Annotated in this window: 44 protein-coding genes, 1 rRNA gene and 1 other RNA gene (1 of these 46 cut by a window edge); 28 read left to right on the forward strand and 18 right to left on the reverse strand. The window is 71.4% G+C overall.

All coding sequences use genetic code 11. The features are described from left to right. The 3 genes in view from ACIG5F_RS33735 to ACIG5F_RS33745 are tightly spaced (at most 54 nt apart) and all read left to right on the forward strand, a layout consistent with a single transcriptional unit that may run on beyond the window. On the forward strand, window positions 1-468 hold the 3' portion of the coding sequence (locus ACIG5F_RS33735) for a neutral zinc metallopeptidase (protein WP_396523979.1). 327 nt of this gene lie to the left of the window's left edge; only the last 468 of its 795 coding nucleotides appear in the window; the start codon falls outside the window, past its left edge; the stop codon is at window positions 466-468. After that, on the forward strand, window positions 465-1,613 hold the full coding sequence (locus tag ACIG5F_RS33740; protein WP_396523980.1) for a neutral zinc metallopeptidase: 1,149 nt from the start codon (window positions 465-467) through the stop codon (window positions 1,611-1,613). Before ACIG5F_RS33735 ends, ACIG5F_RS33740 begins: the two co-directional genes overlap by 4 nt. Before the next feature lie 54 nt (window positions 1,614-1,667). Then, window positions 1,668-2,693, forward strand: a complete 1,026-nt coding sequence (locus ACIG5F_RS33745; protein ID WP_396523981.1) for a neutral zinc metallopeptidase — start codon at window positions 1,668-1,670, stop codon at window positions 2,691-2,693. Window positions 2,694-2,836: 143 nt separating this feature from the next. Here the strand turns inward: ACIG5F_RS33745 and ACIG5F_RS33750 are convergent, their stop codons facing one another. Next, a complete protein-coding gene (locus ACIG5F_RS33750) occupies window positions 2,837-3,700 on the reverse strand; it encodes a nucleotidyl transferase AbiEii/AbiGii toxin family protein (protein ID WP_396523982.1) in 864 nt (287 codons plus the stop codon). A gap of 111 nt (window positions 3,701-3,811) precedes the next feature. Beyond that, window positions 3,812-4,390 (reverse strand): type IV toxin-antitoxin system AbiEi family antitoxin domain-containing protein, encoded by a 579-nt coding sequence (locus ACIG5F_RS33755; protein WP_396523983.1) that lies wholly within the window; start codon window positions 4,388-4,390, stop codon window positions 3,812-3,814. A 269-nt stretch (window positions 4,391-4,659) separates the two neighbouring features. On the opposite strand from ACIG5F_RS33755, the gene ACIG5F_RS33760 reads away from it, so the two are divergent. Then, window positions 4,660-5,403: a maleylpyruvate isomerase family mycothiol-dependent enzyme gene (locus ACIG5F_RS33760; RefSeq protein ID WP_396523984.1), complete on the forward strand. Its 744-nt coding sequence runs from the start codon at window positions 4,660-4,662 to the stop codon at window positions 5,401-5,403. On the opposite strand, the gene ACIG5F_RS33765 is transcribed toward ACIG5F_RS33760, so the two are convergent. Together ACIG5F_RS33765 and ACIG5F_RS33770 are read right to left on the reverse strand one after the other, a co-directional pair. Next, window positions 5,400-6,002, reverse strand: a complete 603-nt coding sequence (locus ACIG5F_RS33765) for a hypothetical protein (protein WP_396523985.1) — start codon at window positions 6,000-6,002, stop codon at window positions 5,400-5,402. The two genes, ACIG5F_RS33760 and ACIG5F_RS33765, sit on opposite strands and share 4 nt — an antisense overlap. Before the next feature lie 44 nt (window positions 6,003-6,046). After that, window positions 6,047-6,439, reverse strand: coding sequence for a hypothetical protein (locus ACIG5F_RS33770; protein ID WP_396523986.1), 393 nt, complete (start codon window positions 6,437-6,439; stop codon window positions 6,047-6,049). 91 nt (window positions 6,440-6,530) lie between these two features. On the opposite strand from ACIG5F_RS33770, the gene ACIG5F_RS33775 reads away from it, so the two are divergent. The 3 genes from ACIG5F_RS33775 (at window position 6,531) to ACIG5F_RS33785 (ending at window position 10,353) form a co-directional block, all read left to right on the forward strand. Continuing rightward, window positions 6,531-7,205 carry a response regulator transcription factor gene (locus tag ACIG5F_RS33775; RefSeq protein WP_396523987.1) on the forward strand — a complete coding sequence of 225 codons (675 nt, stop codon included), beginning with the start codon at window positions 6,531-6,533 and terminating at the stop codon, window positions 7,203-7,205. Next, window positions 7,202-8,551, forward strand: a complete 1,350-nt coding sequence (locus ACIG5F_RS33780) for a sensor histidine kinase (RefSeq protein ID WP_396523988.1) — start codon at window positions 7,202-7,204, stop codon at window positions 8,549-8,551. Before ACIG5F_RS33775 ends, ACIG5F_RS33780 begins: the two co-directional genes overlap by 4 nt. 74 nt (window positions 8,552-8,625) lie before the next feature. Further along, entirely contained in the window at window positions 8,626-10,353 is a 1,728-nt protein-coding gene (locus ACIG5F_RS33785; RefSeq protein WP_396523989.1) for a PKD domain-containing protein, read from the forward strand. 43 nt (window positions 10,354-10,396) lie between these two features. Here the strand turns inward: ACIG5F_RS33785 and ACIG5F_RS33790 are convergent, their stop codons facing one another. From ACIG5F_RS33790 to ACIG5F_RS33800, 3 genes are read right to left on the reverse strand one after another with little or no spacing between them, the layout of a single operon-like run. After that, window positions 10,397-14,470 (reverse strand): TIGR02680 family protein, encoded by a 4,074-nt coding sequence (locus ACIG5F_RS33790; protein ID WP_396523990.1) that lies wholly within the window; start codon window positions 14,468-14,470, stop codon window positions 10,397-10,399. After that, entirely contained in the window at window positions 14,467-15,708 is a 1,242-nt protein-coding gene (locus ACIG5F_RS33795; protein WP_396523991.1) for a TIGR02678 family protein, read from the reverse strand. The genes ACIG5F_RS33790 and ACIG5F_RS33795 overlap by 4 nt, the downstream gene beginning before the upstream one ends. Beyond that, window positions 15,705-17,261 carry a DUF2397 domain-containing protein gene (locus ACIG5F_RS33800; protein ID WP_396523992.1) on the reverse strand — a complete coding sequence of 519 codons (1,557 nt, stop codon included), beginning with the start codon at window positions 17,259-17,261 and terminating at the stop codon, window positions 15,705-15,707. The genes ACIG5F_RS33795 and ACIG5F_RS33800 overlap by 4 nt, the downstream gene beginning before the upstream one ends. Window positions 17,262-17,414: 153 nt before the next feature. Here ACIG5F_RS33800 and ACIG5F_RS33805 point away from each other — a divergent pair, with 153 nt between their 5' ends. Next, window positions 17,415-18,362 carry a cobalamin biosynthesis protein gene (locus ACIG5F_RS33805; RefSeq protein ID WP_396523993.1) on the forward strand — a complete coding sequence of 316 codons (948 nt, stop codon included), beginning with the start codon at window positions 17,415-17,417 and terminating at the stop codon, window positions 18,360-18,362. A 269-nt stretch (window positions 18,363-18,631) separates the two neighbouring features. Here the strand turns inward: ACIG5F_RS33805 and ACIG5F_RS33810 are convergent, their stop codons facing one another. The 5 genes from ACIG5F_RS33810 to ACIG5F_RS33830 all read right to left on the reverse strand — a co-directional run bounded on the left by ACIG5F_RS33810 (window position 18,632) and on the right by ACIG5F_RS33830 (window position 22,862). Next, window positions 18,632-19,777, reverse strand: coding sequence for a DUF222 domain-containing protein (locus tag ACIG5F_RS33810; protein WP_396523994.1), 1,146 nt, complete (start codon window positions 19,775-19,777; stop codon window positions 18,632-18,634). A 398-nt stretch (window positions 19,778-20,175) separates the two neighbouring features. Then, window positions 20,176-21,006, reverse strand: a complete 831-nt coding sequence (locus tag ACIG5F_RS33815; protein ID WP_396523995.1) for an SURF1 family protein — start codon at window positions 21,004-21,006, stop codon at window positions 20,176-20,178. Between the two features lie 16 nt (window positions 21,007-21,022). Then, the gene (locus tag ACIG5F_RS33820; protein ID WP_396523996.1) at window positions 21,023-21,574 is read right to left on the reverse strand and encodes a DUF1349 domain-containing protein; all 552 of its coding nucleotides are present in this window, start codon (window positions 21,572-21,574) and stop codon (window positions 21,023-21,025) included. Window positions 21,575-21,585: 11 nt separating this feature from the next. Continuing rightward, window positions 21,586-22,431, reverse strand: coding sequence for a fructosamine kinase family protein (locus tag ACIG5F_RS33825; RefSeq protein ID WP_396523997.1), 846 nt, complete (start codon window positions 22,429-22,431; stop codon window positions 21,586-21,588). Beyond that, window positions 22,410-22,862: a low molecular weight protein-tyrosine-phosphatase gene (locus ACIG5F_RS33830; protein ID WP_396523998.1), complete on the reverse strand. Its 453-nt coding sequence runs from the start codon at window positions 22,860-22,862 to the stop codon at window positions 22,410-22,412. The genes ACIG5F_RS33825 and ACIG5F_RS33830 overlap by 22 nt, the downstream gene beginning before the upstream one ends. A gap of 22 nt (window positions 22,863-22,884) precedes the next feature. On the opposite strand from ACIG5F_RS33830, the gene cobC reads away from it, so the two are divergent. From cobC to ACIG5F_RS33850, 4 genes are read left to right on the forward strand one after another with little or no spacing between them, the layout of a single operon-like run. Continuing rightward, window positions 22,885-23,931: an Rv2231c family pyridoxal phosphate-dependent protein CobC gene (gene cobC, locus ACIG5F_RS33835; RefSeq protein WP_396523999.1), complete on the forward strand. Its 1,047-nt coding sequence runs from the start codon at window positions 22,885-22,887 to the stop codon at window positions 23,929-23,931. Then, the gene (locus ACIG5F_RS33840) at window positions 23,928-24,794 is read left to right on the forward strand and encodes a Nif3-like dinuclear metal center hexameric protein (protein WP_396524000.1); all 867 of its coding nucleotides are present in this window, start codon (window positions 23,928-23,930) and stop codon (window positions 24,792-24,794) included. The genes cobC and ACIG5F_RS33840 overlap by 4 nt, the downstream gene beginning before the upstream one ends. Further along, window positions 24,791-25,528, forward strand: coding sequence for a zinc ribbon domain-containing protein (locus ACIG5F_RS33845; RefSeq protein ID WP_396524001.1), 738 nt, complete (start codon window positions 24,791-24,793; stop codon window positions 25,526-25,528). The genes ACIG5F_RS33840 and ACIG5F_RS33845 overlap by 4 nt, the downstream gene beginning before the upstream one ends. An 8-nt stretch (window positions 25,529-25,536) precedes the next feature. Further along, window positions 25,537-26,640 (forward strand): bifunctional RNase H/acid phosphatase, encoded by a 1,104-nt coding sequence (locus ACIG5F_RS33850; protein ID WP_396524002.1) that lies wholly within the window; start codon window positions 25,537-25,539, stop codon window positions 26,638-26,640. Here ACIG5F_RS33850 and ssuE read toward each other — a convergent pair. After that, window positions 26,637-27,182 (reverse strand): NADPH-dependent FMN reductase, encoded by a 546-nt coding sequence (gene ssuE / locus ACIG5F_RS33855; RefSeq protein ID WP_396524003.1) that lies wholly within the window; start codon window positions 27,180-27,182, stop codon window positions 26,637-26,639. The two genes, ACIG5F_RS33850 and ssuE, sit on opposite strands and share 4 nt — an antisense overlap. A gap of 68 nt (window positions 27,183-27,250) precedes the next feature. After that, complete coding sequence (gene sfnG / locus ACIG5F_RS33860; RefSeq protein WP_396524004.1) at window positions 27,251-28,357, reverse strand: dimethylsulfone monooxygenase SfnG; 1,107 nt, start codon at window positions 28,355-28,357, stop codon at window positions 27,251-27,253. A 271-nt stretch (window positions 28,358-28,628) separates the two neighbouring features. On the opposite strand from sfnG, the gene rnpB reads away from it, so the two are divergent. Then, an RNA gene (gene rnpB, locus ACIG5F_RS33865) (RNase P RNA component class A) lies at window positions 28,629-29,024 on the forward strand. Between the two features lie 131 nt (window positions 29,025-29,155). On the opposite strand, the gene ACIG5F_RS33870 is transcribed toward rnpB, so the two are convergent. Further along, complete coding sequence (locus tag ACIG5F_RS33870; protein WP_396524005.1) at window positions 29,156-29,476, reverse strand: hypothetical protein; 321 nt, start codon at window positions 29,474-29,476, stop codon at window positions 29,156-29,158. Window positions 29,477-29,878: 402 nt separating this feature from the next. Between ACIG5F_RS33870 and ACIG5F_RS33875 the strand changes: the two genes are divergently transcribed. From ACIG5F_RS33875 to ACIG5F_RS33925, 11 genes are all read left to right on the forward strand, one after another. Then, window positions 29,879-30,145, forward strand: a complete 267-nt coding sequence (locus tag ACIG5F_RS33875) for a hypothetical protein (RefSeq protein ID WP_211763581.1) — start codon at window positions 29,879-29,881, stop codon at window positions 30,143-30,145. Between the two features lie 6 nt (window positions 30,146-30,151). Next, on the forward strand, window positions 30,152-30,643 hold the full coding sequence (locus ACIG5F_RS33880) for a hypothetical protein (protein ID WP_396524006.1): 492 nt from the start codon (window positions 30,152-30,154) through the stop codon (window positions 30,641-30,643). 19 nt (window positions 30,644-30,662) lie between these two features. Further along, window positions 30,663-33,515: an ATP-binding protein gene (locus tag ACIG5F_RS33885; RefSeq protein WP_396524007.1), complete on the forward strand. Its 2,853-nt coding sequence runs from the start codon at window positions 30,663-30,665 to the stop codon at window positions 33,513-33,515. Further along, complete coding sequence (locus ACIG5F_RS33890) at window positions 33,512-35,425, forward strand: hypothetical protein (RefSeq protein WP_396524008.1); 1,914 nt, start codon at window positions 33,512-33,514, stop codon at window positions 35,423-35,425. Before ACIG5F_RS33885 ends, ACIG5F_RS33890 begins: the two co-directional genes overlap by 4 nt. 3 nt (window positions 35,426-35,428) lie before the next feature. Then, window positions 35,429-36,037, forward strand: a complete 609-nt coding sequence (locus ACIG5F_RS33895; RefSeq protein ID WP_396524009.1) for a hypothetical protein — start codon at window positions 35,429-35,431, stop codon at window positions 36,035-36,037. Window position 36,038: 1 nt separating this feature from the next. Further along, entirely contained in the window at window positions 36,039-37,058 is a 1,020-nt protein-coding gene (locus ACIG5F_RS33900; protein ID WP_396524010.1) for a C40 family peptidase, read from the forward strand. Window positions 37,059-37,069: 11 nt separating this feature from the next. Then, complete coding sequence (locus tag ACIG5F_RS33905; protein ID WP_396524011.1) at window positions 37,070-37,690, forward strand: hypothetical protein; 621 nt, start codon at window positions 37,070-37,072, stop codon at window positions 37,688-37,690. A gap of 53 nt (window positions 37,691-37,743) precedes the next feature. After that, a complete protein-coding gene (locus ACIG5F_RS33910) occupies window positions 37,744-39,177 on the forward strand; it encodes an RNB domain-containing ribonuclease (protein WP_396524012.1) in 1,434 nt (477 codons plus the stop codon). Continuing rightward, on the forward strand, window positions 39,170-39,838 hold the full coding sequence (gene npdG, locus ACIG5F_RS33915) for an NADPH-dependent F420 reductase (RefSeq protein ID WP_396524013.1): 669 nt from the start codon (window positions 39,170-39,172) through the stop codon (window positions 39,836-39,838). Before ACIG5F_RS33910 ends, npdG begins: the two co-directional genes overlap by 8 nt. Before the next feature lie 68 nt (window positions 39,839-39,906). Then, window positions 39,907-40,236 carry a DUF6247 family protein gene (locus ACIG5F_RS33920; protein WP_396524014.1) on the forward strand — a complete coding sequence of 110 codons (330 nt, stop codon included), beginning with the start codon at window positions 39,907-39,909 and terminating at the stop codon, window positions 40,234-40,236. Then, window positions 40,237-40,497 carry a hypothetical protein gene (locus ACIG5F_RS33925; RefSeq protein ID WP_396524015.1) on the forward strand — a complete coding sequence of 87 codons (261 nt, stop codon included), beginning with the start codon at window positions 40,237-40,239 and terminating at the stop codon, window positions 40,495-40,497. Window positions 40,498-40,623: 126 nt separating this feature from the next. Here ACIG5F_RS33925 and panB read toward each other — a convergent pair whose 3' ends face one another. Further along, entirely contained in the window at window positions 40,624-41,496 is an 873-nt protein-coding gene (gene panB / locus ACIG5F_RS33930) for a 3-methyl-2-oxobutanoate hydroxymethyltransferase (protein ID WP_396524016.1), read from the reverse strand. Between the two features lie 131 nt (window positions 41,497-41,627). After that, complete coding sequence (locus tag ACIG5F_RS33935; protein ID WP_396524017.1) at window positions 41,628-43,358, reverse strand: NAD+ synthase; 1,731 nt, start codon at window positions 43,356-43,358, stop codon at window positions 41,628-41,630. A 236-nt stretch (window positions 43,359-43,594) separates the two neighbouring features. Between ACIG5F_RS33935 and ACIG5F_RS33940 the strand changes: the two genes are divergently transcribed. Beyond that, window positions 43,595-45,088, forward strand: coding sequence for an alpha/beta hydrolase (locus ACIG5F_RS33940; protein ID WP_396524026.1), 1,494 nt, complete (start codon window positions 43,595-43,597; stop codon window positions 45,086-45,088). A gap of 120 nt (window positions 45,089-45,208) precedes the next feature. On the opposite strand, the gene ACIG5F_RS33945 is transcribed toward ACIG5F_RS33940, so the two are convergent. Further along, window positions 45,209-46,480: an MFS transporter gene (locus tag ACIG5F_RS33945; RefSeq protein ID WP_396524018.1), complete on the reverse strand. Its 1,272-nt coding sequence runs from the start codon at window positions 46,478-46,480 to the stop codon at window positions 45,209-45,211. Window positions 46,481-46,615: 135 nt separating this feature from the next. On the opposite strand from ACIG5F_RS33945, the gene glnA reads away from it, so the two are divergent. The 3 genes from glnA to ACIG5F_RS33960 all read left to right on the forward strand — a co-directional run. Further along, on the forward strand, window positions 46,616-47,959 hold the full coding sequence (gene glnA / locus ACIG5F_RS33950; protein ID WP_396524019.1) for a type I glutamate--ammonia ligase: 1,344 nt from the start codon (window positions 46,616-46,618) through the stop codon (window positions 47,957-47,959). Window positions 47,960-48,159: 200 nt separating this feature from the next. After that, window positions 48,160-51,975: an FkbM family methyltransferase gene (locus tag ACIG5F_RS33955; protein ID WP_396524020.1), complete on the forward strand. Its 3,816-nt coding sequence runs from the start codon at window positions 48,160-48,162 to the stop codon at window positions 51,973-51,975. Between the two features lie 417 nt (window positions 51,976-52,392). Then, window positions 52,393-52,457: ribosomal RNA gene (locus ACIG5F_RS33960) — 16S ribosomal RNA — on the forward strand; the annotation flags it as partial.

Below are 52,457 nucleotides of genomic sequence, written 5' to 3' on the forward strand. Positions count from 1 at the left end.
CGGTCCCGCGACGACAGCTCCCCGGTGGCGTTCTACTGCGGCGCCGACAACCAGCTGCACATGCCCATCGACACCGTGTTGCAGGGCACCGACGGCATCCCGGCCGTGATCGTCGGCGTGCTCGCCCACGAGTACGGCCACCACGTGCAGGACCTCAGCGGCATCCTGCTGGCCGAGTCCCGCCGCGAGCAGGCCGCCGGCCGCGACACCCCGGCCGGGCTGGAACTGTCCCGCCGCCTGGAGCTGCAGGCGAACTGCTTCGCCGGTATGTTCCTCGCCAGCGTTGCCGGGCGTGGTTCGATCAGCCGGTCGATGGCCGCGGACGGCGCCGCCGCGTTCGCCGACGGCGGCGGGGAGTCCGACCACGGCAGCCCGGCGCACCAGGGGCGGTGGGCGCAGATCGGCTACCAGGAGAACAAGACCGCCGCGTGCAACACGTGGGCGGCGGCGCAGGGGGACGTCAGTTGAATCCGTGGAACACCGGCGACGACCAGGGCCGCCCGCTGCCGCCGCCGCTGCCCAGCCAGTACCCGCCGAATCCCTATCCCCAGGGCCGGTCCCCGTACTACGGCCAGCAGCCGCCGCCTCCGCCGTCGTACCAGCCGTACCCGATGCCGCCGGCCCGGCCGGTCATGCCGCCGCCGGTGCACGCCCACGGCCCGATGGCGTCGCCGTACCCGCAGGCCCCGACGTCGCCCTACCCGCCGCCACCGCCACGGCGGCCCTCACGGCGTCCGTTCGTCACGCTGTTCCTGATCGGACTCGTGGTGCTGGGCGTCGTCGTGGTCGGCGTGGTCGGGAACGGCCGCAGCCGGCAGCGCACCGCGCCCACGCCGACCCCGACCAACCTGCCGACCTCCGTGCCGACGACCTCGCCCGGCAGCGGCCCCGGCGGCTCGGACGGCGTGGACAAGCTCGGTGACAACCCGCTGTTCACCGCTAGCACCATGGGACCGGTGACCTGCACGCTGCCGCGCTGGCAATCGGTGGCGTCGGCGTCCAACGCCTACTTCACCGCCGCGCTGCCGTGCCTGGACCGCGCGTGGCAGCCGGTGCTCCAGTCCGTGCACCTGCCGTTCCACGAGCCGAAGCTGGCGTTCCCCAGCGGCAAGACGTGGAGCAGCCCCTGCGGCTCGGTGTCGCAGGAGGAAGCCGCCGCGTTCTACTGCAACGGCGACCAGACGCTGTACATGCCGATCTCCGGGTTGCAGACCGACGAGATCGGCAACCGCCCCGGCGCCTACCTCGCGGTGTTCGCGCACGAGTACGGCCACTTCGTGCAGGACCTCAGCGGCGTGCTGACGGCCGCGCACAAGCAGGAGTACGGCGACGACGACCCTGACAGCGATGCCAGCCTGGAGGTGTCGCGGCGGCTGGAGTTGCAGGCGCAGTGCTTCTCCGGTCTGTTCCTTGCCGCCGCCGTCGGCCGTGGCTCGATCGACACGACGGTCGCGCGGGACGCCCAGAACACGCAGGAGCGCGGCGACCAGCCCGGCGAGCGCCGCGACCACGGCACCAGCGACCACGCCTCGGCGTGGTGGACGCAGGGCTTCGTGAAGAAGACGGTCGCGCAGTGCAACACGTGGGTGGCCGACAGCTCTGACGTGCAGTAGCGGTTGCCGCGGCAACCAGTGAACTGGTTGCCGCCGCCAGTCGTAGCACCAGTGATGCCGCCACCACTGAGCAACGGACCTGGCCCGCCGCGGCGGCGGCCCTCGCGCGCCCCCGTCGTGGCGATCGTGGTGGTGGCGGCGGTCCTCATCGGCGTGGCCGCGATCGGCCTGAGCCGCCTCGGCTACTCCCGGCCGGCGGCCGAGTCCGGTGCGACGCCCACCGCGATGGCCACCCTCGACCCGCCCACGACGACCACCACGCCGTCACGGACCACGCCCCGCACGACCACGCCGCCGCCGACCACCACCAGCCGGCATCCGAGCACCAGCTCCGCGCCGCCGAGCAGCGCCCAGCCGGCCGGTCCACGGGCCGTGGTCAAGCTCGGCGACAACCCGCTGTTCGAGGTGGGCGGCCTGCCGCCGACCAACTGCAAGCTCAGCCGGTGGACCACCGACCCGGCCGGGGCGGAGCGCTTCTTCCGCAGCGCCCTGCCGTGCCTGGACGCCGCGTGGGCGCCGGTGATGAAGGCCGCCAACCTGCCGTTCAGCCCGCCCGACCTGGCCTTCCCCGGCGGCACGACGTGGCACAGCCAGTGCGGCTCCGAGGAGGCCGGGAGCGGTCGTGTCGCCGCCTTCTACTGCCCCACGGACAACACCATCTACATGCCGTTCTCCGCGCTCCAGACCGACATGTACGGCGCGCACCCCGGCACCTACCTCGCGGTGTTCGCCCACGAGTACGGGCACCACGTGCAGGACCTGGCCGGCATCGAGGACGCCTACACCCAAGCGACCTACGCCACCCGTTCGCCGGACGAGCGGATGGAGCTGTCACGGCGGCTGGAGCTGGAGGCGCAGTGCTTCTCCGGCATGTTCCTGGCCGCCACCGCCGGCCGTGGCGACGTCGACGACAACATCACCCGTGAGGCGCAGAACAGCCAGGACCGTGGCGACCACAACGGCCCGCCGCGCGACCACGGCACCGACGAGCACGCCATGGGCTGGTGGAACTCGGGCTTCCAGCGCAACAGCCTGTCCCAGTGCGACACCTGGTTGGCCAGCGCCGCCGACGTCGCCTGAGTGGCAGGCTGGCGGGATGCAGACGCGTGAGTGGATCGCCGCCGCCAAGCGAGCCGCACTGAACGCCTCCACATGCGTACGGCAGGCCCACACCGAGCCCATCGACGTCGACGAACGCACCAGCGACCAAGCGTGAATCCCCGCTACTGAATCCAGCGTCGCGAAGCGGGATCCCACGAGGCATCGGCGCTGAGCTTGCCGATGAGCACCGGGTCAGCGAACCCTTCCAGCGCGGCAAGGATCTCGGCGAAGTCCACTGGCAGCGTGCTGTCGAGTTGGAGCTTCCTCAGCCACGCGGCCCAGCGCGCCTGTCCGATTTCGGCGTACCCGTCCAGTGCCGCGCCAAGGTCGGTGACAGGGACGCTGCGATGTGTGGCGACCGCTTCGATGGCCGATCGCAGATCGGTCGTCTGGAAGCTGTAAGTGCCGGCCAGCAGGTAGATGTCGGCGAAGTCGCGCCACCGTGTGCTCGCCAGCCCGCGTTGCAGGGCTGTGACGGTCTTTTCGGCGAGCACCATCTCCATCGGATATCCGCGGAGGCGGATAGGCTCGCCGTCGAGCAGGCGTGGCAATGCGATGTCGGCTGGGTGGGGCCAGATCGGGTCGCCGACGTTGACATCGACGTGGAATGGCTCTCTGGCCTTGGCGAGGTTCGTTTTCAGGCTGACCCGTACGCCGGAGTACTGGTCCTCGTCGCGGATGACCTGGGCGGTGATGTGGTCGATATCGAAAATGAGTCCGTCATCGAGATCGGCCGGCAGTGTTGTCGCCGCGATTTCCGCTATGAGATCGCGGATGGTGTCGACGTTGTTCGCCAGGTGCACTGCGGCCACGTTGATGTCGGTTGTTGGTCGGCGCAGTTCGTATGCCGCGAGTAGCACGCCGCCTTTGAGGACGAGCTGGTCACGGTGGGGTGAGTGGGCGAGTCGAAGGAGGAAGCCCTCGAGCGCGTACAGACGCAGGTACTCGGCGGTGGTCCGTCCCGCGAGCCTGGCATTGCGTTGCAAAGCAAGAAACGCGCGGCCTGCCGGGGTCGCGTGTGTTGGTCGGTTGATGGTCTCTCCTGGTGATTGAACCAGCAGGTGCTCTGCGGGCTCTTGTCTGGCGCGGACAGGCCGTCACAACAAAACTTGAAGCGTGTGCAACAGGGCTGGCCTTGCTGTCGGAAATGCTGTTGCGGTCCGGAGCAGGTGGGCGGGCCGGCCGCCGCGGCGGAGCCAGCGCCGGAGGGCCTCGGTGGCGATCTCTGGTCCTATGATGTGCCGCACGCGGAACGCGTCCACGATGCTGCGTGGCGCGTCGTAGAGCCCGATCGGGTGGCTGTCGTCGGTGGGAATCTCGGTGCGGCCGAGATCGAACGTCGCGGGGTCGAACCTGTGCCAGCGGACTGGCGCTGCGACTGCTGGCAGCCAAGTCCCCCGGGGGAGAGCGACGTCGTGCACAGGGGGGATGACGTCGGTCAGTTCATGGTGGGCAAGCGCCGAGACCAGACACAGGGTTGCCCGGTGGGCCCTGACCGCGATCTCCAGCAGGTCCAGGTCGACAGGCTCGGCGTCGACGCGGCGATACAGGCCGCGGCCGACGCGTTCCACCATGCCGGTGGCCTGCAAGCGCGCCAGTTGGCGGCGAGACAGGTCGAGTCGCTCGGCATCCGCTGTGGTGAAGGTGTCCGGCAGATCGAGGTGCGGGTGCGACACCGTTCACCTCCTGGTCCTCAGATCGTCGGGCCGAACGTGTTCCTATCCAGACCTGGTAGGTCTGGATAGGTATTCGTACATCTGGTGCGTGCGCAATCCTAGCCAGACCCACCGGGTGTGGCTAGGATTGCGCACGCGGATCGGCGTGTCTCCGGGGGCATGGTCATCGGCTTGGCAAGGACTGGTGCCGCGCGCTCGCAACAGCCTGTCCCAGTGCGACACCTGGTTGGCCAGCCCCGCCGACGTCGCCTGAATGGCAGGCTGGCGGGATGCAGACGCGTGAGTGGATCGCCGCCGTGGGCGGCCAGGGGGAGCGGCTCGCGGCCGCCGCCGAGCAAGCCGGGCCGAGCGCCCCGGTGCCGACCTGCCCCGACTGGGCGGTTCGCGACCTGCTGGTGCACACCGGCGCCGTGCATCGATGGGCCACGGCGTGCGTCGCCGACGCCCGGACCGAGCCCGCGGATCTCGGCGAGGTGGCGAAGGCCGCCGGCGCGCTGGCCGACGAGGCCCTGGTCGACTGGTTCCGGGCCGGTCTGACCGAGCTGGCCCACGTGCTCACCGCCGCGCCGGACGACCTCGAATGCTGGACGTTCATGCGCACCGCGCCGACCGGGTCGCAGTTCTGGGCGCGCCGCCAGGCGCACGAGACCACCATCCACAGCGTCGACGCCGAGGCCGCGGCCGGTCTCGCGTCACCGATCGCGTCGACGCTCGCCGCCGACGGCGTGGACGAGCTGCTGTGCGGCTTCCTGCCCCGCAACCGCCGGCTCCGGGTCGAGGAGCCGGCGTCGGTGCTGGTCAGCGCGACCGACACCGGAGACCACTGGCTGTTCCACTACGGTCCCGAGCAGCCGACGGCGGCGCGCGTCTCGGCCCCGGTCGACGCCGACGCCACCATTGCCGGCACCGCGGCCGAGCTGTACCTGGCGCTGTGGAACCGCCGGCCGCTGCACGGGCTCACCAGCGACCAGGCCCTGGCCGACCGGTGGGCCGACCAGGTTCAGGTGCGCTAGCCGGCGGTGTTGCTGGGGGCCGCGCTGTCCTCGGCCTCGTCGGGCTCGTCCACCGACTCGTCCTCGGGTTCGACCGCCGGCTCGGGCTCGGGGGCCGGCTCCACGACGGTGACCGGCGCCAGCGGCAGTTCCGGCTCGCTCGCGCCGATGACCGGGGCCACCGCGGGCTTGGGGGCCGGCTGGTAGCGGATCAGGTACGCGTACAGGGCCCCGGCCACCGCGCTCAGGCACAGCAGCAGAGCGGTGAGCCGCCCGTCCCGGTTGCCGCCGACCTGCGCCGCGTCGGCGGCGTGCGCGCTGAGCGTGCCGTTGTCGTCGACGACGGCCACGTCCAGCGTGGCGCCCTTGGGCTGCCCGCAGCCGTCCAGCGGCACCTGCTTCTTGGCCCCGTCGATGGTGACCTCGACCGTGTCGTGGGCGTTGCCGCCGCCGCACTGCGCCGAGGTCACCACCGTCGCCTTGGTGTGCACGGCCGAGGGCGCGTCCGTGTCCGGGAAGCCCAGGGTCGGCCACCACACGAGCACCGCCGCACCGATCCCGACCAGCCCGATGACCAGCAGGATCAGCACCCATCGCACCTGGGTATGCCGAGCCGCCACGCGACCATCGTCCCAGACCCGGCGGCCCGGGGCACCCAGGACCGTCAGGAACTCGGGGTCGTGGTCGGGGCGGCGCTGCTGCCGCGCGGCTGCGCGACCCGGACGCTCAGCGCCTGCTCACCCTTCACAACGGCGGTCACGCGCTGGCCCTGCTGGAGCGGGCCGCCGTCGATCTTGGTGGTGGAGTCCGTGGTCAAGGTCTCAGTCTTGCCATCCTTCTCGGTGACGACGAGCTGCGTGCCCGACACCGAGGACACGGTGCCGGCGACGCGCGTCTCGCCGTCCGGCAGCGGCTTGGGCTTGCCCTTCGACGGCATGGAGCTGGCCGTGGTCGACGGCGCGGGCGCGCCGGAGGCCATCGAGGAGCAGCCGGTGACGGTCAGGGCGGCGGCCGCGGCCAGAGTCAGGGCGCCGAGGGTTCGTGACAGGGAGGTCATGACAACCACCGTCGCGGCCGGACCTGAGGGGAGGCTGAAACGTCAGCGAGCCCGCACACGTGCGGGGCCTCGCGCACCCCAGAATGGGCACGTGTCGGTCGCTCGGATTCTGATCGTCGAGGACACCGAGGCGATCCTCGCCGCGGTGCGGTCCGCCCTGCGGGACAACGGCTACGAGGTGCTGGCCCGGCCGGACGGCCGCGAGCTGGAGGCCGATCTCGGCCAGTTCCGCCCGGACCTGGTGGTGTTGGACATCATGCTGCCCGGCCGGGACGGCTTCCAGCTGCTGGAGGTGATCCGGCGGGCCAGCAACGCGGGGGTGGTGATGCTGACCGCCCGCGACGGCGTGCCCGACCGGCTGCGGGGCCTGGAGGGCGGGGCCGACGACTACGTGCTCAAGCCGTTCGTGCTGGCCGAGCTGGTGGCGCGGGTCGGGGCCGTGCTGCGGCGGTTGGGCCGCACGCCGTCGACGGTGCAGATCGGCGACCTGCTGGTCGACGCCGACTCCGGGATCGTGCTCTACGCCGGCACGGCCGTCGACCTGACCGCCACCGAGCTGCGGCTGCTGTGCTACCTGGCGGCGCAGCGCGGGCGCGTGGTCAGCAAGACCCAGATCCTGACCAGTGTGTGGGGCTACGAGGACTACGACCCCAACCTGGTCGAGGTGCACGTCAGCGCGCTGCGCCGGAAGCTGGAGGCGCACGGGCCGCGGCTGCTGCACACCGTGCGCGGGCTCGGCTACGTGCTGCGGGTCGGTGCCACGTGAGGACCGGCTCGCTGCGGCTGCGGGTCACCCTGCTGGTCACGATCGCGCTCGCGGTCGTGCTCATCGGGCTGGTCGTGGTGGTCGACGCCCTGTTCAACCGGCAGACCGTGCAGGACGAGACCAACCTGATCCGGGACCGCGTGCAGCTGGCCAACCAGCTGGAGAACAAGCGCCTGGTGCCGGAGCAGCTCTACGCCCGGCTGTCGCTCGGCGGGCTCATCCTGGTGCGGATCACCGAGCCCAGCGGCCTCGTGCTGGAGCCGAAGGGGGCCCAGCCGGCCGCCACGCCCGCGCCCCGGACCGTCACCTACCGCAACGGCACCCGGATCACGTTCTTCGCCGACGCCGAGACCAGGCCGCAGGCCACCCTGAACCGGCTGCTGATCACCGTCGGCGTCTCCGCCCTGGTCATCACCGCCGCCGCCCTGATCTTCATCGTGCGCTTCGCGCTGCGGCCACTGGACCAGATGACCACCCTGGCCCGGTCCATCGCCGCCGGCGACCGGGGCCGGCGGCTCGCGCCCGAGCGCACCGACACCGAGCTCGGCCGCACCGCCGCCGCGTTCGACGACATGCTCGACGGGCTCGAAGGGGCGGAGCAGCAGGCCCGCCGGGCCGAGGCCCACACCCGGCGGTTCGTCGCCGACGCCGCGCACGAGCTGCGCACCCCCATCGCCGGCTTGCAGGCCGTGGCCGAGTCCGTGCTCCAGCAGAACGCCGACACTGACCCGGAGGAGCGGGACCGGATGCTGCTGCTGCTCGTCCGCGAGTCCCGCCGCGCCGGCCGCCTGGTCGACGACCTGCTGGCGCTGGCCCGGATCGACGCCGGCCTCGACCTCCAGCACGAGCCCGTCGACCTGCGCCAGCTCGCCGACGCCGAGGCCGACCGCACCCGGGTGCTGGCCCCGGAGATGACGATCACCGTGGACGGTCCGTCGGCCGTGGTCTACGGCGATCCCCAGCGCCTGGCCCAGGTGCTGGCCAACCTCGTGAACAACGCCAGGCAGGCCGCCGGCGGCGAGGGCCATGTCTCCCTCACCGTCGGCGTCGCCGCCGGGCTGGGGCACCTCGTCGTCGCCGACAACGGGCCCGGGGTGCCCGAGCCCGACCGGGAGCGGATCTTCGACCGGCTCGTGCGCCTCGACGAGGCCCGGGCCCGCGCCTCCGGCGGCTCCGGCCTCGGCCTGCCCATCGCCCGTGGCATCTGCCGCGCCCACGGCGGCGACCTGCGCTGCGAGACCCCGCCCCCTGGCGTGCCCGGCGCCGTCTTCCGCATCACGCTGCCGCTGGCGACCTCGCTGGAAGCCCCCACGGTCACCTTCCCGGCGGTTGTCCTCCCGTCGTAACGCCGGTCCGGCAGCGGGCGATAGCGGAGTAGGGATGGTGTGCCCACGGGCACATGCATTAGGGGGTTCTACCAATGCCAAGACGCCTTTGGGCGTCGGCGTTGGCGGTCGCGCTGATCGGCGCGACCGCACTCGCCGTCGCCACACCCGCGTACGCCGCCGACGATCCGTTCCAGCTCAAGAGTCTCCAACTCACGCCGAACAAGGGACCGGCCCCGCTGCTGGACACCCTGACGGCAGTCGTGGACAACCCGCGGTCGACGCCGGTGACCTACACCTTCGACTTCGGCGACGGCAGTGCCCCGATGACCTCCGGGTCGGCCACCGTCCAGCACACCTACACCAGTCCGTCCGAAGTGGACGATCGCTACGTGGCCACGGTGACGGCGACCCTGCCGTCCGGGGCGACCTTCACGACCTCCAGCAATGTCCAGGTCACCACCCCGTTCACGCCGATCGGCCACGTGCGGGTGGCCCAGGTCGGGCCGCTGAGCGTGCGGGCCTACACCGACGACACGATGGATCCCTGGCAGATCGTCGAATACGCCTACGACTACGGCGACGGCACCGTGGTCAGGACCGCGAACCCGATCGGCGACCACGCCTACGCGGCTCTCGGCACGTACACGATCTCGTTGACCACCAAGGACTTCGCCGGCAACGTCGCGACGGATTCCCAGCAGGTGACCATTTCCGGCGCCTACTACCCGGTCGCCCCGCAGCGGCTGCTGGACACCCGTGACGGCGGCGGCCCGCTGGGTCCTGGCGGGCAGACGAGCCTGCAAGTGACTGGGGCACATGGGGTTCCGGCCGGCGGCGTCACCGCGGTCGTGCTCAACCTGACGGCGACCAACCCCACCGCCGACAGTTTCCTGTCCGTCTTTCCCAGCGGCGGCGCGAACCCCGGCACCTCCAACGTCAACTTCGCGCCCGGGCAGACCGTGCCCAACCTGGTGACGGTGCCGGTCGGCCCGGACGGCAAGGTCGTGATCGCCAACCACACCGGCCGGGTGGACGTTGTCGTCGACCTTGAGGGCTACTACCGCACGTCGCCGGCCGAACAGGGCGGCAGCTTCCTCAACCCCACGGTCGCGCAGCGACTCATGGACACCCGTGACGGCACTGGCGGTGTGCCCAAGGCCCCGATCGGCCCCGGCGGCCGGCAGGTGCTCAACGTGACCACGTACATGCCGGAGCCGGTCGCCGCGGTGGCGCTGAACGTGACCGTGACCAACCCGACCGCCAGCAGCTTCCTCACCGTGTTTCCCAACGGCGGCGCCACGCCGACCGCGTCCAACCTGAACTACCGCCCCGGGCAGACGGTCTCGAACCTGGTGATCGTCCCGGTGTCGGCCGCCGGCGAGATCACCTTCGTCAATCACGCCGGCAACGCCGACGTCATCGCCGATGTCGAGGGCTACTACCTCACGATGCCCAACGGCCGCTTCCCGACCACCGCCTTCACCCCGGTCGCGCCGTCCCGGGTCCTGGACACACGCGACGGCACCGGCGGCTTCCAGGGGCCGATCCCCCGCAACGAGACCATCGGCGCTCCCGTCGGCTCGATTCCCAGCAGCGCCAAGGCAGTCGTGCTCAACGTGACCGTCGTCAACGGCACCGCCGACAGCTACCTGACCGTGGGCGGCGGCTTCGTGGCCGGCACCTCCAACCTCAACTTCGGGCCGGGGCAGACCAAGCAGGTCCTGGTGATCGCCGCGCTGGAGAGCGACGGCCGGGTCCGGATCTACAACCACGTCGGCTCCGTCGACGTCATCGCCGACGTCTTCGGCTATTTCGCGTAGGAAACCGTTGGTGAGGGCCGGAAAGCCGGCCCCCACCACGGGGTTACGGGTCCTCGCGGTCGAGGCCGGCGCCGTCCCAGGTGGTGTGGGTGCAGGCCACGCCCCGGCCGTTCTTGGGTCGCAGCACGTCGTAGATGTGCATGCGGGGAATCTTCGACGACACGCCCCAGCCGCTGGGCCAGGTGATCACCCAGTCCATGTCGAGGTCGACGAGCAGCCCCAGCATGCGGGCGATGGTGGGATCGTCGAGCCGCTCGAAGGCCTCGTCGAGCAGCACCAGGCGCAGCGGGGCCTCGTCGCCGCCGCTGGAGACGGCGTCGTAGAACGAGGCGGCGGCGGCGAACAGGGTCACGTACGAGACGAGCCGGGTCTCACCGGAGGACAGCTGGCGCAGCCGCCGGACCCGGGGCTTGCCGTCGGGCCCGGAGTCGCGGACCCGGACGGTGAACGAGTACCAGGTCCGGTAGTCCAGCGCCCGGGCCAGGATCTCGGCGTAGCCGCTGGAATGGGCGTCCCGCTCGGCCTCGATCCGCTCGGTGATCACCTGCCGCAGCAGGTCGTCCTGCTCGGACGTGCGGTCGGCCAGCGGCGTGCGCACCAGCTCCAGGGCCTGCTTGGTCCGGTCGTCCAGGGCCGCCGACGGCCGCCACTCCAGTTGCACGTGCACGCCCTGGCTGGACCGGGCCTGGTCGAGCACGTCGTTCATCCGCCGGCACAGGTCCTCGGCCACCTCGATCTGCCCGCGCAGCCGCTCGGCCAGGTCCCGGATCAGGTAGTCGGCGAAGATCGACTGGTACCGCTCGCCGAGGAAACCCCGCTGCTCGGCCAGACGCTGCGACACCCGCAGCGCGGCGTCGGCCACCGGGCGGGGCCCGTCCTCGCCGGTGACGGTCACGGTCAGCACGCCGCCGGCGGTCTCGGCCCCGATGTCGTGGGTGCCGGCCAGCGAGGTCTGGAGCACCTGGAGCTTGCCGATCACGGTGCCCTCGGTCGATCCCTTGCGGTCGGATGCCTTGTCCAGCAAGGACAATGCCTCGTCCACTGTGGACGGAAGCTCGACTTCGGGGAACGCCGCGGACCAGATGCCGGGCGCGCCCAGGGCCTGCTCGAACGCCTCGACCGCGCCGGCGGCGTCGCCCTCCCGGCCGGTCAGCTGGGCCCGCTTGGTCTCCAGCAGCGTCTCCAGCTTGGTCGCCTGCTCGCGCAGCTCGACGACCTTCTCCCGGGACTGCGGCAGAGCCTTGCGCACGGCCTTCCGCTCGGCGTCCAAAGTGGACAGCTGGCGGGAGACTTCCTCGGCCTCGCCGCCGATCGCGGAGCTCAGCTCGGCCAGCCCGTGCGAACGGTCGGCGTACTCGACGCACAGCGCGTCGGCCGCCGACTCGGCCTCGGTCCGGTCGGTCAGCGCGGCGTGATGGTGCTGCATCGCGTCGATCAGGTCGATCACGGTCCGGGCGCACCGGCCGGCCAATGCCTCGGCCAGCTGCTCGGCCGCGACCCTCGCCTCCGACGCCGCCCGGTTGGCCCGGTCCAACGCCTCGGTGTCGACGGTGTCGCCGACTCCGATGCCCGCCTCGGACGCCGCCTGCACCAGCTCGGATCGGGCCGCATGCCATCGCTCGTCGCTGGCCTGGTGCTCGGCGCGCAGCTCGTAGGCCCGCTCCTCGGACTCCTCGGCCGACTCCTTGGCGCTGGTCAGCTTGGCGTGCGCCGAGATCAGCTCGCCGTCGTCCGGGAACGCCTCGACGTGCTGCTCCCACTGCGCGGCATCGGCCCGAGCCGAGTCGCACAGGCGCTCGGCGTCGGCCAGCTCGACGTGCAGACGCTCGACGGCCGAGCTCAGCTCGGCGAGCCGACGCTGCCGCGCCGCTTCCCTCGCGCCCGTGCCGACAAACTCCGCGACCGGCTTGGTCTGCGACCCGCACAGCACGCCGGCCCGCCACGCGCCACTGGTCGACAGCACCAGGCCCGGCGTGTCGGTCGTGGCCGGCACGTCGGCGACCCCGACCGCGGCCAGCAGCTTCGCCACGACATCGGCCGGCACCAGGCAACCCGGCTCGGCCGCCGGGATCAGCACGTCGGCCAGCGTCCGGCCGCTCGCCGCCGGCCCGGCCAGGGCGATCACCTCGGCCAGCTCGGCGTCGGAGACCTTGCCGGTGGTCGACACCCGCGCGGTCAGCAGGCCGCTGGCCTGCAACGCCGCCTCCAGCCCGGCCTGCTCGACCTCCGGCAGCGAGGGCACGAAGTCGACCAGCCGGTGGAACGCCGACGGGTCGGACTGCTCGTCGTGGCCGCCGGACCGCAGCGCCACGACCTCGGCCTCGTACTGGGTGATCGTCGCCCGCAGGTCGTCCAGCCGCTGCTCGGCGGCCACGACCCGCTGCCGCAGCTCGTGCGACCTCGGCGCCGCCCACTGCCGGACGCTGTCCCGCGCCGCCCGGGCCGCGCCGCGATCCTCGGTCAGCCGCGCCGCGTTCGGCGGCTGGGGACCATCCTCGGCGGCCCACCGCCGGGCCTGCTCCCGCCACACGTCCACGGCCGTCGCCAGCTGCTGGCCGGCCTCGTTGCGCCGCCCGGCCGCCTCGGTCGCGGTCAGCTGCGCCTGCCGGGCCGCGCGGTGCAGCTCCTCGACATCCCGCAGCTGCCGGTCCGAGGCCAGCGCCCGCTCGTGCAGCGACAGCGTCAAAGCGTTGCGGCGACGGGCTTCCGTGGCCACCTGCTCGGCCTGCCGGCCGGCGTCGCTCAGCGTGTCCAAAAGGGACTGCGGGTCGATCGCCGGCAGCAGCCGCCGGTCGATGGTCTGCGGCTCGGCCTCCGGATCCGGCTTGGCCCGCACGCGATCCTGCGTCACCTGCGCGTCGGTCGGCGGCATCGGCGGCACCTTCGGGCACAGGTCGCCGTCCAGGCCGGCGATGGCCAGCCGCTCCCGGGCGTGCCCGGCCAGCTCGTCGGCGCTGTCGATGTCCAGCCCGAGCCGCCGCAGCACGGCCAGCACGGAGTCGACCGCCCGGTCCTCCTGCGCCCGCTGCCGGCTCGCGGTGTCCAGCGCCGCCTCGGCCGCCGAACGCGACCGGGCCACCAGCTGCTCGCGGTCCTGGAGGTCCCGCATGCCGCGATACGCCGGCAGTTCCTTCAACGCCTCGATCCGGGCGTCGAGCTGGCTGTCCTGAGCCTCCAACTCGGCCACGGCCTGCTCGGCGGTGACCCGACCGTCCCGCGCGCTCTCGAGCTTGCGCTGCAACGACTCCAGCTCGGAACCCAGCGACGTCAGGCTTTTACGGCTCGACACCACCTTGTCGCCGAAACCGCGCAGGCCGGCCAGCGCGTAGCCGGAGTAGGTGCCGAGGAACGCCGTGAGCGCCGAGTCGGCGGTGGTCAGCCGGGTGATGTTCTCCCGGATCGACTCCAGGTCGTCGAACGAGGTCGCCAGGCCCTCGACCATGGCCGAGTCCAGCGGCGGCAGGGCGTCGGACAGGATCTGCTCCAGCTGGCCTTCCAACACCTTCAGGCCGACGTCCGGGTTGCGCAGCGTCCGCTGCAGGTGCAGCAGGTCGGCGTAGCGGGCCGCCGGCACGCCGTAGACCGTCTCGGCGACCTTGGCCCGGAACCCGGCGTCCTCGAACATGCAGTCCGCGCCGACCAGGTCGCGCAGCTGCGCCGGGCCGATCGGCACCCGGTCCGGCCCGGCCAGCCGCAGGTCCTTGCCGACCCGGGCCGGGGTGACGAACCGCCACGAGTCGGTGATCTGCTGCGAGGTCTTGGACGCCTTCACGCCCAGGCCGCAGGTCAGGTACTCGTCCTCGCCGCCGGCGTCGTGCTCCCGGCGCAGCTCGATCCAGGCGTAGCCGATCCGGTTGGGGCCGCCGTCGTAGTCGTCCAGCATGAGCCGCCGGATGCTGACCGTGTCGAAGCCCTTGGAGCCCAGCTGCCGCAGGTCCCCGTCCAGGCACAGCGGCAGCAGCAGCTCCAGGGTGCGCGACTTGCCGGAGCCGTTGGTGCCCTGGAAGATCGCCCGCCCGCCGGAGAAGTCGAAGACCTGCTCGGCGTACTGCCACACGTTGACGATGCCACCGCGGTGCAGTGTCCATCGAGGCTGGGTCCCACGCTTGTCGCTCACTGTGCACCATCTTCGTCGAACAGGGACCAGCCGGGCTCTTCAGGTTCGGCCGGCGGTGGTGGCGGGGCGTTTCGGGCCGGTGTGTCGTCGGGCTGCGGGGCCCAGCGGTGCGCGGTCGGCGCGATCAGCCAGCCCTGCTCGGGATCGTCGACCGCCAATCCCATGCGCACCAACAGGTCCAGCACGTCGGCGGTGAGCCGGTCCAGATCCTCGGTGGCCTGCCGCGACCACGCGGCCGGATAGTCCTCGACCAGCTGGCCGCAGATCACCCGAACCTGGCCGTACGTCACGGGATGACGGCCGTCGGGGCGGGGCTCCGGCGGCTCCTCGTCGTCGGCGAACAGCTCGGGATCGGGGTCGGCGATCAGCTCCGGCAATGCCAGCAGCGCGATCCGAGCGACCGTGCCGGAACCGGGGAACAGCACGTCGGTCAGGTAGTCCTCGGGGTCGGTGACCGCGACGCCCTCCAGCCGCGTCTCGGTGACCAGCCCGAAGCTGCGCTCCAACAGCCCCGACTCGCGGCGCTGGTTACGCCGCAGCCACTCCACCTGATCGGGTGGCAGATCCGCTTGCAGCACAACAGGATTCTCGACCAACTTGCGTCGCACCGCATGCTCGGCCCCCCGCGGCCCGGGTCGGGCGGCCAGCTCGATCAGGTGATCGGGGCCGGTCGCCTCCAGCAGCGGGCCGGACAGCAGCTGGCCCAGCAGGTCGGTGTCGATGGTGATCAGGGCCTCGGCCGGGCCGTCGCTGCCCCACGGCGCGACGGTGCCCTCGGTCTCGGTGATCACGCCCAGCGCCAGCAGGTGCCGCAGCGCCGCCGTCAGCGCGCGGCGGTCCGGCAGGTCGTCGGTGATCGCGACACCGGCCTCGACCGCGGCCGCCCGCACGTCGGTGACCAGTCGCGACAGCAGCACCTGGCGTCCGACACCGGTCAGCGCGGCGATGGTGAGCGCGAAGTAGGTGTAGCCACGCGGCGACAGCGTCGGCTCGCCGCGGGTCGGGTCCACGCCCGGCCCCGGCTTGTACAGGCGGGCGAAGCGGCGCTCCACCACGAGCCGGTACGCCAGCAGCCCGGCGAACAGGTCCTGGAGCGTGGCGCGGTGCCGGTAGACGAGCGGCAGCAGATCGCCATCTGGTCCGTCAGCGCGCAACAAAGGCCGCCTCAGCAGCACGCGGGCGCAGCGCACCACGTTCGCCGCGTCGATGTCGGACAGGCCGTCCAGCACGTCCTTCATGAGCCGGCCTCCAGTGCCACCGAGGCGTTGTGCAGGGTCAGCGTGCCGCCCGCGGTCTTGATGGTCGTCGTCCGGCCTTCCTCGGGAGTGACGGTCAGCTTCAGGCCGCGCACCGGGTCGGCCGCCGAGCCGGTGTCCTCGGCCCGCTCGCGTTGCGCCATCGCCATCGTCAACAGCTCGCAGAACACGTCGAGGGCGCCATGGGACAGCCGGCTCTCCTCGATCGTCGGCGCGGCCTCGACCAGCTCGGTCACCGCCTCCGAACGCTTCTTGTCCACGGCACGGGCATCGGCCAGCAGGGCCTGCTCGGTGATCGGGTCGTCCACGATCCGCGAGGTCCGGCCCCGCGCGCCACGGTCGCCGCGGCTGCGGACGCTCACCGTGACGTCGAGCAGCGGGCCGTCCCGCCACGGGGTGTGCTCGTCATCGCCGTCGTGCTCGGGCGAGGGCAGCAGGTTGCGGGCCGAGTAGAGGCCGAACGCGGCGGCGTAGAGCGAATGGGCCTGGTCCGGGGTCGCCCCGTCGAACCAGCCGGCCAGCTTGAGCAGCTCGGCCCGGCGGCCCGGCAGCAGCCCGCCGCCGGAGGTCGCCCGCTTCACGCTGGCCAGCAGCGACCCGATGGCCCGGCCGGTCGCCTCGCGCAGCGCCGTCACCTGGCTGGGCCGGCCCGGGCGGTCGACGAACCAGTCGGTCAGGTCCTGCCAGTCGGCCACGGTCCGGCCGCGAGAGCGCTCGATCGGCAGGTCCTCGGAGCCCAGGGCGTTGGTCGGGCCGAGCAGCCGCAGCAGCTCACTGCGGCCCCGGGCCAGCTGGCCCAGCGACTCGGCGATCGCCGGCGTGTGCCGCAGGACGTCCTCGACAACCATCTGGATGTACTCGACGAGCAGGTTGCGGAAGCCGGAGATCTCGTCCGGGGCCAGGTGGTGGCGGGTGACGATCTGGCCCAGGTAGGCGTAGAAGTCCCGGACCGTGACGGCCAGCTCGGCGTGCTGGAGGAACAGGGTCGTGACCTGCTCGGCCAGCGCCTCCCGGGCCCGCTTCGCGCCCGGGCCGCCCTCGGTGAACACGGCGTCGGACAGCGACTTGCCCAGCGCGCCCAGGCCGCGCTCGATGGCCGGCAGCAGCTCCCGCGACACCTCGCGGGCCCCTTCCGGCACCCGCAGCAGCTCGTCCACGTCGCGCTGCACCCGGACCGCCAGCTTGCTGACCTGGTAGCGCACGCTGCCGTGCTGGAACTCGGCGATGCTGGCCGCGATCACCTCGCGCCGGCCCGGCACCAGATTGCCCCACTCCACCAGCTGCTTGAGCCGGGCGATCACCGTCTCGATCCGGGACTCGCCCGGGTCGATCAGCCCCTCCCGCTCAGCCGCCGCCAGCTTGGCCGCCACCTCCCCGGCCGACAGGTCGGCCAGCAGCGTCGACGCGAACAGCCGCATGGTCGTCAGGTAGGTGCGGTGGTGCTCGCGGGGCTGGAGGTAGGCGTACAGCAGCAGTCGGCGGTCGGTCGACTCCGCGCCCACGAGCGTGTCCTGGACGTGCTGCTCCTGCTCCACGGTCGGCCACATTAACCGGCCTGCCGGGGGCCGCTGACCCACCTGTCGCCGAACGGGTGATGAGCAGGCGATAACGTCTACCGCCTGGCGGCTGGGGACGACGGAGGTCTGGGGAGTGGCGGGTCTGCGTTGCGAACGGATCTGGGGCGCGGCGTGAACGGGGCGAGGGCCGTGGGCCTGCTGCTCGGGACCGCGGCCGACGCGGTGTTCGGAGACCCGCGCCAGTGGCATCCCGTGGCCGCCTTCGGCAGTACCGCAGCGGCGCTGGAACGGGCCGTCTACCGCGACCATAAGGTCCCCGGAGTTGTGCACAGTGTGCTGCTCGCCGGGGGCGCTGTCGCCGTAGGCGTGGCCATCGAGCGGCTCGGTCGGCGCCGGCCGCTGGTGCAGATCGCCACTACCGCGCTGGCCACGTGGGCTGTGCTCGGGGGAGCATCGCTGGCCGCCGAAGGCACCGCCATGGGCCGTTCCTTGGACGCCAGCGACATCGACTCCGCCCGTGAACGCCTGCCCAACCTCTGCGGCCGCGAGCCCTCCAGCCTGGACGCCGCCGGGCTGGCGCGGGCGACTGTCGAGTCAGTGGCCGAGAACACGTCCGACGCCGTCGTCGCCCCGCTGTTCTGGGGCGCGGTCGCCGGCGTGCCCGGGCTGCTCGGCTACCGGGCCGCCAACACCCTCGACGCCATGGTCGGCCACCGCTCCGCCCGCTACGCCAAGTTCGGCTGGGCCGCCGCCCGGCTCGACGACCTGGCCAACCTTGTGCCCTCGCGGCTCGCCGCCGTGCTCACCTCGGTCACGGCGCCCGTCGTCGGCGGCTCGTCGCGCAGCGCGTGGCGTACCTGGCGGCAGGACGCCTCGGCCCACCCCAGCCCCAACGCCGGCCAGGTCGAGGCGGCCTTCGCCGGGGCGCTGGAGATCCGCCTCGGCGGCCGCACTGTCTACGCGCACGGGGCCGAGGAACGCCCGGTGCTGGGTCACGGCCGCAGCCCCGACGCCGGCCACGTCACCCGAGCGGTTGAGCTCTCCCGTGTCGTCGGCTTCGCCTCGGCGGCCGCCTCGGCCGTGCTCGCCCTGGCCATCGGCTTCCGTCGATCCCGCTAGCGGGGCGGTTGGTTGGGGGCTCCGGGTGGATTGTGTGGAGACCTCTGGGCGATGGCGTGTCAAGGCGCTATCGGGCAGGCTCCGCCTGCCTCGATACGCAAGAAGCTTATGCTATCGCCCCCCTCCACACAAAATCCACCCTCCGATTGTCGAAGTGGAAAGTCTGTGTTGCCAGTCGCTTTCGCAGGTTGCCGACCCCGCTTTGTTGGAGGGGGAGTTTCGGTCCGCTGTGGAATTGTCAAAGAACAGGTGCAGTAGGCGGGTCGTAGTCAGTACTGGTGGGGCTGGGTGATGTAGTGCCGACCCTGCGGAGTGACCCAATGCAAGGTCCCATCCTCGTCCAGGGTGACGGTGTGGTCGCCGTGCTTGAGGTGGTGATGGTGTTGACAGTAGCCCTTGAGCTGGTCCGGATTCGTCTTGCCTTTCGGCCACGGCACGGTGTGGTCGATTTCCTGGATCGGATTGACACAGCCGGGGGCGCAGCAGGTGCCGCCGTCGCGGAGCTTGGTGAACTCCCGACACCGGGCCGGGGGCTTGTAGAGATGGGTGGCCATCGCGGCGGCCCGCTGATACTCGTCCAACAGGACACCGCGCCAGGGGCCGAGCATGGCCAGTTCGCGGGCGGAGTCGGCGCTGATCGGACCGTAGCCATCCAGCAGACCCGGGTCCTCGGTCAGACCCATCAACGTCTCCATCGACAGCGTGACGTGAACCTGCACCTTCCGATCGATGCCGTAGCCCAGGAACCGGTCCAGGAACGCGTCCACCCGCTTCTGATCGGTGGTGCGGCAGTCCTTGCACAACGCCCGGGCATCAGCGGTGGCGATGTCGTAGCACTGCCGGGCGTCGATCGCCGACATGCGGATCCGCAGCTCGGCCAAGCCGTTGGGCAGCGGGTAGAACTCGATCCGCCGCTCCTTGTCACGGGCCTTCTGCCGGCGCTGCTCGTAGCCCAGCGGATCGGCCTCGGCCACCAGCTTGGTGGTCCGGCGCGCGAGTTGGGTGCGGGTCAGCTCGGCGGCCACCCCGACCAACTGGTCCTCGATCTGGGGGATCGTGGCGGGGTCGAGGTGGATCACCCGCTCGTCCACGGTCTCCAGCCGGCGCAGGTCGATCTCCCCGCGCCGCAGCTGCTCACACAGCCGAGGCAGCCGGTCCAGGACTTCGGCGCGCTCCTGCTGCCGGAACAGGGACTGTTCCGACTCGTGAGTGGCCATGGACATCTCGGCCAGATCGTCGAAATTGCGGAGAATGCACAGCCGGGCGTGGTCGGCAACCGCCGTGATCTTGCGGGCCATGACGAATGCGGTGACTTGTTGCTCGGGGGTGAGGGTGGAGAGATCCGCGCCGAGGAGCAGGTCCAGCATCGCTCCCGAAGGCTCAGCAGACTCCAGCTCTCGGGTGATTTCTTTCATACCCCAAGAATACCCCTATTGAAGATCCAAATCGAATCACTAACGGGTGAACCTGTGTTTCATGCATAATCGCAACGACCCCACAACCAGCATCACGACCCCACCCGCAGCACCACGGCGACAATCATCTACACCTCCACGCTCCGGAGGGTGGATTTTGCGCGGAGGGGGGCGATGGCATAAGCTTTTTGCGTATCGAGGCAGGCGGAGCCTGCCCGATAGCGCCTTGACACGCCATCGCCCAGAGGTCTCCGCGCAAAATCCACCCGGAGTCGCCTGGATAACAGCCCGTCACCCCTCAAACAGACGACAACCCCCACCCCTCACCGCAATCCCCACCCCCGGCAACCGCGCGGCGCGGGCACAAGAATCACACCCACACCCACCACCCACACCCACTACCCCCGAGCAGCAGCCGCCCGATCCCGAGCCTCATCCTCAGCCAGAATCTCCGCCACCGACTTCCGCTTGGGCTTGTCGGAGTTGTCCAGCGCACCGCCAGGCCGAGCCTCACGCCAGGTGAAATAACCCCAACCGAACAGTGCCATCGACCCGAAGATCAGCCACTGGATCGCGTACGAGAAGTACGGCCCGTCGTCCAGTTGCGGCAGCGGGATGGCGCCACCGCCGGTGACCATGCCGGGCTGGCCGGAGGTGAGCTGGTAGTAGCCGGGGTCGAGTGTCACGCCGCCGGCCTGGGCAACGGTGCCGGAGTTGATCGAGTAGATCTGCCGCTTGCCGGTGTCCAGGAAGCTGGGCCGCTTGTCGGCCGGCTCATCATCTTGGGCCCGCGCGGTGATGGTGACCTGCCCGCTGGGCGGGGCGCTGTATGTCGGCACCGACTTGCCGGCTTGGGGCGGCTCGTACCCCCGGTCGACCAGCACGGTGCGGCCGTCGGTGAGCCGGAACGGGGTGACGATCTCGAACGCCGGCTCGCCCTGCACGGTGCGCAGCCGAGCCATGGCCTCACCGGCCGGCTCGTACGTGCCGGTCATGGTGACCAGCCGCCACACCGCTGCGTCGGAGGGCTCGGAACCGGCCGGCACGAGTTGCTCGACCGGCACCGGCTTGCTGGTGAAGGAGGCGGTCAGCGCGGCGTTTTGGGCCTGCTGCTCGGCGTTCCGGCTGAACTGCCACGGGGCCAGGATCGCGTAGCACGCGGCGGCGAACACGAACACCACCACCGTGAGCATCAGCCAGTTGGGCTGGAGCAGGAACCGGAACCGCACCACCCCACGGTATGCCTCACCCGGTCGTGAGCTCCAACCGGTCGAAGGCGACGGAGTAGCCCGGACCGTCCGGCGAGGCGCACATCACCCCGGCCAGGGTCGGCACGGCCGGCGGATAGTAGGCCAGCCGCAGCATCGTGGTCGGCTCGTCGCCGTCGACTCCATAGCGCACGGTCACGGCGTCACCCGATCGCTCAATCTCGATCGTGACCCGGTCGGCGTACTCGATCGGTGTGACCGACCAGTCCGACAGGCCTCGGGTGACCACCACGCTGGCCTGCTGCTGGCCGTCCACGTACTCGACGCCGGTCTTGATCCAGTTCTCCTCGTCGATGCGCAGCATGGCGCCGGCCTGGTCGTACTGGTGCGTGTACGCGCCCGCGAACCGGGTCACCAGCTTGAGGTCACCGCTCACCTCGCGGGCCAGCAGATGGCCGGTGTCGCGGATGAACCCGTAGTGCGTGATGCGCCAGAAGTCGGTGGCGGCATCGGTCCGCACGTTCAGCGCGTCTCCCGCCGACCACGACTTCGGTTCGTTCAGCCACTGCCACCCGGTCACATCGATCATGGCTTCGATCCTCACAGTCGCAGGGCGCGCCGCGCAGCTGTCACGGCCTGATCCGCATACGAACGGCCGAACAGCTCGACGTGCACGAGGAGTGGAAAGAGCTGGTGCAAGGGGATCCGACGCTGCCAGCCGTCGGCCAGCGGCGACTGCGAGACGTAGCCGAAAAGCGCCCGATCGAGGTGCGGACACCCGAACAGCTGAAGCATGGCCAGGTCGGTCTCCCGGTGCCCGCCGTGCGCCGCCGGGTCGATCAGCCACACCCGGCCGTCGGCCGCCCAGTGCACGTTGCCGCTCCACAGGTCCCCGTGCAGCCGCGCCGGCGTTTCCTCCGGGCCGGCCAGCTCCTCGATCCGGTCGATGACCTGCTCGAAGACGGCCTTCTCAGCGCTGGTCAACGCGTTCGCCCGGGCCAGGTACGGCGCGATCCGATGCTTCGCGTACCACCGCGGCCAGCTCGCCGCCGACCCGTAGTCCATCGCCGCCAACCCGATCGTGCCGATCGGCGGAGCCCCAGGTGGAGCCTCCCCGAAAGCGTTTGCGCCGGCAGCGTGCAAGGTGGCCAGCTGACGGCCGAACCGCTCGGCTGCCGTCGGTGAGGACGGGCCCGGCTCGATCTGCTCGATCACCAGCCAGCGATCGTCGTGCCCGCGCACGCCCGGCACCGGCACCGTCCCCGATTCGGCCAGCCAGGCCAGGCCGGCGGCCTCGGCGGCGGCCCCGTCGGTCTGCTTGGCCACGACCAGGTCGCCGTCGGCCAGCTCGACCTCCCACACCGCCGCTGACAGCCCGTGCACGGAGACCGGCTCAAGGCCGGTGATCTCCGCCACGGCCTCGGTCACAGGTTGTCGCGAACCCATGCCAGCAATCCTGGCGACGCGGCCTCGATCATGGCCAGCACCTCGTCGAACCCTTCCGGCCCGCCGTAGTACGGATCGGGCACGTCCACGCCGTCGGCGTCCGGGTCGAACGACCGCAGCAGCCGCACGCGCGCGGGGTCGTCGGCGATCCGCCGCAGCGCCCGCGCGTGCCCGCTGTCCAGCGCGACCAGCAGGTCCGCGCCGAGATGCCGGTTGTCCACCTGGGCCGCCACGTGGTCGGTCGGATACCCGTGCCGCCGCAGCGTCGCCCGGGCCCGCTCGTCGGCCGGCTCGCCCACGTGCCACGGGCCGGTCCCGGCGCTGTTCACCTCGACCACGTCGGCCAGCCCGGCCTCCCGCAGGTGCTCGCGGAAGACCAGCTCGGCCATGGGGGACCGGCAGATGTTGCCGGTGCAGATGAAGCTGACCATCACCCCTTTAGACTTTCACGCGATGACCGGCCAATCGATCTCGCGTGCGCTCCTGCGCCACCACGGGGACGTCGACGCCGAGCCTGGTCTGGTCGACTACGCCGTCAACGTGCGGCTGGCGCGCCCACCCGCCTGGCTCCGCGAGCGGCTCGCCGCCGCGCTCGACCGCCTCGGCAGCTACCCGTCGGCCGCCGACCACGCCGCCGCCGCGCAGGCGGTCGCCGACCGGCACGGGGTTTCCCCCGACCGGGTGCTCTTGCTGAACGGCTCCGCCGAGGGGTTCGCGTTGCTGCCGCAGCTGCGGCCCCGGCTGGCGGCAGCAGTGCATCCGTCGTTCACGGAGCCGGAGGTGGCGCTCACCGACGCCGGCGTCCCGGTGCACCGCGTCTTGCTGTCGCCGGAGGACGGCTACCGGCTGCGTCCCGACGACGTGCCGGAGAACGCCGACCTGGTGGTCGTCGGAAACCCGACCAACCCGACCTCGGTGCTGCACCCGGCGGCCGACCTGCTGGCGTTGGCTCGCCCGGGCCGCACGGTGGTGGTCGACGAGGCCTTCATCGACGCCGTGCCGGGGGAGCGCGAGTCGCTGGCCGGCAGCGCCGCCGACGGCCTGCTGGTGTTCCGCAGTCTGACCAAGATGTGGGCGCTGCCCGGTCTTCGCGCCGGTTACGTGCTCGGCTCGCCGGACCTGCTGGCCCGGCTGGCGGCGCACCGGCCCCAGTGGCCGGTCGGCACGCTGGCGCTGGAGGCGTTCCGCGCGTGCAGCGAGCCGTTCGCCGTGGCCGAATCCGACCGCGCGGCCGTCGAATTCGAGACGCACCGAGCCGAGCTGGTCAGTGCCCTGGCCGAGCTGCCGGGCGTGCGCGTCCACGAGCCCGCATCCGCGCCGTTCCTGCTGCTCACGGTCAAGGACGGCGCGAATGTCCGGGCCGCGCTCCGCGAACGCGGCGTGGCGGTCCGGCGCGGCGACACCTTCCCCGGGCTGGGGGGCGACCACATCCGGGTCGCCGTCCGCTCGCCCGAACAGTCCGAACCCCTCTTGACCGCCTTGCGTGAGGTGCTGGCTTGACCTCGACAGTTCGCCCAAAGACCGTCGGTGCTGTCGTCGCCGCGTTGGAACGTGCCTATCCGCCCGAGTTCGCCGAGTCCTGGGACGCCGTCGGCCTGGTCTGCGGCGATCCCGCCGAGCCGGTGGAGCGTGTGCTGTTCTGTGTCGACGTCGTCGAGGCGACCGTCGAGCAGGCGCTGGAGATCGGCGCGCAGATGATCGTCGCCCACCACCCGCTGCTGCTGCGGGGTGTGCACGGCGTGCCGGCCGACACCACCAAGGGCCGTGTCGTGCACCGGCTCATCCGTGCCGGCGTCGCGCTGTTCTGCGCCCACACCAACGCCGATTCCGCCGACCCCGGCGTCTCCGACGCGCTCGCCGAGGCGCTCGGCCTGACCGTGGACCGGCCCCTCGACCCGCACGAGCCCGGCAGCCGTACCGGCATCGGTCGCATCGGCACGCTGCCGGCCGCCGAGCCGTTCTCCACGTTCGTGCAACGGGTCGCCGATGCCCTCCCGCCGACCGCCTGGGGCGTGCGGGCGGCCGGCGATCCCGACCGGCTGATCCGCACCGTCGCCGTCTCCGGCGGGGCCGGTGACTCCTACCTCGGCCACGCCACTCGGGCCGGCGTGGACGCCTACGTCACCGCCGATCTGCGCCACCACCCGGCCGGCGAGCACCTCGAACCCGGTGCCGACCAGCCCGCGCTGGTCGACGTCGCCCACTGGGCCAGCGAGTGGCCCTGGTGCCGGCAGGCGGCGGACGTCGTGTCCGCCGCGCTGACGGGTACCGTCGACACCTTCGTCTCCACCCGCCGGACCGACCCGTGGACTCTGCACGCGCGGAGCACCGACCGGCATGATCCTCAAGGGGGCACCCAGTGAAAGCTGACGCCAACGTCCAGCGCAGGCTGCTCGACCTCGCCGAGGTCGACGCCGAGCTGAGCCGGGTGAACCACCGGCGGCGCACGCTGCCGGAGCTGGCCGAGATCACCGCCGCCGAGCAGACTGTGCAGGCCAAGCGGGACGCGCTGGTCGCCGTCGAGACCACGCTGGGCGACCTGGACCGCGAGTCGCGTCGCCAGGAGACCGAGATCGAGCAGGTCAGGGCCCGCGAGGACCGGGACCGCAAGCTGATGGCCGACGGCAACGTCGGGGCCAAGCAGCTGTCCGACCTGGAGCACGAGCTGGCCACGCTCCAGCGCCGTCAGGGTGTGCTGGAGGATGACCTGCTGGAGCTGATGGAGCGCCGCGAGGCCGTCGAGGGCGACACCAACCACGCCCGCGTCGAGCTGGAGAAGGCCCAGGCCGCCCTGTCCGACGCCCAGGGCCGCCGCGACAGCGCGCTGGCCGACCTGGACAGCACCGAGGCCAAGCGGGTCGCCGACCGCGAGCTGATGGTCAAGCAGTTCCCGGCCGACCTGCTCGGCCTGTACGAGCGGGTGCGGGCCCAGCGCGGCATCGGCGCCGGCCTGCTGCGCGGCCGCCGCTGCGGCGCGTGCCGGATCGAGATCGACCGCACCACGATGTCCACGATCAAGTCAGCCGCCGCCGACGACGTCGTGACCTGCGACGAGTGCGGGGCGATCCTGGTCCGCACCGCGGAGTCGGGGCTGTGAAGGTCCCGGTGAAGGTCACTGTCGAGGCCGACGGCGGGTCCCGGGGCAATCCCGGCCCCGCCGGCTACGGCGCGGTGGTGTTCGACGCCGACTCCGGCGACGTGCTGGCCGAGCGCAAGGAGGGCGTCGGCCACACCACCAACAACGTGGCCGAGTACAAGGGCCTGATCGCCGGCCTGACCGCCGCCCGCGACCTCGGCGCCGACACCGTGGCCGTGCGGATGGACTCCAAGCTGGTCATCGAGCAGATGTCCGGCCGCTGGCAGGTCAAGCACCCGGCCATGCAGCCGCTCAACGCCGAGGCCAAGCGGCTGGCCGCCGGCTTCGACCGGATCACCTACGAGTGGATCCCGCGCGAGCGCAACAAGCACGCCGACCGCTTGGCCAACGAGGCGATGGACGAGCAGGCCGGCATCGAGTCCAAGCCCGCCGCCAAGCCCGCGAGCGTCGGGACCTCGGCCGCGAAGGCCTCCTCACCCGGCTGGACCGGGGCCCAGGGCACGCCGACCCGGTTCCTGCTGCTGCGCCACGGCCAGACCCCGATGACCGTCGAACGCCGCTATTCCGGCCGTGGCAACGTCTCCCTGAGCGAGCTCGGCGAGCAGCAGGCCGCCGCCGCGGCCGAGCGCCTGGCCAAGGTGCCGGACATCGCCGCCGTGGTGGCCTCGCCGCTGACCCGGACCGTGCAGACCGGCCAGGCCGTGGCCGACGCGGTCGGCGTCGAGCTGACCACCCTGGACGGCCTGATCGAGACCGACTTCGGCGCCTGGGAGGGGTTGACCTTCCGCGAGGCCGTCGAGCGCGATCCGGAGCTGCACCGCAGCTGGCTGTCCGACACCTCGGTCGCCCCGCCCGGCGGCGAGAGCTTCGACGTCGTGCACCGCCGGGTGCGCCGCGGCCGGGACGACCTGATCAGCAAGTACGGCGGCAGCACGATCGTCGTCGTCAGCCATGTGACGCCGATCAAGAGCCTGCTGCGGATGGCGCTGGACGCCGGCCCGTCGCTGCTCTACCGACTGCACCTGGACACCGCGTCGCTGTCGATCGCCGAGTTCTACCCCGACGGCAACGCCTCGGTGCGGCTGGTCAACGACACCTCGCACCTGGGTTAGGACGCGACCGCCAGCTGGTTGCCCAGCGCCTCGTCGAAGCCGGTCAGCGCCTCGTCCACGGCCGCCCGCGCGTCGGGGGCGATCGCGCCGCCCTCCTCGCCGTAGCCGATCAGCCGGTCCAGCACGAAGCAGCCGGGCACGAGCCGGTCCGCGCCCATCGCGGTGAGCAGCGGCCGCAGCGCGTAGTCGATGGCCACCAGGTGTCCCTGGGTGCCGCCGGTGGCCAGCGGCAGCACGACCTTGCGGGCCAGCGCGTTGTCCGCGAGCAGGTCCAGGAACGCCTTGACCAGGCCGCTGTAGGCGGCGCGGTAGACCGGGCTGGCGACGATGACGCCGTCGGCCCGGTGCACGGCGCTGATCGCCGCCCGGATCGCCGGGTGCTCGGTGTTGGACACCAGCAGCGCCGAGGTCGGCAGGTCGCGCACGTGCAGCGTCTGCACCTCGTGCCCGCGCGCGGTCAGCCAGGAATCGGTGTGCGTGAGCAGCACCCCGGTTCGGGAGTCCGGCGACGGGCTGCCGGAGAGCAAGAGCACTGTCGACATGGCGACCTCCAGGAGCGCCTCGGTGCAGCAGCTGCCGCCGCTGCACCGAGGCAGGGGAGTGGATCAGGTCAGACCGCGTGCACGGGTTCGGGCGTCGCCGCCGACTTGTCGAGGTCCGCCTCCAGCTCGCGGACGATGGGCAGCACCTTGCTGCCGAAGTACTCGACCTCCTCCAGGTAGTGCAGGAAGCCGAGCAGCAGCAGGTCGACGCCGCGGCGCCGGTACTCCACGATCCGGGTCGCCACCTGCTCGGGCGTGCCGATCAGCCGGGTCCGGAACCCGTCGTTGTACTGGACCAGGTCCTCGAACGAGGAGTCCTGCCACATCCCGGTCCTGTTGCCGGTGGACTGGCCGGCCTGCTTGACCGCCGAGCCGAATCCCTCGACCGCCTCGACATCGGCCTTGGCCACGATTTCCCGCAGCACTTCCTTGGCCTCGGCCTCGGTGTCGCGTGCGATGAGGAAGCCGTTCAGGCCGAATCGGACGCGGCGGCCGTGCTGGGCCGCGGTCGCGTTGACCTCGGCGATCTGCTCGGTGATCCCGTCGTAGTCCTTGCCGTTGCTGAAATACCAGTCGGAGACCCGGCCGGCCATCGCGCGGGCGGCCGTGGAGTTGCCGCCCTGGAAGATCTCCGGATGCGGCCGGCCCTCGCTGGCCAGTGGTTTCGGCTTCAGGTCGAAGTCGTGCAGACGGTAGAAATCGCCGTTGAACTCGGCGTGCTCGGAGGTCCAGATCTCGCGCAGCACCCCGATGAACTCCTCCGACCGCCGATAGCGCTCGTCGTGCTCAAGCCACGGCTCGCCGAGCTTGGTGAACTCGTCCTTGAACCAGCCGCTGACCACGTTCACCGCGGCCCGCCCGCCGGACAGGTGGTCGGCCGTGGCCAGCAGTTTGGCCAGCACACCGGGCTGCCACAGGCCCGGGTGCACGGCCGCGATGACCTTGAGCCGCTCGGTCGCCAGCAGCAGGGCCAGGCTGAAACTGGTCGACTCGTGCTGGTAGGCCGCGCCGTAGCTGGCGATGTAGCGGACCTGGCTGAGCGCGTACTCGAAACCGTTGTTCTCGGCCAGCACCGCCAGTTTGCGGTTGTAGTCGTAGCCCCAGTCGGTTCGCTGCTCGATCTTGCTGACGACCAGTCCACCGCTGACGTTCGGCACCCAGTAGGCGAATTTCACGGGCTCGTATCCGACGTGTTCGGACAAGGCTTCTCCAGAAATTTGTGTCGTACACAGAAGAAACCCGCGCGGGGTCACGGGGGAATTGAGGAGGATCGTCAGGAGCGACAGCCGCTGGCCGCGACGCGGACGAAATCCACGTGACGGCGACGAGTGAGTCGGCAAACCGCGACCATGCAGCGAGTAGAGCACGGGGGCATAAGGGGGTCAACGCGTCCGTGAACCCATTCCATGCACTGGGACACGCCCGTACTAGGCTGGTCCGCGCGGACGAGTCGGCAGGGCGGCCGCGTCGGCGGGCCCCGGTCCGCCGCCGAGGAAAGTCCGGACTCCACAGGGCAGGGTGGTTGCTAACGGCAACCCGGGGCGACCCGCGGGACAGTGCCACAGAGAACAGACCGCCCGGTCGCCTCGCGCGGCCGGGTAAGGGTGAAACGGTGGTGTAAGAGACCACCAGCACCCCGGGCGACCGGGGTGGCTAGGTAAACCCCACCCGGAGCAAGGCCAAGAGGGCGCCGCGTGCGGCGCCTGCGCAGGCGATCGAGGGCTGCCCGCCCGATGCCTGCGGGTAGGCCGCTGGAGCCTGCCGGCAACGGCAGGCCGAGATGGATGGCCGCTGCCCGGCGCGAGCCGGGTACAGGATCCGGCTTACAAGCCGACTCGCCCGCCCCCGCCGCTTGGAAGGGGGCTTTCCTCCACTCCGAGTGGAGGAAAGCCCCCTTCCAAGCGCGAAGGGCGCAACCTACTGGGCGGTAGTGCTGTTCGGGGGTGTGGACCGGGGGTGGGGGTGGGTCGGGGTCAGCTTTCGGGCCAGTCGCGGGGGCGGCCGACGGGTAGGCGCATGACCGGGTCGAAGGGCTGGCCCGAGTTGAAGCGCTCCTCGAGCTCAGCCACCCGCTCGGCCACGGCCGGGTTGACGATGTCGGCCAGGCTGCGGACGCCGGCCTCGGGGGCGTGGGTGGCCAGGTGGGCGGCGGCGGCCCGGGCCCGGTCCAGGACCTCCTGGTCGAAGTTGACAGTGCGCTGGACCCGGCGGCCGCTCACCCGCCCGCGGCCGGTAGCCTGTCCGCCGTGCGGCGGGGCGTCCTCGCCCAGGTCTAGCTCGGGTTGGTGGGCCATGCGAACATCCCTGCTTGAGGAGGGGTGAGCCGTCCGTCACCGAAGTTCGGCGGCGTTCGGGCCGCCTCGGGAGGTTCGTCAGCCGAACAGGTCAGGTCCGTGACGGTGTTACCGTAGTCGAGACACACTGTGTGATGACCTTTGTCGCAAGCGGGTGAACTGTTCCGGCAAGCGGGAGAATTCCGTGTCACGTGTTCTCCATACGGCCCTCGCCACCGATGATGGGTGGAGCCAGATTAGACGTAATACGCGGTCGAGGGGAACGTTTTGGATCAACCCAGGGCGCTGACGACCCCTACACTGTGTGACTCCTCGCCGGGCGACGCCACCCATGCTGTACTCGCCAGCGCCGACCGGGGGCGCCCCCCGGCAAGTAGCACTCCACGCACTCCGGAGTAGGACATGACCGCCAGCAGCCTCATCACCGTCGTGGCCGACACCCCCCTCAAGACCAACAACATCCAGGCCTGGATCACCGGCAACCTCGTGCCGCTGCTGTTGCTCGCGGTGGCGCTGCTGCTGCTCTGGCTGGGCGGCGGCAAGGGCGACAACGCGGGCGTCATGCGCCGCATCGGCGGCGTCATCGTGGCGCTGGCGATCATCGGCATCGCGATCACAGGAGCGGGCGTCGACATCGGCAAGTGGCTCGCCGGCCTGTTCACCGGGTGAGCGGGCGTGCGGATCCGCACTGACGACGAGGTCTACCGGGTCGACGCCGTCTGGCTCGGCCCGCCCAAGGCGACTTTCCCCTGGCGTGCCCGCTACGTGTCCTGGGGCATCGGCCTCGCCGTGTTCTTCCTCACCCTCACCGTCGAGCGCCGGATCGGGATCGGCATCGGGTTCTTCAGCGTCGCGTGGGCGCTGGTGATCACCGTCGCGATCACCCGGCTGGTCGGCTCGCGGATCAGCCACGAGCGCCCGCTGGGCGCCGTGGTCACCATGTGGCTGCGGGAGCTGACCTCGCCCCGGCAGACCAGCGCCGGCCAGGGCGGCGCGGTCACCGCCACCCGGATCAAGGTCAACGGCCAGCGGCCACTACCCAAGCCAGGCCGGCGGCAGCTGCCGCCGGCGCCGAACTCACCCGGCCGGCACGCACAGCAACCACGCCGGCAGGCCGCCAGTCGTACCAGGGAGGTTCGCGGTGTTCGGACGCCGACGAGACCGTGACAGCCGCTCGGTGCGGCACGTGGCGCAACATGCTGCAGCCGAGCTACCGGTCGACAGGACGGCGTACAGCACACGAGGACGGCGGCTTCCTGGCGAGCAGTCCATCCCGAGCTACACCCCCAGCATCGCGGTCCGCAGCATCGACGGCCACCTCGTGCGCACCGGCCAGGACGTCTACGCCTGGTACCGCCTCGCGCCGCAGCGCTGGTCGTTCCGGTCCGACTCGCAGCGCCAGGACCTGATCGCCGCCATCGCCGGCCAGTACGCCGAGCTACAGGGCCGCTGGATGCACCTGCGGGTCACGACCCGGCCGTACCCGATCCGCATGTGGGCCGAGGCCCACGTGCACAACGCGGTCAGCCGGCTGCCCGACGTCCCCGGCGGGCTGTCCTTCGACGACTACATGATCGGCGAGCAGCAGCAGCTGATGGGCCGGTCGATGGCCGAGAAGGAGGTCTACCTCGGCGTCCAGGTGCAGGTCCGCAACGTGGTCGACCGCGCGGTCGAGCGGGCCGCCCCGGTGCTGCGCCGGGTGTTCCCGGCCGCGGTGGACGCCGAGCTGGTGGCCCTGGACAGCGAGGTCGAGTACCTCGACCAGGTGATCGGCTCGGCCGGCCTGGAGGGCCGCCCGGTCAGCGCCGACGAGATGTCCTGGCTGATGCACCGGTCGTGCTCGCTGGGGCTGCCGGCGCCGCGCAACATGCCGGCGGTGCCCACCGACACCTGGGAGCCCGAGGACCTGGCCAGCTTCACCGACGCGGCCGACTTCTACCAGGAGCCGTACTCGCCGACCGTCACCGTGCGCGGCCGCACCGGCTCCAACGCCGGCGTCGGCCGGCACGTCTGCGTGCTCACCGTCGGACCCATGCACGGCCTGCAGATCCCCGAGATCGACGATCCGTGGGTGCAGCGCGCCGACCGCCTGCCGGCCTCGGTGGAGTGGTCGGCCCGCATCTACGTGCGCCGGCCCGAGGAGGTCGGCGGCGAGCTCCAGCGGCAGATGAACAAGGTCCGCTCGCAGGTCCGGCACTACACCGACGAGCACGACCTGGAGCCGCCGCAGTCGCTGGTCCGGCAGGCCGGGCGGGTGCTGGAGATCGACGACGAGATGACGTCGGGCTTCACCGCGCTGGGCACCCGGGTGCGCTCGTGGTGGCGGCTGGCCGTGTCCGGCACCAGCCAGCGCGAGGCGCTGCGGCTGGCCCAGAACCTGCTGGAGCTCTACAAGCCGAAGGTCGCCATCGAGCACCCCGAGGCCCAGTACGCGATGGCCCGGGAGTTCATCCCCGGCGAGCCGCTGGCCTCGGCCGCGTACATGCGGCGCGGCTCGGTGGTGTGGGCGGCCTCGTCCGTGCCGACCGCGACCGCCGAGGTCGGCGACCGGCGCGGCATCCTGCTCGGCGAGACCTGCACCGCGACCCGCCGCCCGGTGGCGTGGGACCCGTGGATGGCCCAGGAGGTCCGCGACGGGTCCGGCCTGACCGCGATGGTCGCCGGCCTCGGTGGCGGCAAGTCGTTCCTCGGCGGCGGCATCGTCTACAAGACGCTGCGCTCCGGCGCCTACTGGACGGTGCTCGACCCGTCTGGGCCGCTGGCTGCGCTGTGCGAGCTGCCCGAGCTCAAGCCGTACGCCCGGCCGATCAACCTGCTCAACGCCCAGCCCGGCATCCTCAACCCGTACCGGGTGGTGGCCGAGCCGCTGATCGAGCACTTCCTCGACGAGGAGGACCCGGAGCGGGCCTGGCGCCGGGAGAAGGCGCTGGCCGCCGCGACCCGGCGACGGCTGGTGCTGGACGTGCTGTCCGGCCTGCTGCCCTACGAGGTGGCGCGGCTGCCGCAGACCCGGATCGTGCTGCTGCGCGCGGTCCGCATGGTCGGCGGCCGCCCGGACGCGCACCCGGGCCTGGTGTTCGAGGCGCTGCGCCGGGACGCCAGCGAGCACCACGAGCACGCCGTGGTCGTGGCCGACTTCCTGGACGAGATGCGCGAGCGCATGTCGCTGCTGATCCCGGAGGCCGGGGCCGACCCGTACTCCGAGGTCCGCGACGACCGGTTCACCGTGCTGACCATGGCCGGGCTGACCCTGCCCAAGGACGGCATCGGCCGCGAGCACTGGACCGACGCCGAGGCGCTGGGCGTGGAGATGCTCAACCTGGCGGCCTGGCTGACCCAGCGCTCGGTCTACGAGCGGCCCAAGGACCTGCGCAAGGGCGTCTGGATCGACGAGGCGTTCTTCCTGTCCGAGGTGCCGACCGGCCGGGTGCTGATGAACCGGTTCGCCCGTGACTCCCGCAAGTGGAACGTCCGGGTCATGCTGTCCAGCCAGATCCCGGCCGACTTCCTGCGCATCCAGGGCTTCGTGGCCCTGCTGGACTCGGTCTTCGTCGGCCGGCTGGACGACGACGAGGCCCAGGCCGACGCGCTGCGCCTGCTCAAGGTCCCGGTCGGGGCCGGCTACGAGCAGGTCATCGCCAGCCTCGGCCGCCGGCCGGGCGCGCACCGCAACGGCACCGAGCGGGACACCGCGCCCCGGCAGTTCGTCTTCGGCGACGGCGCCGGCGGCGTGGAGCGGATCCGGATCGACTTCTCCGGCCCGCACCTGGACTCGCTGCGCAAGGCCATGGACACCACGCCGGACGCCCAGCGCGAGACCAACCGGGCCATCGCCGAGCTGCCGGCGGTGCCCTCGCCCGAGGGGCTGGACAGCGGCATGCCGCCGGAATCGATCGGGAACGGCTACGACGCCTACGACGACGACCTGGCCGCCGAGCTGGAGGTCGGCCTGATCGACGAGGCCGACGTGCCGCAGAGCCGGCCGGACCAGGAGTCGCTGGTCAAGGTGCCGCCGCACCAGAGGGGCCAGCGGGAATGACCGCGGTGCTGCTCGTCCTGACCGCCGCCACGCTGGTGACCCTGGCGTGGCGGCTGCTTCGGCGTGTCCGGCCGCGCGGCCGGGCGGTGCTGGTGGTCGCGGCGATCATGGCCATGCAGGCGTTCATCGGCGCGCCGGCCTTCGCCGCGCCGACCGACTGCGCGCCCAACCCCGAGCGGCCCGACCTGGGGCTGGTCGGCGCGCTGGACCCGTCCAACGAGCTCGGCGTGCACGGCCAGAACGGCTCCATCTACTACGACTACCGCTACGCCGGCCTGACCTGGCACACCTACGACCCCAACTGCGGCTCGATCAGCGCCATCACCAGCTCCAACTCGGAGATCGACACCTGGTTCGGCAACCAGCTGTTCAACATCTCCAAGGTGATCGTGGCCGCGACCAACGGCCTGCACTACGTGATCACCGGCAACCTGCTGGTGGGGCCGCTGGACAATCTGGTCGCCAGCGGCACGAAGGCCTTGTACAACGGCGTTTTCGCGCCACTGCTGGGTCTCGCGGCGCTGGGTCTGGGCATATTGCTGTTCAGACAGATCTGGCGGGGCGATCTCGCCGCCATCAGCAAACGCACGATGTGGGCGCTGGCCGGACTCTGGCTGGCGTCGGCCGCGTATCTGACCCCGCTGGTCTACACCGAGGTGCTGAACAAGGTCCTCATCTTCGGCACCTCGGAGATCCAGGCCGGTTTCCTGTCCGAGGTCGGCCTGGGCGACAGCACCAACGCGCTGCCGACGATGCTGCACGACAACGTGGTGTACCGGAACTGGCTGCGCGGCGAGTTCGGCTCGCCGGACGCGCCGCAGGCCCAGCAGTTCGGCAAGGACCTGGTGGCGGCCCAGGCGTTCAGCATCAACGAGAAGAACCAGAACAAGGACGCCGACCCCAACAACACCAACGCCAAGAAGCAGCAGTACGTGGACATCCGAGGAAAGCTCGGCAATGCCACCGGCTATTTCGACGGCACCGACGGCAGCCGCATCGGCGACGGTTTCCTGGCGCTGTTCCAGGCGTTGGCCTTCTCGCTGTTCCAGCTGCTGGCCAAGGCGGCCATCCTGTTGGCGCAGGTGCTGCTGCGCATCGTGGTGCTGGCCGCGCCGCTGATCGGCCTGGCCTCGATCCTGTTCCCCGACCTGCTGCACAAGATCGGCCGGGCCGCCGGCGCGGCGCTGCTCAACGTGGTGGTCATCTCGGCCCTGGCCGGCCTGGACACCCTGGTGCTGACCTGGATCTTCGACCCGGCCCACGGCCTGCCGCTGCTGGCCCAGATCCTGCTGGCCGGGCTGGTCACGGTGGCGTTCTTCATGATCGGCAAGCCGGGCCGGCGGATGATGCAGATGGTGTCGCTGTCGGTCGGCGCGATGGGCTCCAACCTGGCCGGCGGCGGCATGTGGTCGCGGCTGCTGGGACGCAAGGGCGGCGGCACCCCGCAGGACGCCTTCTGGGAGCACGTCCGCGACGGCGAGCACCTGCCGCCGGAGATCGCCGCCGCCCAGCGCAACGGCCGGTACCGGCCCGAGGCGGTGCTGGCCACCGCCGAGCGGCTGGACGTCAACGGCAACGCGATCACCGCCGGCAGCACACGAGCCCTCCAGTCGGGCATCGGCGGCGCGGGCGCGCTGCCGGCCGGTGGCGGCGGCTCGATCGGGCCGATGGCGCTGGCCGCCGGCTCATCACGGACCGTGGACACCCCGCCGGTCGTGGACCGCAGCTGGGAGCGGCGCGGCGAGGACGCCGTGATCGTGCCATCGCAGGTGATCAGCGGGCAGCGTCCGCAGGCCGAACCGCGCCGGGCCGAGGTCGAGGTCATCGCCGGCCGGCCGGTGCACATGATCTACCGGCCATCGCGCGGGCTTGAGGTGGCCGACCAGGACTTCCGGGGCGAAAGGGGGTAGCCGATGCCGATCCGCACCAACCGCGGCCGTTCCGCGGTGTATCGCAAGCTGTGGAGCTGGCCGCTGCGCTCGCCGCGGCACCTGGTGATGTTCGTGGTCATCGTGGTGGCGATCGGCATCGTGGTGGCCCTGGCCATCCCGCCGTCCTCGCCCAGCAACTCGGCCCAGACCCCCGGCGACACCGCCAGTTCCGGCGCCGCCGGCCCGACCGGCTCCTCGGGGCAGTCCACGCCCGGCGACACCACCACGTCGCCGGCCACCCGGCTGACCTCGCCGCTGCTCAGCCCGACCCCCGCGCCGCCGGCCCCGCAGGCGCTCGACGTGGCGCTGAAGTGGGTGACGGCGTGGGCCAAGCACCCGGCCGGCATCACCAACCAGCAGTGGCTGGACCAGCTCAAGCCGTACACGACCGACGAGTTCCTGCCCCAGATGGCCTCGGTGGACCCGGCCAACGTGCCGGCCACCAAGGTCACCGGGGCCGCCGTGTCGGTGGACTCGACGACCAGCTCGGTGCTGGCCGACGTGCCCACCGACGGCGGCACCATCCAGGTCACGGTGATCACCACCCCGAACCAGGGATGGCGGGTCTCCAAGTACGACAAGGCCGGCTGACATGAAGCTCTGGATCATCGCCGGGGTCGCGCTCAGCCTGGTGTGCGCGCTGGTCGTGGTGGTCGTGACGGTCACGACCGTGGTCACCACCCAGCAGCAGGCGCTGAGCCTGTTCCGGATGAGCAGCTGCAACGCCGCCATCGGGCCGTGGGCCGACGCCACCGGCGACGCCGCCGCCGGCGAGGGCCGGGTCGCGCAGCTGTCCGCCGGCCAGCGGGACATCGCCGCCCAGATCATCAAGATCGGCAAGGACCGGCAGCTGCCCCCGCTGGCCTGGCAGGTGGCCATCCAGGCCGGCATGCAGGAGTCCAGCCTCACCAACGTCACCCACGGCGACGCCGCCGGCCCGGACTCCCGCGGCGTCTTCCAGATGCGCTTCACCATGGGCTGGGGGACCGAGGCCCAGTTGGAGGACCCCAACTACTCGATCAACAAGTTCTACGACGTGCTGACCAAGATCCCCAACTGGCAGGGCATGCGGCCGGGCGACGCCGCCCAGGCGGTGGAGCGGTCGGCCTTCCCCGACGCCTACGACAAGTGGGAGGCGATGGCCGCGGCCCTGATCAAGACGGTCGGCGACGTCGCCGACCCGTCCGGCTGCGGCGCCGCCGCGCAGGCGGCGGCGATGATCCTGCCGGCCAACCAGGCCGCGGCCAAGGCCATCGCCTACGCCCAGCTCCAGCTGGGCAAGCCCTACATCTGGGGCGGCAACGGGCCGGTCGGCTACGACTGCTCCGGGCTGGTGCAGCAGGCCTACCTGGCCGCCGGCATCCAGCTGCCGCGGGTGGCCGCCGACCAGTACCACGCCGGCGCGATGCTGCCGGTGGCCCAGGCCCAGCCCGGTGATCTGGTCTTCCTCGCGACAGACAAGAGCAATCCTGCGACGATCCACCACGTGGCTATGTACCTCGGCAACCACCAGATCATCGAGGCCCAGGACTTCGGCATCCCGATCCACATCCGGCCGTTCAGCTTCACCGAGGCTGAGGTCGTCCCCCAGGCCGTGCGGCCGGGCGTGTAGCAGGAGGCGCGATGAAATACACACCCGAGCCCATCCCGCGGCCGGCCGGCCGGCCCGCGTCGAGCACGCCGCTGCGCGATTTCCTCAGCTCCACCAACCAGGGGGTCGACGCCGGCTACGCGGTGGTGCCGCGGTCGCTGGCCGAGTCCATGCCGCTGCCGTGGCAGCAGCAGTTCGCGACCCTGCTGGCCGAGTTCCACCAGGCCTTCGCGCACCTGCAGTGGCCGGTCTACCGGGTCGTGCCGTCCCGCTGCGAGCGGCTGGTCGACCTGGACGAGGAGCAGCTGGCCGAGGCCGGCTACCTGATGGAGATCGACTCCGACGGGGAGATCGTCTACCGCGGCCGCAACGGGGCCCCGGTGGACAACCCCGAGCAGACCACCGCGCTGGTGTCGGTGCTGGATCCGATCCCCAGCAACCGGCACGCCCGCGTCGAGCCGGCCGCCGCGCAGCAGCCGCCGGCTTTCCCCAACCAGTCCAGACCGACGCCGCCCGGCGGATTTCCGGCGCAGCCACCGAACCAACCTGGGCCGACGCCGCCCGGCGGGTTCCCGGCCCAGCCCGATTCCGGCGCGGCCACCCCGCAGGGGCACCACCGCTACCCCTCGGCCCCCGACCAGCCGTCCTGGTGATCGTCGTGGTGGAAACGACGAACCGGTAATTCGTTGTCTACAGTCTGAGTGTGGTGTCCAGGACCGTCACAACCGGTGGCGCCGGGCGGGACTTCGCTCCGATCCGGAGCGAGTTCGGGCTGCATCGGGACTTCCCGGCGTCCGCGCTGGTCGAGGCCGAGCAGGCGCTGGACGAGGTCCGCGGCGGGCCGAGGCTGGACGCCACCGCGTTACCGCTGGTCACCATCGATCCGCCCGGCTCCAAGGACCTCGACCAGGCGGTCCTGCTGGAACGCCGGCAGTGCGGCTACCGCGTCCACTACGCCATCGCCGACCTGGGCGGGTTCGTGCCGCCCGGCGGCGCGCTCGACCGCGAGGTGAAGCGGCGGGGCCAGACGCTCTACCTGCCCGACGGCACCGTCCCGCTGCATCCGCCCGTGCTGTCCGAGGGCGCGGCCAGTCTGCTGCCCGACCAGGTCCGGCCGTCGGTGCTGTGGACCATCGACCTCGACGCCGACGGCAACCCGACGGGGGTCGTCGTCCGGCGGGCCCATGTGCGCTCGGTGGCCCGGCTCGACTACGAGTCCGTGCAGGCCAGCCTGGCCGTGGGGACCCCGCACCCGTCGATCGCGCTGCTGCCCGAGATCGGCCGGCTGCGCCGGGCCACGGCCGCCGACCGGGGAGCCGTCGAGCTGCAACTGCCCGAGCAGCAGGTCAGCCAGGCCGACGACGGCGAATGGCTGCTGCGGGTGCGGCTGCGGTCGGAGATCGAGGCCTGGAACGCCGAGATCTCCCTGCTCACCGGCATGTGCGCGGCCCAGATCATGATCGAGGCCCGGGTCGGTGTGCTGCGCACCCTGCCGTCGGCCGACGTCGACGCCGTCTCCGGGCTGCACCGGGCCGCCACCGCGTCCCGCGTCGAATGGCCCGACGGGGAGAGCCCGGCCCGGCTGCTGGCCGGCCTCGACCCCAACCGGCCCGAGTCGCTCGCCATGTACGTCGCCGCCACTCGCCTGCTGCGCGGGGCCGGGTACACCGCTTTCGACGGCGCCGAGCCCGCCGTCACCTCCCACGCCGGCGTCGGCGCGCCGTACGCGCACGTCACCGCGCCGCTGCGGCGGCTGGTCGACCGGTTCGCCACCGAATGCTGCCTGGCCACCGTCGCCGGCGCGGCCGTGCCCGCCTGGGTCCGGGCCGCGCTGCCGGAACTGCCGCACTTGATGTCCGTCTCAGACTCATTGGCCGCGAAGGTCGAACGTGCTTGCCTCGACCAGGTGGAGTCCTGGGTGCTCGCCGACCGTGTCGGCGACGTCTTCGACGCCGTGGTGCTGCGGGCCGAGGCCAACAGCGGCGAGGTCTTCGTCGCCGAGCCGCCCGTGATGGCCAAGTGCGGCGGGGCCGAGCTGCCCGAGGGCGAGCGGATCAGGGTGCGCCTGGTCGAGGCGGACACCGCGCGTCGCAAGGTGTCCTTCGAGAGGTTTGTCGGAGAAGAGGAAGATCGTGACTGAAATCGGTGACCTGACCGTCGGCGTGCTCGGCGGCACCGGCCCCCAGGGCAAGGGACTGGCGTTCCGGTGGGCCAAGGCCGGCCTCAAGGTCGTCATCGGCTCGCGCAGCGCCGACCGCGCCGAGACCGCCGCCGCCGAGCTGCGGGAGCTGGCCGGGGTCGACAACGTCGTCGGGGCCGACAACCTCGAGACCGCCGCCAAGGCCGACGTCGTGCTCGTCGCCGTGCCGTGGGACGGCCACGGCGCGCTCCTGGAGTCGCTGCGCGAGGCTCTGGCCGGCAAGATCGTGATCGACTGCGTCAACCCCCTCGGCTTCGACAAGCAGGGCCCCTTTGCCCTGCCCGTCGAAGAGGGCAGCGCCGCTCAACAGGCCGAGGCCCTGCTGCCCGACTCCCGCGTCACCGCCGCCTTCCACCACGTCTCCGCCGTGCACCTCGCCGACCCCGCCATCGAGGCCGTCGACACCGACGTCCTCGTGCTCGGCGACGACCGCGAGGCCACCGACCTCGTCCGCGCCCTCGCCGACACCGTCCCCGGCATGCGCGGCGTCTACGGCGGCCGCCTCCGCAACGCCGGCCAGGTCGAGGCCCTGACCGCCAACCTCATCGCCATCAACCGCCGCTACAAGGCCCACGCCGGCCTCCGCGTCACCGACATCTGACCGGAAAGGGGACGGACCGACCCGGTCCGCCCCCGTCCAAACCTGGCGCGGCCCACTATTCTGATCCAGTGACCGCCACCTACGCCTTCGACGAGCAGCCGCAGCAGGGCCATCCGCTGCGGCCGGGCGCGGCCCCCCACGACATCCGGGCCGCGCTGTTGCCCGAGGACCGCGAGCTCTTCGACAACGCGTACGCCCAGGCCCTCACCGAGGCCCGGGAGAGCCTCGACCTGACCGGGCTGTTCAAGGTCCTTGAGCAGTGGCGGCGCACCGCCGTGCTGCAGAGCGACCGCTCCGCTTTCCGCCGCGCCGTCCGCCGGGCCGCCGAGCTGCTGACCGGCGAACCCGTGCCCGAGGACGAGCCCCTCTCGGTGACCCGAGCCAAGGCCGGCATGTAGGTGTTCGACGTCGTCCTCGACGACCTGGTCCAGCCCCAGCTCGACGGCTTCCCCCACGCCGCCCGCCTGGCGTTCGCCGAGCTTCGGGTCGCGCTGGAGCTGAGTCCCTGGAGCGGTGAGCCGGCGCACGCGAATCACCCGGACAGCCCCACCCGCACCATGGCCTTCGGCCCGCACCGGGAAGGCCTGGCCGGTTACGTGATCATCGACCGGACGGATCGGCGGCAGGTCGTCATCGTCGAGGTGGCGTGGCTCGGCTGATCGCCAACCTCATCGCCGTCAACCGCCGCTACAAGGCCCACGCCGGCCTCCGCGTCACCGACATCTGACCGGGAAACGCGCAATGCGGTGAGGGGCAGGCCCGCAACGGGCCTGCCCCCCAGTTGCTCAGTGGAACGAGTGTTCCGGACCGGGGAAGGCCCGGTTCCGGACTTCCGAGGCGAAGGTGCTGGCGGCGGTGCCCAGGACCGACGCCATGTCGGCGTACTGCTTGACGAAGCGGGGGGCCTTGCCGCGGCGGAGGCCGGCCATGTCCTGCCAGACGAGGACCTGGGCGTCGGTGTCGGGGCCGGCGCCGATGCCGACGGTGGGGATGCGCAGCTCGTGGGTGACGCGCTTGGCGACCTCGGCGGTGACCATCTCCAGCACGACGGCGAAGGCCCCGGCCTGCTCGAGGGCGACGGCGTCGGCGAGGACGGCGTTGCCCTTCTCGTCGCCGCGGCCCTGCACCCGGTAGCCGCCGAGCTGGTGCTCGCTCTGCGGGGTGAAGCCGACGTGCCCCATCACGGGAATGCCGGCGGCGACGATGGCCTCGACGTGCGGGGCGAACCGCCGCCCGCCCTCCAGCTTCACGGCGTGCGCCCGGCCCTCCTTCATGAACCGGACGGCGGTGGTGACGGCCTGCTCGACGGACACCTGGTAGGAGCCGAACGGCAGGTCGGCGACGACGAGGGCGTGCTTGACGGCCCGGGTGACGCCGCGGGTGAGGAACAGCAGCTCGTCGACGGAGACGGGCAGCGAGGTGTCGTAGCCGTACACGTTGTTGGCGGCGGAGTCGCCGACCAGCAGCACGGGAATGCCGGCCTCGTCGAACAGCTCGGCGGTGTACATGTCGTACGCAGTGAGCATGGGCCACGGCTCGCCGCGGTCCTTGAGCTCCTGGAGGTGGTGGATGCGGACCTTGCGCGCCGGCTTGGCGCCGACGGCGCCATTGCTGGCGGGCCCGTTTCCGTAGGGCGCCGCGATTTCGGCAGACGTCATTGTCCCGACCGTCCTTCCCTCAAGGCCCGCGATCGGCGGGTCCCTGGGTGTCATGGATGGGTACGGGCCAAGGGTGACACCCCGCGGCACGGTCCGCCGCAGGGTGCGAGCAGCTTCACACGAGGCCAGAACTACACCGCCACAGGGGTGTGCTCCCGCCAGCCGTTGGTGATCGGCAGCCGCCGGTCCTTGCCGAACGCCTTGAGGCTGATCTTGGTGCCCGGCGGGTACTGCCGCCGCTTGTACTCGGCCCGGTCCACCATCAGCAGCACCCGCTCGATCAGGTCGGCCTCGAAGCCGCCGGCCAGCAGGTCGTCGTAGCCGCGATCGCCCTCCACGTACTGGTCGAGCACCCGGTCCAGCAGCTCGTAGTCGGGCAGCGAGTCGGCGTCGACCTGGCCCGGGCGCAGCTCGGCCGAGGGCGGCTTGGTGATCGAGTTCTCCGGGATCGGCGGGGCCTCGCCGCGCCGCCGGGCCTCGGCGTTGCGCCACCGGGCCAGCTCCCACACCAGCGTCTTGGGCACGTCCTTGATCGGCGCGAAGCCGCCGACCGCGTCGCCGTAGATGGTGGAGTAGCCCACGGCCAGCTCGGTCTTGTTGCCGGTGGCCAGCACCAGGTGGCCGTCGGCGTTGGACAGGGCCATCAGCAGCATGCCCCGGCACCGGGCCTGGATGTTTTCCTCGGCCAGCCCGGTGAGCCCCAGCTGGTCGACGTACACCTTGACCATGTCGCCGATCGGCTGCGTGTCGTAGTGCAGGCCGGTCAGCTCGGCGGTCAGCGCCGCGTCCGACCGGGAGTGCTCCGAGGAGTACGAGGACGGCATCGACACGCCGTAGACGGCGTCCGGGCCGAGCGCGTCCACAGCAACCGACGCCACGACGGCCGAGTCGATGCCGCCGGACAGCCCCAGGATCACCGACCGGAAGCCGTTCTTGTGCACGTAGTCGCGCAGGCCGGTGACCAGCGCCCCCCACACCTCTGCGCAGTCCGACAGCGGCGCGGCCGGGGCCGGGGCGGGCAGCGGCTCGTAGCCGGGCAGCTCGGCCGACTCCAGCGTCAGGCGGGTGACCTCGAAGCCGTCGATCGGCTCCACCGAGGTGCCCTCGCCGGCCGGCAGGTCGAGGTCCAGCACCAGCAGGTGCTCCACGAACTGCGGGGCCCGGGCCAGCAGGTTGCCCTTGGTGTCGATGACCAGCGAGTCGCCGTCGAACACCAGCTCGTCCTGGCCGCCGACCATGTTCACGTAGGCGATGGGGGCGCCAGCCTCGGCCGCGCGCTTGGCCACCAGGTCGGCCCGGACGTCGTCCTTGTTCCGCTCGTACGGGGAGCCGTTGACGCAGACCACCAGGTCCACCTGGGCCTGGCCCAGCGCGGCGATCGGGCCGCCGTCCTGCCAGATGTCCTCGCAGATGACAAAGCCGATGTCGGCCCCGTGCAGGCGCACGATCGGCAGCGTGCTGCCCGGCACGAAGTACCGGTACTCGTCGAAGACGCCGTAGTTGGGCAGGTGGTGCTTGGCGTAGCGGGCGACGACCCGGCCACGGTGGATGATCGCCGCCGCGTTGCGCACGCCGGCCTCGTCCCGGTCCAGGTAGCCGACGACGGCCAGCAGTTCGCCGCAGCCGATGTCGGCCAGCCGCTCGGCCAGCTCGTCCACGGCGGCGCGGGAGGCCTTGGCGAAGGAGCGCCGCAGGGCCAGGTCCTCGACGGGGTAGCCGGTCAGCACCATCTCCGGGAAGGCCACCACGTGCGCGCCGGACTCGGCGGCCTTGCGGGTCCACTCGGCCACCAGGTCGGCGTTGCCGGCCAGGTCGCCTACCCGGGGATTGACCTGAGCGAGTGCGATGCGCAGCTGCGGCATGCGCCCATCCTCCCTCACCACCGTCACAGCCGGACGAATTCTGTGGCGCAAGGATCACCCGCGGGTCGCCGCCGTCGTGGATCGTTCCCTCGTTCGGCGGCCGTAGATGGCACGATCGACGAGTGCGCCCTCGTCGTTCTCACTCCCTGTCGTACGTTGTGCTACTCGCCGTGACCGCACTGGCGGCCGGCGGCTGCACCTCCGTCTTCGACGGCCAGCCCGAGGCGGGCGTCACGATGGAGAAGGCGGGACCGGCCGGAACGGTGCCGGCCGGGTTGGAGAAGTTCTACGGCCAGCAGCTCAGCTGGGGCGGGTGCGACAGCTACGCCAGCTCCGACCAGGACCGCAAGGTCTTCGCGGACAGCCCCGACCTCAAGTGCGCCCGGCTGACGGTGCCCCTGGACTACGCCAAGCCGGACGGCAAGACGATCACCCTGGGTTTGCTCCGCCGCAAGGCCACCGACCCGGGCCAGCGCATCGGCTCGCTGCTGATCAACCCCGGCGGTCCCGGCGCCTCCGGCGTCAGCGCCGCCGCCTCGCTGTCCTCCGCGGTGGCCGGCAACGAGCTGGGCAAGCGCTTCGACCTGGTCGGCTTCGACCCGCGCGGCATCGGCTCGAGCGAGCCTTCCGTGCACTGCCTGACCGACGCCGAGCGGGACCAGCAGCGCGCCGACGACATCGAGGACACCTCGGCCGCGGGCGTGGCCAAGGAAGTGGCGCAGCTCAAGGACTACACAGCCAAGTGCGCCCAGCGCAGCGGCGCCGACCTGCTGGCCAACGTCGGCACGCGCGACGTCGCCAAGGATCTCGACGTGATGCGATCGGCCTTGGGGGACAAGAAACTCAGCTACGTCGGCTTCTCCTACGGCACCTTCCTCGGCACCACCTACGCCGAGCAGTTCCCGGCCAACGTGCGGGCCCTGGTGCTGGACGGCGCCGTCGACCCGACGCAGAGCCCGGCCGACGCCTCGGTGGCGCAGTCGGCCGGCTTCCAGAAGGCCTTCGACCAGTTCGCGGCCTGGTGCGTCGCCCGCCAGGACTGCGCCCTGGGCAGGGACGCCGGCAAGGCCGTGCATGCCTACCACGACCTGGTGATCCCGTTGATCAACAATCCGGTCGACACCGGCGACGGCCGCCGGCTCACCTTCGCCGACGCCACCATCGCCACCATCCAGGCCCTCTACACCCAGCAGCTGTGGGAAACCCTCAACAGCGGCCTGGTCCAGCTCAAGCGGGGCCTCGGCCTGACCCTGATGGCCATGGCCGACCTGTACGACGGCCGTGGCCAGGACGGCAAGTACTCCAACGAGCAGGACGCCTTCACGGCCATCCAGTGCGTGGACAACCCCCAGTCCACCGACCAGGCCGCCGAGCTGGACGCCGAACGCCGCTCCACCGAGGCCGCCCCGTTCCTCGACAACGGCCAGCCGATGCCGGCCACCGCCGCCGGCGAAGCCTGCTCCTACTGGCCCGTGCCCAACACTAGCCAGCCGCACCTGCCCCAGGTCAGCGGCCTGCCGGCGACCCTGGTCGTCTCCACCACCAACGACCCCGCCACCCCGTACCAGGCGGGCGTCAACCTGGCGCACGCGCTCGGGGGCTTTCTCCTCACGTACCAAAGCACCCAGCACACCGCGTTCCTTCAGGGCAGCGACTGCGTGGACCAGGTCGGCGTCGACTACCTGGTGAACCTCAAGCTCCCCGCCGCCGACCCGCGCTGCTCGTCCTGATGTCATGAAGGGCCCCTTCCTGACATTCAACGAGAGCATCGGTCCCTCGATCTTGGCCCCGATGCCATGAAAGGCCCGTTACTGGCGTCAGTAACGGGCCTTTCATGGCATAAGCCGGTCCTAGGTGGTCGGCGCCGTCTCGATGGTGCGGCCGAACTGGATTCCCTTGGCCTCCTTGCCGAAGAAGGTCAGCAGCGCCAGGATCGCCAGCACCGGCAGCACGGTGACCATCAGCGCGAACGGATAGCCGTGGCCGGCGGCCAGCGACTCCTGGATGGGCAGGTTGAAGGCGGCCAGGCAGTTGCCGAGCTGATAGGTCACGCCCGGGTAGAAGCCGCGGATGGCGTCCGGCGACATCTCCGTGAGGTGCGCGGGAATCACGCCCCAGGCGCCCTGGACCACGATCTGCATCAGGAAGGAGCCCAGGCACAGCAGGGCGGCGGTCTGCGACAGCGCGAACAGCGGCACGATCGGCAGCCCGATCACCGCGCAGAACACGATGGTGTGGCGCCGGCCGTAGCGTTCGGACAGCGAGCCGAACACCACACCGCCGATCATCGCGCCGATGTTGTAGATGATCGCGATCCAGCTCGCGGTGGTGGCCGACAGCCCGGCCCCGCCGTTCTCGGTGGCCTTGAGGAAGGTCGGGTACACGTCCTGGGTGCCGTGGCTCATCCAGTTGAACGCGGTCATCAGCACGACCAGGTAGACGAAGCGGCGCAGCACCGTCGGCGTGAAGATGACCTTACGCAGCGAGGTGTTGTGCTGCTTGAGCTTCTCCTGCGCGGTCTGCCAGACCTCGGACTCCTTGACCCGGGCCCGGATGAGCAGGCTGATCAGGGCCGGAATGATGCTCAGCGCGAACAGCCACCGCCAGGACAGGCCGGCCCAGCCGTGCAGCACCAGGTAGGCCAGCGAGGCCAGCAGGTAGCCCATCGCGTAGCCCTGCTGGAGCACGCCGGAGAAGAAGCCGCGCCGGTTGGCCGGCACCTTCTCCATGGCCAGCGCCGCGCCCAGGCCCCACTCGCCGCCCATGCCGATGCCGTAGAGCAGCCGCAGGATCAGCAGCACGGTGTAGTTGGGCGCGAAGGCGCACAGGAAGCCCACCACCGAGTAGAAGACCACGTCGGCCATCAGCGGGACGCGCCGGCCGACCCGGTCGGCCCACAGTCCGAACAGGAACGCGCCGACCGGCCGCATGATCAGCGTGACCGTGGTCAGGAAGGCCATGTCGGTCAGCGACACGCCGAATTCCTTGCCGATGTCGGCGTAGACCAGCACGACCAGGAAGTAGTCGAAGGCGTCCATGGCCCAGCCCAGCAGGGCTGCCGTGAAAGAGTTCCGTTGGTCCGAATTGAGGCGTTCTCGGGGTGCGGTGGCGCTGCCGGTCATAGCCTGCCCCTCCCTGAAGATCGGCGTTGCTACGTCGTACTCGCTGCGCTGCGCGCGGGCAACCTCACGATCGGTGACCGAAATGCCCCGACCCCCCGAAACATGCTGTTAACAGGGGCTGCCTACGCTGCGCTCATGGACCGCCAGCAGGAGTTCGTGCTGCGCACGTTGGAGGAACGCGACATCCGGTTTGTCCGGTTGTGGTTCACCGACGTGCTCGGATATCTCAAGTCCGTGGCGGTCGCGCCCGCCGAGTTGGAGGGCGCCTTCTCCGAGGGCATCGGCTTCGACGGCTCGGCCATCGAGGGCTTCTCCCGGGTCTACGAGTCCGACATGGTCGCCAAGCCCGACCCGTCGACCTTCCAGGTGCTGCCCTGGGAGACCGCGGACGGCGGGCACTACTCGGCCCGCATGTTCTGCGACATCGCCATGCCCGACGGCTCCCCGTCCTGGGCCGACCCGCGGCACGTGCTGCGCCGCACCCTGTCCAAGGCCAGCGAGGCCGGCTTCACCTGCTACGTCCACCCCGAGATCGAGTTCTTCCTGCTGCGCGAGCTCAACACCGACGGCCGCGAGCCGGTGCCGGCCGACAACGGCGGCTTCTTCGACCAGTCCAGCCACGACACCGCGCCGCACTTCCGCCGGCACGCCATCGAGGCGCTGGAGTCGATGGGCATCTCGGTGGAGTTCAGCCACCACGAGAACGCGCCCGGCCAGCAGGAGATCGACCTGCGCTACGCCGACGCGCTGACCATGGCCGACAACGTCATGACCTTCCGGTACGTGGTCAAGGAGGTGGCCATCACCGAAGGGGTGCGCGCCTCCTTCATGCCCAAGCCGTTCACCGACCAGCCGGGCTCGGGCATGCACACCCACGTCAGCCTGTTCGAGGGCGACGGCAACGCCTTCTACGACGCCGAGGACCCGTACGAGCTGTCGGCCACCGGCAAGGCCTTCGTGGCCGGCCTGCTCCGGCACGCCCGCGAGATCACCGGCGTGACCAACCAGTTCGTCAACTCCTACAAGCGGCTCATCGTCGGCGGCGAGGCCCCGACCGCGGTCTGCTGGGGCCACGCCAACCGGTCGGCCCTGGTGCGGGTGCCGATGTACTCCCCGGGCAAGGCCTCGTCCCGCCGGGTGGAGGTGCGCAGCCTGGACTCGGCCTGCAACCCGTACCTGGCCTACGCGGTGATCATCGCCGCCGGGCTGAAGGGCGTGCAGGAGGGCTACGAGCTGCCGCCGGCCGCCGAGGACGACGTGTGGCGGCTGACCGAGGCCGAGCGGCGGGCCGCCGGCTACGCGAACCTGCCGCAGAACCTGGGCGAGGCGCTGCGCGAGATGGAGCACTCCGAGCTGCTGGCCGAGACCCTCGGCGAGCACGTCTACGAGTTCTTCCTGCGCAACAAGCGGGCCGAGTGGGACAACTACCGCAGCAAGGTCACGCCGTACGAGCTGAGCAGCCTGCTGCCCATCCTGTGACAAGCCGAGGGTGACTCGACCCTCGGCGTGTCGTTCATGAACGGGCCAGGCGCCGTGCCATGATGTTGATCTACGTCACGGCGTTCGGGCAGGTTGGCCCGGCGGCGGCCCAGGTCGTCGCCGTCCGCGACCGCCGCCGGCCGCCGAATCGGGCCCGGGCATTACTTCGACCCGACGCCGGATCGGGCTAGGTTGTGCCCGTGACTGACGTCCCTGCCACAGGCCAAGCCGCCGACGAGCCCGCCGCGCCGATCACCCCGGTGATCAAGGTCGGCTTCGGCCCCGCCGGTTCGAGCGGGCCGGATGTGCCGCCGTCGATCGCACTTCCCGAGCAGACGGCGCTGAGTGCCTGCACCGTGGCGACCAAGGCGCAGCTGCCCGCGGTCCGCACCCTCGGCGCCGCCTTCCTGACCCTGCACGACAACGGCCGGTTCGTCGCGCTCATCGTCGATGCCGACCCGGGCACCACCGGCCAGGGCGTGCTGGCGCCGGCCGACATCGGCATCGGCGACCGTGAACTGGCCGAGCTCGCCACCGCCTGCACCGCCGAGCAGCTGTGCGCGGTGCTGCGGCCACGCCTGCTGGAACGCCTGCTGGCCGACCGCGGCCCCGTGCTCTACCTCGACCCGACAGTGCACGTCGTCGGCCGCATCGCCGACCAGGTCACGCCGGCGCTGGGCCGCAAGCCGCTCGTCCTCGTGCCGCGGGTGCTGCGGCCGCTGTCCGACGACGGCATGCGCCCAACCCCCGAGGAGCTGGCCGCCGTCGGCGTCTACGACTCCGGCTTCGTGGCGGTCGCGCCCGGCGCCGAGGCCTTCCTGCACGCCTGGTTCGACACCGTGCGCCAGGCCCCGGAGGCCGCCGCGACCTTCCTCGACAGCGCCCCCGCCCTCGTCGACCACGAGGTGCTCCGCGACCCGGGCATCGGGCTCTCGGTGTGGAGCGCCGGGCAGCGCCAGCTCACCAAGGACGACGGAGCGCTGCTGGTGGACGGGGGTCCGCTGCGCACCGTGCACTTCAGCGGCTTCGACCCGCTGCGCCCGTGGCTGCTGTCGGCGGAGGTCACCGCGCGGCCCCGTGTGCTGCTCTCCGAGCACCCGCTGCTGGCCGAGCTCTGCACCAGCTACCGCAACGAGCTCGTGCGCCACGGGTTGGGTCAGGACCGTGGCGAGTACGGCTTCGGTCAGCTCGCCGACGGCACGATCCTGCCCAACGGCCTGCGCGCGGAGTACCGGCGTGCGCTGCTCGGAGCCGAGCGCGCCGGTCAGTTGCCGCCCGCGCCGGCTTTCGGCGCCACGCCGGCCGAATTCGTGGCGTGGGCCGCGGAAGAGGTCGACGGTCTGCCCGGCTCCACGCGGTGGGCGTACGCGGTCTGGCAGGACGACCCTGCGTTGCAGGGCCAGTTCGCCGAGCCCTTCGGCGCCGACAGCGCGTCGTTTCGCGAGTGGTGCGCCAGCCCCGGTGTCGCGAGCGGCCGGATCCACCTCGACGCCGTGCCCAAGCGCCCCGGCACCGAGACGACGCTGCTCGCGCAGCTGGGCGTCTCCGTGCTCGGCAGCGGTTGGATCGCCGATCTCGTCGCCGCGTCGGCCCGGGCCTCGGGCCTGCCCGCGGCCACCGAGCCCGGCTACCCCGTGGTCCTGCTGTGCGACGAGGAGGCCACGGCCCCGGCCGAGCGCTACGTCGTCGCGGTCCGCACCGACGCCGGCCCGGTCGGCGGGCAGTCGGACGTGAACGAGGTGTGGGTCACGTCCGAGACCACGCGGATCGCCTTGGAGCAGACGGTTTCCGTGCCGGTGCGCACGATCACCCTGCCGGTGCTCGACCGCCCCGTCCGCGAGGAAGCGGCCCGCACCGCGTCGCGGACCGCCCACGACATCGGCGACGAAGTGGTCTTCGCCACGGTTGTGGATCACTCCGCCGAACGGGTCGGCAACGCGCTCGGCGCCGTGTCGGCCTTCCTCGCGGCGTTCCCGGACCGCCAGGACGTCCGGCTGATGCTGGCCGTCTCCGGCTCGGCCGAGCACCCCGAGGCGGCCGAGCGGCTGCGCCTGGCCACCGCGACGGATCCTCGGATCCGGCTCGTCGAGGACCCGATCAGCCTGCCGTTCCTGCTGGACGCCGCCGACTGGGCCCTGTCGCTGCACCGCGGCGGCGGCTCGGACCTGATCGCGTGGGGTCTCACCGAGGCCGCCGCCCGCGGCGTGCCGGTGATCGCCAGCGGACACGGCGCCGTCACCGAGCTCTTCGATGGGGACACGGCCGTGCTCGTGCCGTGCCATCACGGCGGCACCGAGCCCGACATCGAGGTGGCGGCGAAGCTGCTGCGCGAGGTCGCCGACGAACCTGAGATCGCGGACCGCCTGGCCCGCACCGGCCGCTGGCACCTGCTGCGCGCGTACTCGCTGCCCAAGGTCGCCGACCAGCTGAAGGAACGGGTCGAGCACGCCTACCGCACGTGGCGTGCGCGGCGCTCGGCTTCCCGTGGCGGCAACGACAGCGATCCGCTCGGCCCGCTGCACTCGGCGAAGCACGCGCTGCTCCGCCAGCCCGACGTGGACGCCGCGAGCCGGATGCCAATGGCGCCGGCGCTGCGCAAGGGCGTGCTGAGGGTCCTCAACCACTACGACAACCACCTGCGTGACGTGCTGGGCACCGTGCTCGACGGCATGGAGCGCACCGCCGGCGAACTGCTGCGCCGGCAGGACGAGATCCGCGAAGTCGGCGGACTGGTCGAGCTGGAGAGCCTCCGCTCCGACTTCGAACGGCTCGTCGACCGGCACTCCCAGCTGGGGGACCAGCTCGTCAGCACGGACGACGGCGTGGTCCGGGTGAGCGCCGACCTCGCCGGTCAGGGCCGTCGACTGCGTGAACTGGAGGACGCCCTGGTCGCCGAGGCCGGCAAGCGCACCAAGCAGCTGGACACGCTGGCCGACCGTCTCGACCGCCTGACCCTGATGCTGGACAAGACGCTCGACCGCATCGACGCGATCGAGTCGAAGGTCGCGGAAAGCCTGCGTGAGCGCGACGGCCGGCTCGAATCCGGGCTCCGCGCCGCGGATCAGGCCCTGCACACGTCGGATGCGCTGCGCCGGGTCGTGGTGCGCGAGCACGAGCGGCACGGCGGCGCGGTCGAGGGCGTGCCGAGTTCGCTCGTGCTCTGTGATGTCGGTCTGCTGCGGCTGCCGTCCGAGGACGCGCTCATGCTGCCGCTGCTGTCGAGCAACGGGGTGTGGGAGCCCGACCTGTCGCGGCTGATCGACTCGCTGGTCGAGCCGGACGGCATCTTCGTCGACATCGGCGCCCATGTCGGATATCACACGATCAGGGTGCTGAGCCTGCTCGGCGCCAGCGGCGCGGTCGTGGCCGTGGAGCCGAGCGACCCGGTGCGGCGGCTGCTCCGGCACAACGTCGGGGTGAACCTGTCGCCGCAGATCGCCGAGCGGCTGGTGGTCGTCGAGGGCGCGGCGTGGGACCAGGCCGCGGACCTGCTGGCCGAGCCGGCGCTGACCGGAGGGGTGGCGGTGCGGCCCGATCCGGGGCCGCCGGTGCCGGCCGCGGCGTCGCCGTCGTCGAGCCAGCTGCCCGCCGGCTCGACCCAGTTCGCCGGCGCCCCGATTCTCGAGCCGATGGACGCCGGCCAGCCGGCTGAGCTGGGCGGATCCGTCCGTGGCGTGCGCCTGGACAAGGAGCTGGAGAGCATTGCGAGCCTGGCCGGGATGCGCCTGTCGGTGGTGAAGGTGGACGCGCCGGGACGCGAGCACCGGGCGCTCGGCGGCCTGGTGCGGCTGCTGCGCCGGGACCGGCCGCACGTGCTGTGCGCCTTCTCGCCGGCGTCGACCGCCGACCTCGGCGACGACCCGCTAACCGTGCTCCGCGAGTTCCGCACGTGGGGTTACGACCTGGTGCCGGTGGACCAGCAGCGGGTGCTCAGCCCGGAAGAGGTGCTGGAGGCGTCGTCCGGGGGCTCGCGCAGCTCCACGCTGTGGCTGCGGCCGCGCGGCAAAGGGGCCTGAGCGGAGGTCGACATCGACTGTTAACCGCCCTGACCAGGCGATTTGACTTCGGTGATCGACCTGGGTAACTTTCTCCAAGTCAGCGCAACACGGACTCGCCCCGGACCGCCAGGGACTCCCCGGCAGGGACGGTGAGGACGAGCCTGACAGACCGGGACCGAAACCCAGCGAGTCGCCTCCCTCAGAGGCCGATTTGCAAGGCGGAAAACAACCGGCTAAGCTACGAATACAAGCGAAACACCAAGGCCCCTGAACGCGGCTTGAAAGAGCCAAGTGACGGTGTGCGTGTGTTCTTTGAGAACTCAACAGCGTACTGTAATAGCCAGTACTTGAATGAATAACCCCTTAGTGGGTTCCTTTGAGATGGTTAAAACTGGAATTGATGCCAGTTTGTACTAGTCTCGATCAAACAAAACCTTATTGGAGAGTTTGATCCTGGCTCAGGACGAACGCTGGCGGCGTGCTTAACACATGCAAGTCGA

It is taken from the genome of Kutzneria sp. NPDC052558 (assembly GCF_044547355.1).
GTDB lineage: Bacteria > Actinomycetota > Actinomycetes > Mycobacteriales > Pseudonocardiaceae > Kutzneria.

Bases quoted from the DNA above. Each gene is read 5' to 3' on its own strand.
- ACIG5F_RS33890 (WP_396524008.1), top strand. From the start codon at position 33,512: ATGACCGCGGTGCTGCTCGTCCTGACCGCCGCCACGCTGGTGACCCTG.
- ACIG5F_RS33825 (WP_396523997.1), bottom strand. From the start codon at position 22,431: ATGGGTTCGCGACAACCTGTGACCGAGGCCGTGGCGGAGATCACCGGC.
- ACIG5F_RS33935 (WP_396524017.1), bottom strand. From the start codon at position 43,358: ATGCCGCAGCTGCGCATCGCACTCGCTCAGGTCAATCCCCGGGTAGGC.
- panB (WP_396524016.1), bottom strand. From the start codon at position 41,496: ATGACGTCTGCCGAAATCGCGGCGCCCTACGGAAACGGGCCCGCCAGC.
- ACIG5F_RS33760 (WP_396523984.1), top strand. From the start codon at position 4,660: ATGCAGACGCGTGAGTGGATCGCCGCCGTGGGCGGCCAGGGGGAGCGG.
- ACIG5F_RS33905 (WP_396524011.1), top strand. From the start codon at position 37,070: ATGAAATACACACCCGAGCCCATCCCGCGGCCGGCCGGCCGGCCCGCG.
- ACIG5F_RS33875 (WP_211763581.1), top strand. From the start codon at position 29,879: ATGACCGCCAGCAGCCTCATCACCGTCGTGGCCGACACCCCCCTCAAG.
- ACIG5F_RS33785 (WP_396523989.1), top strand. From the start codon at position 8,626: ATGCCAAGACGCCTTTGGGCGTCGGCGTTGGCGGTCGCGCTGATCGGC.
- glnA (WP_396524019.1), top strand. From the start codon at position 46,616: ATGGACCGCCAGCAGGAGTTCGTGCTGCGCACGTTGGAGGAACGCGAC.
- ACIG5F_RS33940 (WP_396524026.1), top strand. From the start codon at position 43,595: ATGGAGAAGGCGGGACCGGCCGGAACGGTGCCGGCCGGGTTGGAGAAG.
- ACIG5F_RS33830 (WP_396523998.1), bottom strand. From the start codon at position 22,862: ATGGTCAGCTTCATCTGCACCGGCAACATCTGCCGGTCCCCCATGGCC.
- ACIG5F_RS33795 (WP_396523991.1), bottom strand. From the start codon at position 15,708: ATGAAGGACGTGCTGGACGGCCTGTCCGACATCGACGCGGCGAACGTG.
- ACIG5F_RS33945 (WP_396524018.1), bottom strand. From the start codon at position 46,480: ATGACCGGCAGCGCCACCGCACCCCGAGAACGCCTCAATTCGGACCAA.
- ssuE (WP_396524003.1), bottom strand. From the start codon at position 27,182: ATGTCGACAGTGCTCTTGCTCTCCGGCAGCCCGTCGCCGGACTCCCGA.
- ACIG5F_RS33745 (WP_396523981.1), top strand. From the start codon at position 1,668: ATGCCGCCACCACTGAGCAACGGACCTGGCCCGCCGCGGCGGCGGCCC.
- ACIG5F_RS33810 (WP_396523994.1), bottom strand. From the start codon at position 19,777: ATGAAAGAAATCACCCGAGAGCTGGAGTCTGCTGAGCCTTCGGGAGCG.
- ACIG5F_RS33900 (WP_396524010.1), top strand. From the start codon at position 36,039: ATGAAGCTCTGGATCATCGCCGGGGTCGCGCTCAGCCTGGTGTGCGCG.
- ACIG5F_RS33870 (WP_396524005.1), bottom strand. From the start codon at position 29,476: ATGGCCCACCAACCCGAGCTAGACCTGGGCGAGGACGCCCCGCCGCAC.
- ACIG5F_RS33895 (WP_396524009.1), top strand. From the start codon at position 35,429: ATGCCGATCCGCACCAACCGCGGCCGTTCCGCGGTGTATCGCAAGCTG.
- ACIG5F_RS33820 (WP_396523996.1), bottom strand. From the start codon at position 21,574: ATGATCGATGTGACCGGGTGGCAGTGGCTGAACGAACCGAAGTCGTGG.
- cobC (WP_396523999.1), top strand. From the start codon at position 22,885: ATGACCGGCCAATCGATCTCGCGTGCGCTCCTGCGCCACCACGGGGAC.
- ACIG5F_RS33770 (WP_396523986.1), bottom strand. From the start codon at position 6,439: ATGACCTCCCTGTCACGAACCCTCGGCGCCCTGACTCTGGCCGCGGCC.